38 protein-coding genes and 2 pseudogenes are annotated in these 42232 nt (G+C 59.4%); 32 read left to right on the top strand and 8 right to left on the bottom strand.

Going from position 1 to position 42232, the window contains the following annotated elements; genetic code table 11:
- The first annotated feature begins 203 nt into the window (after window positions 1-203).
- Together ACIQ17_RS06525 and ACIQ17_RS06520 are read left to right on the top strand one after the other, a co-directional pair.
- The gene (locus tag ACIQ17_RS06525; protein WP_398466620.1) at window positions 204-2222 is read left to right on the top strand and encodes an AAA family ATPase; all 2019 of its coding nucleotides are present in this window, start codon (window positions 204-206) and stop codon (window positions 2220-2222) included.
- Window positions 2215-4353: a hypothetical protein gene (locus ACIQ17_RS06520; RefSeq protein WP_398466618.1), complete on the top strand. Its 2139-nt coding sequence runs from the start codon at window positions 2215-2217 to the stop codon at window positions 4351-4353. The genes ACIQ17_RS06525 and ACIQ17_RS06520 overlap by 8 nt, the downstream gene beginning before the upstream one ends.
- A 360-nt stretch (window positions 4354-4713) precedes the next feature.
- Here ACIQ17_RS06520 and ACIQ17_RS06515 read toward each other — a convergent pair whose 3' ends face one another.
- Complete coding sequence (locus tag ACIQ17_RS06515) at window positions 4714-5256, bottom strand: hypothetical protein (protein ID WP_398466616.1); 543 nt, start codon at window positions 5254-5256, stop codon at window positions 4714-4716.
- Window positions 5257-5269: 13 nt separating this feature from the next.
- The gene (locus ACIQ17_RS06510) at window positions 5270-6445 is read right to left on the bottom strand and encodes a zinc-dependent alcohol dehydrogenase (RefSeq protein WP_398466614.1); all 1176 of its coding nucleotides are present in this window, start codon (window positions 6443-6445) and stop codon (window positions 5270-5272) included.
- A 124-nt stretch (window positions 6446-6569) separates the two neighbouring features.
- Between ACIQ17_RS06510 and ACIQ17_RS06505 the strand changes: the two genes are divergently transcribed.
- From ACIQ17_RS06505 to ACIQ17_RS06495, 3 genes and pseudogenes are all read left to right on the top strand, one after another.
- Window positions 6570-7787 carry an L-dopachrome tautomerase-related protein gene (locus ACIQ17_RS06505; RefSeq protein ID WP_398466612.1) on the top strand — a complete coding sequence of 406 codons (1218 nt, stop codon included), beginning with the start codon at window positions 6570-6572 and terminating at the stop codon, window positions 7785-7787.
- 303 nt (window positions 7788-8090) lie between these two features.
- Window positions 8091-8424, top strand: a pseudogene (locus ACIQ17_RS06500) (putative quinol monooxygenase).
- Between the two features lie 177 nt (window positions 8425-8601).
- On the top strand, window positions 8602-9672 hold the full coding sequence (locus tag ACIQ17_RS06495) for a hypothetical protein (protein ID WP_398466610.1): 1071 nt from the start codon (window positions 8602-8604) through the stop codon (window positions 9670-9672).
- Between the two features lie 136 nt (window positions 9673-9808).
- Here the strand turns inward: ACIQ17_RS06495 and ACIQ17_RS06490 are convergent.
- Window positions 9809-10682, bottom strand: a pseudogene (locus ACIQ17_RS06490) (transposase); the annotation flags it as partial.
- A gap of 319 nt (window positions 10683-11001) precedes the next feature.
- Here ACIQ17_RS06490 and ACIQ17_RS06485 point away from each other — a divergent pair.
- Window positions 11002-11499: an endonuclease/exonuclease/phosphatase family protein gene (locus tag ACIQ17_RS06485; protein ID WP_398466608.1), complete on the top strand. Its 498-nt coding sequence runs from the start codon at window positions 11002-11004 to the stop codon at window positions 11497-11499.
- A gap of 1089 nt (window positions 11500-12588) precedes the next feature.
- Here ACIQ17_RS06485 and ACIQ17_RS06480 read toward each other — a convergent pair.
- Both ACIQ17_RS06480 and ACIQ17_RS06475 read right to left on the bottom strand, forming a co-directional pair.
- Entirely contained in the window at window positions 12589-13179 is a 591-nt protein-coding gene (locus ACIQ17_RS06480) for an NUDIX domain-containing protein (protein WP_398466606.1), read from the bottom strand.
- A gap of 181 nt (window positions 13180-13360) precedes the next feature.
- On the bottom strand, window positions 13361-14314 hold the full coding sequence (locus tag ACIQ17_RS06475) for a glycosyltransferase family 9 protein (RefSeq protein ID WP_398466604.1): 954 nt from the start codon (window positions 14312-14314) through the stop codon (window positions 13361-13363).
- 329 nt (window positions 14315-14643) lie between these two features.
- On the opposite strand from ACIQ17_RS06475, the gene ACIQ17_RS06470 reads away from it, so the two are divergent.
- From ACIQ17_RS06470 to ACIQ17_RS06400, 15 genes are all read left to right on the top strand, one after another.
- Window positions 14644-15732, top strand: a complete 1089-nt coding sequence (locus ACIQ17_RS06470; RefSeq protein WP_398466602.1) for an inositol-3-phosphate synthase — start codon at window positions 14644-14646, stop codon at window positions 15730-15732.
- A 1-nt stretch (window position 15733) separates the two neighbouring features.
- Entirely contained in the window at window positions 15734-16327 is a 594-nt protein-coding gene (locus tag ACIQ17_RS06465; RefSeq protein WP_398466600.1) for a histidine phosphatase family protein, read from the top strand.
- Window positions 16324-17424 carry a glycosyltransferase gene (locus ACIQ17_RS06460; protein ID WP_398466598.1) on the top strand — a complete coding sequence of 367 codons (1101 nt, stop codon included), beginning with the start codon at window positions 16324-16326 and terminating at the stop codon, window positions 17422-17424. Before ACIQ17_RS06465 ends, ACIQ17_RS06460 begins: the two co-directional genes overlap by 4 nt.
- Window positions 17425-17427: 3 nt before the next feature.
- Window positions 17428-18234, top strand: coding sequence for a nucleotidyltransferase family protein (locus tag ACIQ17_RS06455; RefSeq protein ID WP_398466596.1), 807 nt, complete (start codon window positions 17428-17430; stop codon window positions 18232-18234).
- Complete coding sequence (locus ACIQ17_RS06450; protein ID WP_398466594.1) at window positions 18231-18992, top strand: TIGR04290 family methyltransferase; 762 nt, start codon at window positions 18231-18233, stop codon at window positions 18990-18992. Before ACIQ17_RS06455 ends, ACIQ17_RS06450 begins: the two co-directional genes overlap by 4 nt.
- Window positions 18989-19939, top strand: a complete 951-nt coding sequence (locus ACIQ17_RS06445; protein WP_398466592.1) for a beta-xylosidase — start codon at window positions 18989-18991, stop codon at window positions 19937-19939. Before ACIQ17_RS06450 ends, ACIQ17_RS06445 begins: the two co-directional genes overlap by 4 nt.
- Window positions 19918-21120, top strand: coding sequence for a phosphopentomutase (locus tag ACIQ17_RS06440; protein ID WP_398466590.1), 1203 nt, complete (start codon window positions 19918-19920; stop codon window positions 21118-21120). Before ACIQ17_RS06445 ends, ACIQ17_RS06440 begins: the two co-directional genes overlap by 22 nt.
- 169 nt (window positions 21121-21289) lie before the next feature.
- Window positions 21290-22402, top strand: a complete 1113-nt coding sequence (locus ACIQ17_RS06435; protein ID WP_398466588.1) for an NAD-dependent epimerase/dehydratase family protein — start codon at window positions 21290-21292, stop codon at window positions 22400-22402.
- Window positions 22399-23469 (top strand): NAD-dependent epimerase/dehydratase family protein, encoded by a 1071-nt coding sequence (locus ACIQ17_RS06430; protein ID WP_398466586.1) that lies wholly within the window; start codon window positions 22399-22401, stop codon window positions 23467-23469. The genes ACIQ17_RS06435 and ACIQ17_RS06430 overlap by 4 nt, the downstream gene beginning before the upstream one ends.
- Window positions 23466-24752, top strand: a complete 1287-nt coding sequence (locus ACIQ17_RS06425) for a TIGR04295 family B12-binding domain-containing radical SAM protein (RefSeq protein ID WP_398466584.1) — start codon at window positions 23466-23468, stop codon at window positions 24750-24752. The genes ACIQ17_RS06430 and ACIQ17_RS06425 overlap by 4 nt, the downstream gene beginning before the upstream one ends.
- Window positions 24749-25879 carry a glycosyltransferase family 4 protein gene (locus ACIQ17_RS06420; RefSeq protein ID WP_398466582.1) on the top strand — a complete coding sequence of 377 codons (1131 nt, stop codon included), beginning with the start codon at window positions 24749-24751 and terminating at the stop codon, window positions 25877-25879. The genes ACIQ17_RS06425 and ACIQ17_RS06420 overlap by 4 nt, the downstream gene beginning before the upstream one ends.
- Window positions 25876-26994, top strand: a complete 1119-nt coding sequence (locus tag ACIQ17_RS06415; RefSeq protein ID WP_398466580.1) for a glycosyltransferase — start codon at window positions 25876-25878, stop codon at window positions 26992-26994. The genes ACIQ17_RS06420 and ACIQ17_RS06415 overlap by 4 nt, the downstream gene beginning before the upstream one ends.
- Complete coding sequence (locus ACIQ17_RS06410; protein ID WP_398466578.1) at window positions 26991-28076, top strand: glycosyltransferase; 1086 nt, start codon at window positions 26991-26993, stop codon at window positions 28074-28076. Before ACIQ17_RS06415 ends, ACIQ17_RS06410 begins: the two co-directional genes overlap by 4 nt.
- Window positions 28073-29197, top strand: a complete 1125-nt coding sequence (locus ACIQ17_RS06405) for a glycosyltransferase (protein ID WP_398466576.1) — start codon at window positions 28073-28075, stop codon at window positions 29195-29197. Before ACIQ17_RS06410 ends, ACIQ17_RS06405 begins: the two co-directional genes overlap by 4 nt.
- Entirely contained in the window at window positions 29194-30276 is a 1083-nt protein-coding gene (locus ACIQ17_RS06400) for a UDP-glucuronic acid decarboxylase family protein (RefSeq protein ID WP_398466574.1), read from the top strand. The genes ACIQ17_RS06405 and ACIQ17_RS06400 overlap by 4 nt, the downstream gene beginning before the upstream one ends.
- A gap of 139 nt (window positions 30277-30415) precedes the next feature.
- On the opposite strand, the gene ACIQ17_RS06395 is transcribed toward ACIQ17_RS06400, so the two are convergent.
- Both ACIQ17_RS06395 and ACIQ17_RS06390 read right to left on the bottom strand, forming a co-directional pair.
- Complete coding sequence (locus tag ACIQ17_RS06395; RefSeq protein ID WP_398466572.1) at window positions 30416-31192, bottom strand: Crp/Fnr family transcriptional regulator; 777 nt, start codon at window positions 31190-31192, stop codon at window positions 30416-30418.
- A gap of 34 nt (window positions 31193-31226) precedes the next feature.
- On the bottom strand, window positions 31227-31484 hold the full coding sequence (locus ACIQ17_RS06390) for a hypothetical protein (protein WP_398466570.1): 258 nt from the start codon (window positions 31482-31484) through the stop codon (window positions 31227-31229).
- Window positions 31485-31809: 325 nt separating this feature from the next.
- Here ACIQ17_RS06390 and ACIQ17_RS06385 point away from each other — a divergent pair, with 325 nt between their 5' ends.
- Both ACIQ17_RS06385 and ACIQ17_RS06380 read left to right on the top strand, forming a co-directional pair.
- The gene (locus tag ACIQ17_RS06385; protein WP_398466568.1) at window positions 31810-31968 is read left to right on the top strand and encodes a hypothetical protein; all 159 of its coding nucleotides are present in this window, start codon (window positions 31810-31812) and stop codon (window positions 31966-31968) included.
- 42 nt (window positions 31969-32010) lie between these two features.
- On the top strand, window positions 32011-32529 hold the full coding sequence (locus ACIQ17_RS06380; protein ID WP_398466566.1) for a DUF1003 domain-containing protein: 519 nt from the start codon (window positions 32011-32013) through the stop codon (window positions 32527-32529).
- A gap of 649 nt (window positions 32530-33178) precedes the next feature.
- On the opposite strand, the gene rpsN is transcribed toward ACIQ17_RS06380, so the two are convergent.
- Window positions 33179-33439, bottom strand: coding sequence for a 30S ribosomal protein S14 (gene rpsN / locus ACIQ17_RS06375; RefSeq protein WP_398466624.1), 261 nt, complete (start codon window positions 33437-33439; stop codon window positions 33179-33181).
- Between rpsN and ACIQ17_RS06370 the strand changes: the two genes are divergently transcribed.
- The 9 genes from ACIQ17_RS06370 to ACIQ17_RS06330 all read left to right on the top strand — a co-directional run bounded on the left by ACIQ17_RS06370 (window position 33351) and on the right by ACIQ17_RS06330 (window position 41997).
- Complete coding sequence (locus ACIQ17_RS06370) at window positions 33351-33539, top strand: hypothetical protein (protein WP_398466626.1); 189 nt, start codon at window positions 33351-33353, stop codon at window positions 33537-33539. The genes rpsN and ACIQ17_RS06370 overlap by 89 nt on opposite strands.
- A gap of 335 nt (window positions 33540-33874) precedes the next feature.
- Window positions 33875-34135 carry a hypothetical protein gene (locus ACIQ17_RS06365; RefSeq protein ID WP_398466564.1) on the top strand — a complete coding sequence of 87 codons (261 nt, stop codon included), beginning with the start codon at window positions 33875-33877 and terminating at the stop codon, window positions 34133-34135.
- Window positions 34136-34378: 243 nt separating this feature from the next.
- Window positions 34379-35608, top strand: a complete 1230-nt coding sequence (locus ACIQ17_RS06360; protein WP_398466622.1) for an NAD(P)/FAD-dependent oxidoreductase — start codon at window positions 34379-34381, stop codon at window positions 35606-35608.
- Between the two features lie 261 nt (window positions 35609-35869).
- The gene (locus ACIQ17_RS06355; RefSeq protein WP_398466562.1) at window positions 35870-36019 is read left to right on the top strand and encodes a hypothetical protein; all 150 of its coding nucleotides are present in this window, start codon (window positions 35870-35872) and stop codon (window positions 36017-36019) included.
- A 251-nt stretch (window positions 36020-36270) separates the two neighbouring features.
- Window positions 36271-36471, top strand: coding sequence for a hypothetical protein (locus ACIQ17_RS06350; protein WP_398466560.1), 201 nt, complete (start codon window positions 36271-36273; stop codon window positions 36469-36471).
- 193 nt (window positions 36472-36664) lie between these two features.
- Complete coding sequence (locus ACIQ17_RS06345; protein ID WP_398466558.1) at window positions 36665-37210, top strand: DUF1236 domain-containing protein; 546 nt, start codon at window positions 36665-36667, stop codon at window positions 37208-37210.
- A 111-nt stretch (window positions 37211-37321) separates the two neighbouring features.
- Window positions 37322-38179, top strand: a complete 858-nt coding sequence (locus tag ACIQ17_RS06340; protein WP_398466556.1) for an MBL fold metallo-hydrolase — start codon at window positions 37322-37324, stop codon at window positions 38177-38179.
- A 706-nt stretch (window positions 38180-38885) separates the two neighbouring features.
- Window positions 38886-39344 carry a hypothetical protein gene (locus tag ACIQ17_RS06335; protein ID WP_398466554.1) on the top strand — a complete coding sequence of 153 codons (459 nt, stop codon included), beginning with the start codon at window positions 38886-38888 and terminating at the stop codon, window positions 39342-39344.
- A gap of 289 nt (window positions 39345-39633) precedes the next feature.
- Window positions 39634-41997: an FdhF/YdeP family oxidoreductase gene (locus tag ACIQ17_RS06330; RefSeq protein ID WP_398466552.1), complete on the top strand. Its 2364-nt coding sequence runs from the start codon at window positions 39634-39636 to the stop codon at window positions 41995-41997.
- Window positions 41998-42232: the final 235 nt, after the last annotated feature.

Raw genomic sequence — 42232 nt, 5'->3', positions numbered from 1 at the left:
ACCGGCGACACCGTATCTCAGTTCCGCTTCTCAAAGCTGATGGACGAGTACAGTGTACACCCCAAGATGCCATTTTCGAGCAAACGAAGGTGGCCTGACGGTTATCGATATGCGTTGAAGCCCGCCAAAACAAACAGGCCCACAAATGTTTAAGGGCCCAAAAGTCCTTCATCTCCTACACTACTACAGCACCGAGCAGGCGCATGTCTGGATCTGAATTCATTACAGATGTGTTACATCCGAAGCGCTTCGAAGATCTATGGGGACAGGAGAAAGCGGTCAAAATTCTATCTGGCCTCGCGATTCGCAAGATACCATATAGCGTCCTGTTGCACGGAGCCTATGGAGCGGGAAAAACAACACTGGCAGGAATATACGCGCGCGCACTCAATTGCGAGCGCCTCCAGTCGAACGGGTCTCCGTGCTTAGATTGCGGGCAGTGCAACTCCCTGGAAACAAACTTCCTTGAGATCGACGTACCGAATCTGCCCGCGAAGCTAGATATCGCCGAGTATATTCGCTCGAAGTTTCGAGATCTCCATGATAACGTTAATCGCATTGTTTTTCTTGATGAGGCACACACTCTAAGGACCGATCACTCGGATTCACTTCTCAAGCTTATCGAGACTAGAGCTACCACCTTTATTCTCGCGACCACGCAACCTTGGAGTATATCCGCGCCCCTTCAATCCCGATTGCAATCTATTGAAGTGCTTCCGTTACCATTCAACGAAGCGATCCGCTTTTTGCATAACGCTGCAAAAGAAATTGGAATTTCCGCCGAACCTGAAGCATTGCGCCTGATAGCTGCCGTTGCGAAGGGGCACCCCAGAGATCTGCTCAATCGGCTAGACGTCTTTCGCGATCAAGGCGCGGGTACGCTCACCGAGGAACTGGTGCGGCAGCGCTTCGACGTTGATTCGGATCAGTTCTTGATCGATTACTTTAGATGTCTATGTCGGCTATCTGACAGGTTACCGCCTCGAATATTAGAAAGCTGGGTCGCAACGTGGCAATCAAAGGAGGCGTGGGTCCAGGCGCTTGCCCTTTCTTTATACCTTAGAATTCTGCGTATAGATTCTTATGTGGATCCCATCGTCGATGCGATCGATGACCGCCGAAAGGACGAAATACTCGACGCGTTTCGGTGTCGTTGGCGCATAGACACCCTAGACAAAATGATCGAGCCGTGGCGCGAGCTGCTATCTATCTGGGACGCGACGAACGCCATACATTCCGATACGGAAATCCGCCTGAGGTTTGCACGCTTCGAACATCTGGTCGAGAACGTGCGCTCTGAGACTCGTATCAACCTGCCCGAGTTCGACCAACTCCCTTCCGAGAGCGACGATATACCTCGACTGTTTCCTCTATCAGACACATTTTCTTCTGATGCGGGGTATCTAGAGGCTGCTCACGCTCGCGACATCATTAACCGCGCATCTGCATTCGCGCAGCAGCATGCAGAATGGTTTAATGTTTCATTACTCTATATTCCTCCTAATGAACAACGAGCAGAGACGGGGACGGCCTCTGCCTCTGTCAGCGCCTTTGTGCAAGAACTTCTGCGGTTCGATGACGCCGGTCATTCCGCTCAAGCTGCATTCAGTGTGCTTGAGCGCGATAGCGAAGGCGTGTTTGGACGGATTGTCGCGCATCTTCGCGGTCCAGCCAAATCTAGTCAGTTCGGCGAACGGCTTCGCTACTGGCTGCTCGAGACAAAACACAATACCGCCTCGCTTGAGATTCGATCCGAATTTTCGACACCAGAAGAGCGATGCAACTTCCACTGGGATTCGGTGGCGGATGCTTGCTCATCTTTACATCATGATAGTCAGCCACCTCGGACCCTGCTCAAGGCGCTTCGCTCTCCTGTTCGTGAGATAGGTGGCCCAATTTTTGCGCCCCATTTCATCTTGAAGTTTTATGCCGCGCTACAATTTGGATCGCTCGAACGGGACCAGGATGTTGATATGACGTTTCTGTCGCTGATCAGTAACGAGATCTGGCAGAAGCTCCGCGAGGGCTGGGAGCTCAACGAGCATAAAATTCGGCAAGAAACTCATAAGAAGCGACTAAAAGAGCTTGAGGCGCTGAGACAAGACTTCGCTCTCGACTCGGAGCGTTATTCTCAGGAACTCACGCAACTTAGGCACAAATGGAAAGTGTCGCCGAGTGAGCGGCTACGATCAATTTCCGGCCTGATACCTCACTATGTTTGATGTCGACTTTTTATTGCAGGGGGCGGAGCTCAACCGATCTCTTGTCTATCGATATCGCACTGGCATCCTCACTCCAGACACCCTATCATTTGTCAAAGAACTCCTCGCACGTCGCGGAAGGTTTCTTAGCGAAAAGACGAGCGGCCAATCCAATAGCATTCGCCCTCTCTTCGACCACGCGGTTCCGTTTTACAATTGGGAGGATCCTCGCAAGTATAGAAGCAAGACATTCGCTAGCTTGTTAAAGTCGCTTGGTGAGCCCACTGTCATCTTCGCTTCGTGGAAAAGCGGCCTCTTCAAACATCCTGATTGGCAGGTCGTATCACCCGATTGTCTCGTAATCGACGAGCCGATCGTCTCATCCTCGACAGTCGATGCCGTTCTCAGATATCTCGACTTCAAGTCTCCACTTGCCACAAATGGCACATTTTCTGCTCGACCGGACGTAAAGAACTATTTTGCACGATTTTCAGAGGAGGGCGCACTGGGGCTCGACGAGTTTGTTCAAGCCTTCAATGAATCCGTACTCCTATATGCCGACGCCCCGAACGGTGCATCGCAAACGACTATCCACTCAGCATCGAGCCTGGGCAATCGGCGTTACCTTGCACGTCAACTACGATCTTCCCTGTTTGGCGCAGCGACGATCGGCAAAGTTGAGCGCTCTATCCAATACCTGAGCGTCTTACACGCCGCGGACGAGGACGGTGTGCCAGTTTTTAACCGGCTTTGTGGACTAGCGACGACGGAAATTACGGCCGCTGTAAACCGTCATTCAGCCCCAAATTTCGATATCTCAGATGCGTTAGCGTTCGGCGTCGTTGTGCTTTCTTCCGCTCGCTCATTTCTTGACAAAAGTAGTTCATCTCTTTCGTTTACGCGGTTGCCACGCTCGCATCTCCTCAAGGCGCGACAGCTATTGATCCGCTATGACGCGTGCCGCGCTGCCGGCGCCAGAAAGAGCAATCTGGCAGAACTCTGGCCCAAAGCTGCGGATGCCTTTGCCGCACACCCCAACAATGCCGCACTGGTCTTACTCGTCAATACAATCAGCGATGCCCTCGGCGACGGATCTTCCCAGTATGCGAATTGGCCTAGTCACCTGTGCGAAGATATTTCTGCATCTCCGCCGACGCGGGCAAACGACCGGGGTTCTGACTTCGCCTCTTCCTGGCCGCAAGCATTATTTGGTCTCCCTCAACTGCGAAGCCTTGTTTCACAGCGATTTGCGCGAGATGCTCATTCGAAGCCTCTGATATTATTGGGACCGGCGGGCATAGGGAAGCGCACTGCTGCAAGATACTATGCTATGTCGCTCGTATGTTCATCGCCGGACAGAAATGCAGGGGCCCCTTGCTTGGGAGAGCGATGTGATCATTGCGCCGGCATGCGAACCTCATCACTAGATTTTCTATCAATAGATGGCGCGAATGACCTCGAAAAGATAAAAGCATGGTTGAGCATGCGCGACAGCTTTGTTGCTCAACATAGAACTATTTCCATTGCGAATTTTGGCTCCAACGTAGGGCTGAGCGACCTTTTTTTGAAAAGCTTTGAGGAGCGCAACGAGCAATTGACTTGGATCATCTGCGCGGAACGTACCGATACAATCAATCCAGCGATACGATCGAGAAGCGACACGTTTGTACTTCGCCCTTTTAATCAAGCTGACGCTATTGCGTTCTTTTTCCACAACTTGGGAGCAAGCTGCTCGGCAATAGATGAACGGGTTCTCGACATTGTGTTGGCTGCCGCAGGTAATGCGCCTTTGAGCATAGAGAAAATCGCGCTTCGTCTAAAGGGCTTGCAATCAAGGGATGTGGCTGCAGTCCGGGAAGCTTTGGGTCTAGGCTGGGCTATTGACGCAATCGAAGCATTGAAGACAACCATGGCCGATGGGGCGGCTAAACCATTCGCCCCTCAGGGTCAGGAAACGGAGCGGTTGCGAGCGGTGCTCGCAGAGGTTCGCTCGATGCGAGGGGGGGGAGCGCCGCATCACGCTGCGTTCGTTCATCTTCCTAAGCACCATCTTGAATCGCTGGACGCGCTCATCGAGGCACGCGCTAAAGATAAAGGCGTCACTTGGGAGAGACTTTGGGCGCGCCTGTCCGCGTTCCAGCACGATGGGTGACGCGGTGCGCTTTTTCTAAGCACCTTCGAGATCGCTTTTAGAGAGCGGGCTTCCGCCGGCGTATGTCTTATGGACATGGACCCCGTCTTGTTGTCTACTGGAAAACCGGTGTGCCCGACGCATGTCGTTCGCATCGTGTCCGAAGCAGTAACGCGTGCCGCGCTCCTCTGTAGTTCACGCTGGGCACAGTAGGTCAAGACGCGGCAGGCCAATGCTGCCCTCGAAGCGTCTAGTTTGTCGGTTACGACATGGTGCCGTCGCAGTGCAGAGCGAGTTAATCACCTCCGACGAGCACGGCCAGATGAAACCAATCTGCACGTACCAGACGTGGCAATCTGACCGCCAAAGGCTTTGAAGCTCTCAACCAAGACCGGCCGCGGCGTTTTTTCGACGTGCGATGCCTCTTGATGCCCCCAAGCCTTTTGGGTATCCTGTTCTGTTGTCGTAAAGTCGTGGCCTCCGTTTGTTGGAGGTGTGGCGCGCAGAGACCTGCTGGGCTGTCGCCAAGTCGAGAAGAGTTATTCCGCCGACGACCAGCATAGCAAGCGCCACATTCCCCTTTTTGGGGTTGTGGTAGTGCATCGCGCCGACCAGTGTTGCCATGTCGAGGCCGTCACCTGCCACTCGGCTCCACAAGCCGACCTCCTTATCGGTGGACAGGGATAGGACACCGGCAGCTACCTCCCTAAGTCCGTAGGCCCGGATCAGTCCCTCGTCCCCCTCCATACCAAGCGCTTGCGTGACGCGTTTAGGGGCGAACAGTTCGATTGCGCCCAAGCCAAGGCTAAACCAGCCGAGGTTACGCGCCATCCGGTCGGACGCTGTTAATGAGCTTGGGCCGGTGCGGACGATTCTTGGGTCGCCTTTCGCGCGCGCGATGTCGAACATTCTTCCAAACATCATCGTTGCCTCCTGTTTACGTTTTGAGAACGACCTTGACGCAGCTATCCTGTTTGTTGCGGAACAGCTTGTACATCTCAGGACCCTGCTCAAGATTTGCGGTGTGCGTAATGACGAAAGATGGGTCGATATGCCCTTCCTGTATGTGGTGCAGGAGTTCTTCGGTCCAGCGGTTGACGTGGGTCTGGCCGGTGCGGACACTCAACCCCTTGTTCATTAACTGCCCCATCGGGACCTTGTCTGCCAGACCGCCGTAAACGCCTGGGATCGAGAGAACTCCACCCGGCCGGCATACATAGATCATCTCTCTTAAGACGTGAGGCCGATCATTCTCCATCATCAGGAGCTGCTTCGCACGGTCCAAGATCGTGTCTGGTTGACCGAAGGATACGTGTGACTCGGTCCCGATACAGTCGATGCATTTCTCGGGCCCCTTACCGTCGGTTAAATCGTTCAACCGATCCAGAACGCTCTCTTTCTCAAAGTTGATCGGAATCGCACCACCAGCCTCTGCCATACTGAGGCGTTCCGGCAGCCGATCGATTGCGATGATCTGGTTTGCGCCGAGCAAAAACGCGCTGCGTATAGCCATTTGCCCCACAGGTCCGCACCCCCAAATCGCTACCGTATCGGTCGGCTGGATGTCACACTGTATCGCTGCCTGCCAACCAGTCGGGAAAATGTCTCCGAGAAACAGGGCTTGCTCGTCACTCAGGCCGTCGGGCACTTTAATGTGGGTTTTATCAGCAAAAGGAACGCGGAGGTACTCAGCCTGCCCGCCGGGATAACCACCTGTTAGATGTGTGTATCCGAACAGGCCTGCTGTCGTATGACCAAAGACTTTATCGGCGAGCTTCTTGTTACGGTTCGTCCGCTCGCAGACCGAGAAGTTGCTACGTTTGCATTGATCGCATTCGCCGCAGATGATTGTAAAAGGGACCACGATCCGGTCGCCCTTGTTTAAACTTCCACCGCTCTCCGCACCGACCTCGACCACTTCACCCATCATCTCGTGCCCCATGATGTCTCCGGGCAACATTGCTGGGATGAAGTTGTGGAACAGGTGCAAGTCGGAGCCGCAGATCGCGCAGCTCGTCACCTTGATGATCGCATCCCTCGGATGCTCGATTTCCGGATCGGTGACCGTGTCACAACGAATGTCTTCTTTGCCGTGCCATACCAGAGCTTTCATGTCACATGCCTTTGCAGCTGCGCCCCGTGAGCCCGCAAGTCGGCGTCTACTGCATCGTTCCTGCCCCCGGGCACATATCTGTCGCCGTCGTTTAGTGCCGACTCGCCAGTGCCGGGGGAACGAAGTGAACGACTATGCCTTAAGCGCTCAAATCACAGAGGGCATCAACATGCGTGCACTTGCTCCTAGCGCCTTTGCGACAGCCTTGCTGACACTTATCAATCCAGCCTTTGCGCAATCCCTCTCCGAAGATGCCAAAGCCAAGGTGGAGAGACTGGTGGCTCCTCTAACTGGCCAGCAGGATAAGCGTTTACAGGTTGTTGCGACTTTCGATCATCAAGTGACGGGAGTCACTGTGGCTCCTGACGGTCGCATCTTCGTGAACTTCCCCCGTTGGAGCGAGGATACACCGGTTTCTGTGGCGGAGCTTCTGCTTGATGGATCGACCCGACCCTATCCAGACGAACTCTGGAATTCGTGGCGCAATGAACGCATCTCGGAGCTTAGTGCTTCTGAGCACTTTGTTTGCGTGCAGAGCGTCTTTGCAGACCACCGAGGATCGTTGTGGGTGGTGGATCCAGCAGCCCCGAATGCCGAGAAGACAGTCAAGGACGGTCCAAAGATCGTGCAGATTGATCTTCAAACCAACAAAGTGAAGCGCATCTTTCCCATAGGGATCCAGACCGCTGGTCCTGCTAGTTATCTGAACGACATCCGCATCGCCCCTAATGGACATTTTGCTTACCTAACCAACTCTGGCTCGCCGGGCGGCTTGGTGGTCTTGGATACCCAGTCTGGTCAAAATTGGCGGGTGCTAAGCGAGGATCCTTCAACACAATTCGATCCTGACGCGACAGTTAGGACCGATGGCCAGACGTTGCGAAGGCTCGATGGTCGTCAGCCTATCTTCAATGCAGATAGTCTAGCACTGTCTGAAGATGGGAAGACGCTGTTCTGGCAAGCTCTCACAGGCAAAACACTCTATCGCATAATGACTGCTGACATCGAGGACACAGAGGTGGCAAAACACGTTCGCCCGGAGACGGTCGCCACCACCGAGCCGGCAGACGGGCTTTGGACCGGCAAGAGCGGTGAGATTTATCTCAGTCCTATCGCGGACAACGCAGTGAAAGTGGTCAATACGTCGAATGGGTCCGTGCGCTTGTTGCTCAATGACAGCCGCTTGCGCTGGCCTGACACGTTTTCCGAGGGACCTGACGGCGCCATCTATATTACAGCGTCACATATCCAAGACTCGCCATGGTTTCATGCAGCTTGGACTGACAAGAAATTCACCTTATTCAAGTTCATGCCAGACGGGATAGGTGCTTCGAACCCATAGCCCGTTCCTCGATAAATGCGTTCTCATTCGTGATGACGCGGCTATATGAACTAGCTTGAATCAACGACCGCGTTGGTAGTTTTCGCATGACGGAAGCCGAGCTTGCCAGGATTAACGCGGCGCTCCCGCTCGGCTGCCGGCCACACCGCCTTCCCATGCTTTAGGCGTGATGCCATCGGCCCTAGTGAGGTCTCTGATCGGCCTCCGCGGCCAGGTTCAAGGCAGTCGTGCCCGTCGCTCGCTCGGAAATGCCAGCAAAACCACGGCGGACTGGATTAGAAGAGGAGATGAAGAGATGAAGAGATGGCTAACAACCTATCGCCGGGCGGCGGGAATATCGTGAGAGTGACATTGCTCATCCGACTAGAAGCAAAGCCTGGAAAATAGGCGAATGTCGCGAACTTCCTTCGCAGCGGCTTGCCACTGGTCCGGGATGAACCGGCAACGACCGCATGGTTTTGTATCCAAATAGGCCACTCGATCTTCGGCATCTACGACGCTTTCCCGGACGAAGGGGGGCCGGCAAGTGTACCTTGCCGGCAAGGTCGCGGCGGCGTTGAAGGCGCGGGGCGACGAGCTACTCGCCGAGCCGCCGACGATAGAGCAGGTCGACGTGTTGGCGGCGACGCTGCCGTAGCAGAGGTCGCTGTCGAAGAAAACGATCTGTCGTTTCTCGCAAAAAGTGGTTTGTCGCGCGAAGCGATAGACGTGCGTTTTGTTAAAGAGGAAAAGCGAATTGCTCGGATGAGGCTGGACCACAGGCGCAAGCCGGCTTTGCGTACTGCGCTGGCCATCGAAAGACGAGAGGCCGCCAATGATGCTTGAACAGATTCTCGGCGCAGCCTTGATGCTGCTCTTCCTAGTCGACATCTTTCTGACCGTACTCTACGCACGGGCCGGGACGGGGCTTCTCGCCCCCTACTGGAATCGGGCGATGTGGATGTTACTGCGTGCCGCGGCCAAGCTATTCCGGAAGCGGTACGGCGCAGCTTTGTCGCTTGCCGGCCCGCTAATCGTCGTCCTGCTGATCGGTTTCTGGGCGCTGGGATTGACGACCGGGGCAGCACTCGTGATCCAGCCGGAGCTCGGAATTGCCGTGCGCCCCTCGAGTGGAGAGAGCACTACCGATTTCGTCACCGCCCTTCTCGTTGCGGGCAACAGCTTATCGATTGTCGGTGGTGGAGGCTACTCTCCCCACTCGACTGGCACCCGCATCCTGTTTCTGGTGAACTCACTGATCGGCGCATCGGTGCTGTCGCTCGTGCTGAGCTACCTCGTCCAGGTCTATTCAGCGCTCCGCGAGCGTAATGCGCTCGCCTTAAAGGTCGACCTGATGACGGACGGCAGCGGCGACGCGGCGAAGATGCTCGCGCTGCTCATGCCGGGCGGAGATAGCAGCAATGCCACCAGCCAGCTCGGCAATCTTGTCGGATCGCTCGCGGCGACAAAGGAGGCGCACCATTTCTATCCGCTGCTGTTCTATTTTCGCTTCGAGGAACCGTTCTACGCCGTGTCGCGGTTAAGCTCCGTGCTTCTAGACCTGGCAACGTTGATCGAGACCGCGCTCGATCGGCAGAAATATCGAACGTTTGTGGACTCCGCGCCTGTTACCTCGTTGCGCCGCGGTGCCGTCTTGCTCCTCGGGACGCTTGACCGCAATTTCCCTACCGCCAATGATGCAGCCGACGCCGTTTCGGATATCGAGCGGGCCCAGCGGAGCTACGCCTCAGCGGCCGAAACGCTGGCGCGCGCCGGCATCGCAGTGCGGCCGGAAGGCATCGAACGCTATGTCGTCGCACGTCGCGAATGGGAGCCGCTCGCCCGCCGCGTCGCTCCGACACTTGGTTACGCGATGGACGAGGTCGACCGTACTGGCCAGAATTGAAGGGCTTCCGCACAATTTGCGGATCGACCCGACCGACCGCGACGAGACCGCCATTCAAGCCGCCGAAGAGGCGCATTCAGAGAGTTTGGCCACCGGCCCGTGCGCAGTGCGGGCGGCGTGCGAGTGTCTGTCAAGTTCAGAGGGGCATCGGAGCAGGTAGCGGGATCAGTTTTGCCAGCTTTCGAAGTTTCTGAGCGGTGGCGGCAAGCAGGAATTCGTCGGGGCACCGCAAAGGGCCTCTCAGACGAAGCCGGTCGAGGCGCAGGATACGCTTCAGACGCGCGAACAACATATCGATCTTCTTGCGTTCACGTTGCGAGGTTACGCAAGCTTCCGTCCTGGCGATCCCGCGCGTCACATCGCGAGTGCTCTCGTAGATCGAGCGTGGCATCTTAAGGGCTGGCACCTTCTGACAACACCGTGGTTTGAGCTCGCAGATGTCGCAGTCACGTTTGCTGGCGCGATAGACAAGCGTCGCTCCGTCTTTCACTGGCGTCCCGTTGAAGTCAGAACTTTGCCTGCAGGGCAGCGATAGACGTAGGCAAAGTCGTCGCGGGCGAATGTCCCATACTCGCGAGCGGACTTGTCGAACACAGGAATATGCGGCTCGATCGCGCGCTCGTTGACTTTCCCCCACAGCATGTCGCCTGAGCCATACGCGTTGTCGGCAGCCAGACGCTGGGGATGGATGCCGACGCATTTCTCGGCACGTTCGATAAAGGTGCGTGCCGCAACGACCACAGCCCGTCGAATGGCGCGTGTCGCCTCGACTTCGTTGATGACCGCAGCCTTCAGATTGATCGGGTACTTGTCGACGTAGGCAAGGAGGGGATGACTTTTGTGAAAGCTCCGGTCCATAGCGCAGCCGGATCGGATCGCGAAGCGAAATTGGACACCGCTTCGCTCGCCCCGCCCCAGGCTGCTTCGTCCAGCGTGTCGAGGTACTCACGAACAGACCGCCGCGTCCGGGCAAGCGCGTCCCAGTCATGTTGCTCGGCCCTCGCAGCGGAGCTGCTGCTTGTTGACGTTGGGATTTCATGTTGAATGCTCGAAGTTCGGCGTCGTGATGCGCCGGACTGTTTCGGGCTCGACGTGGATAGAATTGCAGGCCTTGCACACCTAGACCCGAAGGGCGACCGCATCCGGGTGGGGGCCATACTGGTCCAGCGTCATTGGATACCGGCACCTGAGGCAGCGTTTTTCCGGACGAGGGCCGAGACGATGTCCTGATGACCGATGTCCCCGGCATGAATGATGTGATCCACCCGGCCAGGCTACGCCCCGACCTCAGCCGCCACATGATCAAGAATACGCCATACGCGGAGTTGTTTGCCGATATTGGACGATGCCGGAGACGTCTTGCATGAGATCGCGACGTTCAACATCAATAACGTCATCAAGCGTCTCCTAGATCTGCTCGCTTGGTCGAAATCGTCGAAGTCGGACATCGCACGTCTGCAGGAACTCAAAGCCGATCAGGGAGACTTTGCCGAAGCCGCCTTGCCGAGTCCGGGTATTCGGCCGCCTGGGCCGGGCAACGAACGTGGAACGGCGTGCCCATCCTGCCGCGTGGCGCCGAAATCTTCGCCACGCGACGAAGGTTGCCCGGCGATCCCAAGTGCGACCAGAGCCGTTACATCGAGGCCGTGGTCGACGGAATTGTGGTCGCATGTCTGTATTCGCCGAACGGAAATCCGCGCCCGGGTCCGAAATTCGACTACAAACTCAGCCTTGCTGAAACGTCTAAGTCGTCACGCGACCACGCTCCGCAAGACTAGCGCGCCGATCGTTCTAGCTGGCGACTTCAATGTTATGCCGACACTGTAACCCTCTACAAGGACGCCCTGGTTCAACCCGAAGGCCGGAAGGTTTGCGCGGACCTGTTGACGAAGGGTGGCAGGATGCACTGCGGAAAATACATCCCGCCCTATACGTTCTGAACGCGTTGGCGTGCCGTTTCGAACGCGGTGCGGGGCTGCGCATCGAAAGTCTCCTTCTAGATGCGCAATTGTCGGCGCGGTTGCGTAAAGCCCGAGATGATCGAACTGTCAGCGGCAGAGCGGATGCAAGCGACATGCGCCGGCGTGGATCGTGCTGAAATAAGCCGTGCCGACGCATTAATGTTGGAAGTCAATGAGCGAACCGCGGTCATCGTTTCGGAAACTAATTTTTGCTCGCGTTCGATCCGGCGCTGAAGGAGTTTGCGCTTGTGATCGTCCCGGGCGTTTTACAGCAAAAGCCGATAGTGTCCGATAAGCTTCTCGCTCCCGCGAACGACGATATCTCGAACGTTCATTATTGCCGATTTCCGAACTCGGAGTTGCGCGCGGCCCGACTTGGCGGCGTCAGCGCTGCGGTGGGAGACCCTGCCACGAGTGCGCCAAGTGAGCGTTGCTCTCCGCTGACGCGCCGCTCGATGAAATCGCGTTCGAGCGGGGCGGATAAGTGCGGAGGAGTATTCGGTAACGTGCTTCGTCACGGAGGGACAGCTTGTCGACATCGTCGCAGGGCTTCGATGCCGACGCGCGGCTGATGGAATCCGTACCGCAAAACATGATCGCAGTCCCATTCGGCGGATCGACACGTTTCGTGGCTGTCGCATCGCCTGAATATGAGGATACCCGTGATCGCGGACGATCCGAAGCTGCATTCCTTCATCCGTCAGTGACCGCCGAGGCAAACCCTATCTTCGGGATTTCAGCAAAGCGGGGCAGGAGATTGCGGTCGATGTTGCTGGTACGTCGAGCCTCGACAATTGAGGCTTATTGCTCGAACCGCCCATCGCCGGCGTCGGCATCACGTGTAATCCTCACCCATTCGCACGAGATGCGGCCAAGGAGCAAACTGCTAGTTATTCTCGTGCACTTACGGTTGAAAAACAGATCGCCCACCATCGACCACGTCACCACATATCTCTCACGATGGGCTTCGATCCGCACCAGACTTCGTCTCAAGAATTTCGAGTCTCCTCTTCAAGGCTTGAGAAAGAGCCAATAACTTGAGATCACATCCCGACGCAGAGGTCAGCTCGAACAATTTAGCAAAGCTAATCTCGTGGACACGAATATTCTCGTCTTCATCGGCGAGCCCGCCGCCATCAGCCACACGATTCATTGCGCTGTAAGGAGCGAGATAGAGATGAATCCGTTCCGTCGATAGCGCCGGCATGCACCAATAGACACCAATCGGTTCGAGGTGCTGCAACCCGACTCCGGCTTCCTCCAGTGCCTCGCGCCGAACAGCGATGTCCGGATCGTCATTGTCGATCCCTCCGGCAATCGGTTCCAACACATCCGGTTCGTCTGGGCTGCCGAATGCAACCGGCGCACGGAATTGACTAATGACAATGACAGTCTGCCGCAAGGCGTCGTATGGCAACACGGCGACAGCGCCGCCGTGATCCTCAATAAGACGGTGGAATTCGTGCCCCGCAGATGCAGCGATTTTCGCTCTCAGCAGAGTGAGCCAACCTTTGAACAGCGTGGTCGTTTCAATTATCGTTCCCATAAGCTCTCCGAGAGGTTGCAGGCGCCGACCCGCGGCGACGAAGGCGCCGTATGGTTGCTCGGCGCGGCGGTGGCCTGTGTTGCGCCGGCATCCACAAACGGCGCGGATCAACCGATCTATGTCAGCTCATCGGCATTTCCGATGGATCGACGCGACGCTATAGCGGCGCCGCACGTCGGTGTTACAGCGTAGCACGTTGCCGCCGCCCGCGTGTCCTATTCCATGCCTCATCTTTCAGCGCCTTGGCGACATGGGAGACGACGAGCGTCCAGTCGCCGGCACGGGGTTGATGAAATAGCCGCATGGTGGGATACCAGATCGTGCGAGAGTCGTTTAGCGGCCAACGCCAATCGCAATCTGCATGCAGCATCGTCCACACCGGCGCGCCGAGCGCACCGGCAAGATGGGCGACCATCGTGTCGACGGTGATTACGAGATCCAGCTGCATGATGAGATCTGCCAGCGTAGTGATGTCAGGGACGGCAATGTCAATTGCAGGGATGCGGCCGGCGTCGCCGCGACCTGTCCCTTGCTGCAGGGAGTAGAGCTCGACGCCGGTGTCCTGCAGGAGTTTGCCGAGAAGATGATATGGCACGCTGCGGTGCTTGTCCCAATTGCCGACCTCCCAAACCAGGCCGACACGACGCCGCGTCGGTGGCGAGACGATGACGTCGCGGCGACCGGCCTTCAGATAAGGAACGCATCCCTCGATCATCGCCGCATCTGCGCGCAGCGCGTGGGCCAGCTCCATAATTTCGATGTCCACGTCGTAGTCGATGTTAGGCATGCCGTCATGCAGCGGCAGCGCGATGTCGACGACATCGACCCGGCCGATCAGCGACAGCAACTCGGGTTGAACCCAGAGGATCACCTGACCCGCTAACCGACGCAAGTGGGGAAGAAACCGGAGAAACTGGATGGTGTCCCCAAGACCGTGATAGCAGCGCACCAGCACGCGGCGACCGGCTAGAGGCTCGCCACGCCAGATGCGCTGCTGATGTCGCGGGCCATGATGCTTCGGCTGAAGAGGTACCGGAGGAACGCGCAGGATCTCATCGCTGATCTGCCATGCTCGCTCAAATTCACTCCGCCGCATCGCAGTGGCCCATTTCGACTCGGTTCTGCGCTCCGTCATGCTGCCTCGTTCGCCTAGCACCACAAGCACCAAGGCAAAAGCGTATTGCGCGGAGGTGAGTTCCCGCAAGCTGTAGTGAATTCAAAATACCAGATACTCAGCTTTCCGTCGACACAAGATCCGAGCAGTTCTTCTTCTTCGTCATCGGCGCTCCGCGCGTCGCGCAACACGAGAGGCTTTGACGGCTTGGGATTATCATAGGTTAAGCGATCTCTCTTTTATCGGTCGGATTCAAGCATGCCGCGTTTGACCGTGGATCCTTATCAGGAACGAACACCTTCATCTTACGTTCGTGGAGCAGTTCTGGCGCTCGCATTGCAGGGATCGACATGCACGCACCCGCACATCGGAAAGTTCGCTTCGGCATCGTCGGCGTCGGCAACTGTGCAAATTCTCTGATCCAGGGGCTTCACTTCTATCGCGATGCAGACGCCAATGAGCCTGTGCCTGGGCTGATGAATGTTGATCTCGGCGGCTATCATATTCGCGATATCGAAGTCTCGGCAGCATTTGACGTTAATGCCCGTAAGGTCGGCAAGGATGTCGCCGAGGCGATCTGGGCTCCCCCGAACAACACGCATCGATTTGCCGACGTCGCCGCGACCGGAGTGAAGGTAATGCGCGGTCCGGCCCTCGACGGCATAGGGCATTACCTGCGCGATGACATCGAGCTGTCGGATGAGGACGAGGTCGATGTCAGCGAGGTGCTGGTGGAATCTCGCACCGATGTCCTGGTATCATATCTCCCGGTAGGATCGCAGAAGGCGACCGAATGGTACGCGGAACGCGCACTTCATGCGGGCTGCGCCTTTGTCAATTGCATCCCGGTATTCATCGCATCCAATCCCGAGTGGCAGGGGCGGTTCAAGAAAGAAGGATTACCCATCATCGGCGACGATATTAAAAGCCAAGTTGGCGCCACCATCGTTCATCGCATGCTTGCCAACCTGTTTCGTGAGCGCGGCGTGCAGCTCGATCGCACCTACCAGCTCAATGTTGGCGGAAATTCCGATTTTAAGAACATGCTGGAGCGCGAGCGCCTCACCTCGAAGAAAATCTCCAAGACCCAGGCCGTCACCAGCCAGTTCGACGTGCCGCTGGAGGCGGACAATGTTCATGTCGGCCCCAGCGATCACGTACCCTGGCTGACCGATCGCAAGATTGCTTTCATCCGCGTCGAAGGCACGGCATTCGGCGGCGTGCCGCTCAGTGCCGAGCTCAAGCTGGAGGTGTGGGACTCGCCCAATTCCGCGGGCGTGGTGATCGACGCCCTTCGTTGCGCCAAGCTGGCGATGGATCGCGGCCTAGGCGGTGCGCTGATCGGCCCGTCGAGCTATTTTATGAAGTCGCCGCCGCAGCAGTTCACCGACAATGAGGCTAGAGACCGCACCCTGAGATTCGTACGCGGAGACGCTTGAGGTGGTGACGCTTGTTCATCTCGTCCGCCATGGCCATCATCGTCTGCTGGGCCACGTCTTATGCGGCCGCATGCCGGGTGTCGTGATGGACGAGCAGGGCTGCCGCGAGATCAATGCCGTCGCGGATGTGCTGCAGCATCTGGAGCCGACGGCGATCCAGTGCAGCCCTCAACAGCGCGCATTGCAATCGGCGGCGATCATTGCTGCGAGATGCGGCGGCGCTATCGAGATCATTCGGGCAATGGACGAGATCGATATGGGGCGCTGGACCGGCGCGAGGTTTCAGGATATCGAACATCAGATTGCGTGGCAGCGCTGGAATGCCCATCGTGGCCGCGCCAGGCCGCCGAGCGGCGAAACCATGTCGTCGCTTCAGCGCCGCGTCGTTGCTCATATCAGGCAACTTGGCGACCGCGAGGGATCCGTCGTGATCGTCAGTCACGCCGAGCCGATCCGCGCCGCGCTGATGCATTATCTCGACGTTCCACTCGACCTGTTTCATTCGATCGACATCGACACTGCCAGCATCAGCACCATTGCGCTGGCCGGTCAGAACGCGACAGTGTCACGCGTCAACCACAAGGTGGCGGCATGAAGATCGTGATCTTCGGGATGACCATCAGTTCGTCTTGGGGCAACGGGCATGCCACGCTGTGGCGCGGCCTTTGCAAATCCCTGATCCGGATGGGTCACGACGTCGTCTTCTACGAGGCCGATCGCCCGTACTATGCTGAAATGCGCGACTTTGCCGAGCTCGAGGGCGGTCGCCTGGAGATCTATCCCGACTGGGACAGCGTCCGAGCGCGTGCCGCCTCGGACGCTGCAGATGCCGACGTGGCGATGGTTACGTCTTACTGCGAAGACAGCCTTGAAGTAGGACGCCTCATCCTCGAGCAAAGCCGCGCCTTGCGGGTGTTCTACGACCTCGACACACCGGTCACGCTGGCGCGGCTCGATGCCGGCGAGCATGTGCCGTATATCGACGCGGCGTCCTTCGGCGCCTTCGATCTTGTCCTCAGCTATAGCGGCGGACGCTCGCTGGGTGTTTATCGCGATCGCCTTGGCGCCCGACGCGTTGCGCCGCTTTACGGGCATGTCGATCCCGACCTGCACCGGCCACAGCCGGCGGCCGCGCATTATCGATGCGATCTGTCGTATCTGGGGACCTATTCGGACGACCGGCAACAGCGACTCGTCGAACTGTTCGTAGAGCCGGCGCGATCCTGTCCGGATCGGCGTTTTCTCCTCGCAGGCGCGCAATATCCGCAGGAATTTCCGTGGGCGCCCAACATCTATTTCGTCCGCCATCTGCCCCCCGCCGAGCACAGCACGTTTTTCTGCTCGTCGCGCCTCACCCTGAATGTGACGCGTGGGCCGATGGCGGAGATGGGCTGGTGTCCGTCAGGTCGGCTGTTCAAGGCCGCCGCTTGTGGCGTGCCGTTGATTAGTGATGCGTGGCACGGACTGGATGAGTTCTTCAAACCGGCCGAGCAGATCATCGTGGCGGAGAGCACCTCAGACGTCATCGCCGCGCTCGATCTCAGTGACCACGAACTTAACGCGATGGCCGCGCACGCGCGCGAGCGCGTCCTGCAGAATCACAGCTCGCGCCAGCGTGCGGCCGAGATGGTTGCGCTGTTCGAGCAGCCGTTCGCGCCACGGCAGGTGCACCACCTGATAGCGGAAGGATAGAGCATGTGGGGCATCATACCGGCCGCCGGTCGCGGCACGCGGATACAGCCGCTGGCTTTTTCCAAGGAGTTGCTGCCGGTCGGTAGCCGCGTACAGAACGGGGTTGAGCGGCCCTGCGCGGTGTCGGAATATCTGCTGGATCGCCTGATCCTCGGCGGCACGGATAAAATCTGCTTCGTCATTGCGCCGGGCAAGTCCGACATTCTCGGCTATTTCGGCGACTGCTACCGCGGCGCGCAGATCGCCTATGTGGTGCAACCGAGCGCCGATGGGCTATGTGACGCTGTGTTCCGCGCAGGCTGCGTGGTCGGTCACGACGAGCCGGTGCTGGTTGGACTGCCGGATACGATTTGGTTTCCCGAAGCGGCCCTGGCCGCGTTGCCGGACCACGCTCTGTCATTCCTGCTGTTTCCCGTCGAACGCCCCGAATTCTTCGACGCGGTCGTCATGCAAGGCGACGCGGTCACTGAAATCCAGGTCAAGCAGAAAAACGCGACGTCGAAATGGATCTGGGGCGCCTTCCGGATGTCGGGTGCAGGCTTTCGTCAATTGCAGGCGCTGTGGGAACGCCGTGGTTGCAGCGACGAATATATAGGCACCTTGGTGAACAGTTATCTCGCCGAAGGCGGTGCCGCCACCGGCATGCGCGTCGGTGAATCCTATGTCGATGTCGGCACCCTGAACGGCTATCGGACGGCAATGAAGCTGCTGCTTGGGCGCCCCGGTACGCCAGTCGCCGCGGACCGGCAGCAAATGATCGGTAAGGCACCAGCCTCCGTGGTGCTGGCAAGCAATGGACTTCCATTATGAACACTCTGTCGACCGACGAAATCCGCCGCAAAGTCGATGCCCTCGGACCGTGGTTTCACAATCTCGATCTGCACGGCGTCCGCACCGCGCCCTCGCACTTTCTCGGCGACTATCCGTCGGTGAAATGGCGCAGCTTTGCCGGAGCGCTCCCGCAATCGCTTGCGGGCAAGACGGTTCTCGACATCGGCTGCAATGCCGGTTTCTACTCCATGGAGATGAAACGGCGCGGCGCCGAGCGCGTGCTCGGCCTCGATAGCCGCGACGAATATCTGGCGCAGGCCCGCTTTGCCGCAGAGGTCAGTGGGCTCGATGTCGAGTTTCGCAATCTGTCGGTCTACGACGTGGGCAAACTTGGCGAGAAATTCGATCTCGTGATCTTCATGGGTGTGCTGTATCACCTGCGACACCCGTTGCTGGCGCTGGATCTGATCCATGAGCATGTCGCTCGCGATCAGATGCTGTTCCAGTCGATGCAGCGCGGCAGCGATCGCGCGCCTGAGTTTGCAAACGATTACGATTTCTGGACCACCGATCAATTTGCGGCCGAAGAATATCCCAAGCTGCATTTCGTCGAGCATCGCTATGCCGGCGACCCCACCAATTGGTGGATCCCGAATCGGGGTTGCACCGAGGCGATGTTGCGCAGCTCGGGATTCGTGATCGCCGCGCATCCCGAGCCCGAGGTCTATCTGTGCCGGCGCGGCGAGCGCATGCAGGCGGACGGTGCGGTGTATCCTGGCCGGAGGAGCGGGGCATGATCGAGGCCGCAAAGATCTGGAACGAGCCCAACAACAAGTCGCACTGGGATCTCGAAATCGATCCCGACTGGGCCAGGTTTGGCCACATGGCCACCTTGGCGGCCGAAGCGATCCATCGCGTCAATCCGACACTCACGCGCGTGCTCGGAGGCATCTCGCCGATCGATTCCGGTTTCATGAATCGCATGAAGGAGCAGGATGTACTCGATCATGTGGACGCAGTCGCCGTGCATGGCTTCCCACTCGACTGGAACCTGTGGCAGATCCATGAGTGGCCGGCCAAGCTCGCCGAGATTCAGGACATGGTGAAAGTGCCCGTCTGGGTCACCGAAGTCGGGGTCTCGTCGTTCGGCGCCGAGGAGGTTCAGGCATGGGGCCTGACGCGATCGGCAGAGCTCCTGCGCGGGCACGCGCCGCGCATTCACTGGTACAGCCTCTACGATCTGCCCACCGCCTGGGAGGCGACCACGCGTCACCGCGAGGCCGAGGGCTCGTCCTACTATCGGCACTTCCACATGGGACTGTTGAGAGAAGATGGAACCCCGAAGCTGGCGGCTGACGCGTTTGAACGCGAGGCCGATACAATGGGGCTTTGCCAATGGTTTCATTATCAGGATCACCGGCTGGATGATGCCGTGCGTTGGATGCGCAGGCTTGGCGTCCGGCATGTCCGCACCGGCCTGTCATGGGCCGACAGTTTCCGGCCCCAGGCGACCGAGTGGTTTGACCGGCAGATGGAAGCGCTGGCCGAATTCGATGTCACCATCACCTTCTGCTTCACGCCGGAACATCGTGGCATTGCGCCCCACCACACCAGCGCGCCGGTGGAGCCGCAGGAATTTGCGGATTTTTGCGCCGCCATGGTGGAGCGCTACGCATCGCCGGCCGCGAAGACCGCTGCCGATGCCCATCATGAAGCTCCGTTATGCGCGCCATCTTTCTGGTGATGGATTCCGTCGGGATCGGCGGCGCGCCGGACGCGGCGGCCTATGGCGATGCCGGTGCCAATACGATTGGACACATCGCCGAAGCCTGCGCGCACGGAGAGGTTGATGGTCCGTCGCGGGAAGGGCCGCTGCATCTGCCGCAACTATCTGCACTGGGGCTCGCCGAGGCTTGCCGCCTTGCAAGCGGTATGGTGCCGCCGGGCCTCGGCAGCGACAGCGGGCGCGGCCGCTATGGCTGCGCCGCGGAACAGTCGAAAGGCAAGGATACACCTTCCGGTCATTGGGAGTTGGCAGGTTTTCCGGTCATGGTCGACTGGACTTACTTTCCGAAGACCGAGCCATGCTTTCCGCGGACAATCATCGCCGAGCTCTGCAAGCGAGCGAAACTGCCCGGCATTCTTGGCGACTGCCACGCCTCGGGCACCGAGATCATCACGCAGCTCGGCGCTCTGCATGTTCATTCGGGTCAACCGATTTGCTACACGTCTGCCGACAGCGTGTTCCAGATCGCGGCACACGAACAGAGCTTTGGCCTCGACCAGCTCTATGCGGTCTGCGAAACGGCTGCTGAACTTGTGCATCCGCTCGGCGTCGGGCGCGTGATCGCCAGGCCATTCGCGGGGGGGCCCGGCAGATATCACCGGACACATCATCGCCGGGATTATTCTGTGGCGCCGTCTGGCCGCACAATCCTCGACATCGCCACCGATGCCTGCCGCGATGTGATCACCGTGGGAAAGATCGACGACATCTTCGCGCACCGCTCCACCGGCCGCGTGTTGAAGGGCGACGGCAATAGCAGCCTGTTAGATCGCACCTTGGAAGGTGTCACCAATCTTGCGGAAGGCGGCCTCCTGTTTGCGAACTTCGTTGATTTCGACACGCTGCACGGACATCGGCGCGACATCGCCGGCTATGCCATGGCGTTGGAGGCATTTGATCGTCGTCTCGGCGAACTGCTCGTCAAGCTGCGTTCAGATGATCTTCTGATCATCACGGCCGACCACGGCTGCGATCCGACCTGGCCAGGATCGGACCACACGCGCGAGCAGGTACCTGTGCTCGTCATGGGCGGTGATGAAGATGTCACCGTCGGCGCACGAGCGAGTTTTTCCGATATCGGAGCGACGATTGTACGGCATCTCGCGCTCGTTGAGTCCGTCAGTGGAAGTCCGTTTTGATAGCAGTTAATTTAGGTTATAAACCTATGTTAGGCGGATCGTTCTTTGTACCTCGCGCTGAGGAACGAACAAACCTCTTTGGCTTTCTCATCGTCAAGACAGCAGACGGCGCAGACTTCAGCGATGTCCGCTATTCCTTGATCCCTTGGGCAGTCAGGAAAGTAGTTGCATGGCGCGTGTTCTCATTACGGGTGGCGCAGGTTTCATTGGATCGCATGCGGCGGATGTCCTGCTCGAAACGGGATATCAGGTCAGAGTTCTCGACAATCTGAATCCGCAGGTTCATAGCTCCGCCCGCCAGCGCCCCGATTATCTCAGCCAAAAAGCAGAGCTGGTCATCGGCGATGTCACCGACATCGACGCGGTCCGTGGCGCATTGCGCGGCGTCGATATGGTGCTGCATCTGGCCTCCGCAGTGGGCGTCGGGCAAAGCATGTACGATATCGTATCCTATGTGCACACCAACGAGGTCGGCACGGCGACGCTGCTGGAAGCGCTCGCCAAGCAGCCGGTGAAGCGGCTCGTGGTGGCATCCTCCATGAGCATCTATGGCGAAGGCCTGTGCCGGACCGCGTCCGGCCGCCTGGTCGCGCCCGACGAACGCAGCGCGCAGCAATTGCGAAGCGGACATTGGGAGCTTGAGGACAGCGAAGGCCAGGCACTGACGCCGATGCCGACACCCGAAACCAAGCAGCCCACGCTGAGCTCGGTCTATGCGCTCAATAAATACGCGCAGGAGCGGCTGTGCCTGATGATCGGCAAGGCCTACGGCATCCCGACCGCCGCGCTGCGCTTATTCAATGTCTACGGGCCGCGCCAGGCGCTGTCGAATCCTTACACCGGTGTGCTGGCCATCTTCGCCGCGCGGCTGCTGAACGATCGTCAGCCGATGGTGTTCGAGGACGGAAAGCAGCGTCGTGATTTCGTCCACGTTCGCGATGTCGCGCGCGCCTGCAGCTTGGCGCTCGAGTCCGATCTCGACGGCGAGGTGTTCAATATCGGCTCGGGCCACAGCCGCTCGATCGAATCCGTCGGGCGCGATCTCGCCGCCGTCATGGGACGCAGCGAGTTGAAGCCCTTGATCACCGGCAAGTCGCGCGCCGGCGATATTCGGCACTGCTTTGCCGATATCGACAAGAGCCGGCGGCTGTTAAATTTCGAGCCGGAGGTCGAGTTCTCGCGCGGGCTCGAAGAACTTGCGGACTATCTTGCTGGCCAGATCGTGGACGATCAGGTCGATCGCGCTACCGAAGAACTCGCACGGCGAGGGCTGGTTGCATGAACGAAGCAGAAAGAGACCGTCCGGTTCTGATCACCGGCGGATGCGGCTTTATCGGATGTAATCTCGGCGATGCGTTGGCGCGGCGCGGGGAGCGGGTGATCGCATTCGACAATCTGTCACGGTCGGGCGTGCGCGAGAATGCGCAATGGTTGAAGTCGCGCCACGGCGATCTCGTGACGGTCGTAACCGGCGATATTCGCGATTCCATCTCAGTGATCGATGTCGTGCGCCATGCGCGCGCCGTGCTGCATCTGGCCGCGCAAGTGGCAGTGACGGACAGCCTGCTGCGTCCGGTTGACGATTTCGAGATCAATGCGCGCGGCACGCTGAACGTGCTGGAAGCGTTGCGGCTACATAATCTGTCGGCGCCGGTCGTATTCGCATCCACCAACAAAGTGTACGGCCGCCTGTTCACGGATGAACAGACGCGCGATACCGGCCGCCGCCATGTCCCGACCGACGCCAGACTCTCCAAGGGCATTGATGAGCGCGCCCCGCTGGATTTCTACAGTCCCTATGGCTGCGGGAAGGGTGCGGCGGATCAGTATGTCCGTGACTATGCGCGCGTGTTTGGCCTGACCACAGCTGTGCTGCGCATGAGCTGCGTCTACGGGCCGCGCCAGTTCGGAACCGAAGATCAAGGCTGGTTGGCCCATTTCCTGCTCCGCGCATTGCGGGGGCAACCAATCACGATCTATGGCGACGGCAAGCAGGTGCGCGACGCGCTGCACGTCTCCGACGCCGTGCGCGCGTGGCTGGCGGTGCTCGACAATATTCACAGCGTGAGCGGCCGCATTTTCAATCTTGGTGGCGGCCCGGATAACACCACAAGTCTTCTGGAGCTGCTGGACGCGATCGCAGAAATGCGTGGCGTGGCCCCGTCCTACAGATTCGACGCGTGGCGGCCCGGTGATCAGCCTTGGTATGTGTCCCGCATCGATGCAGTGCGCGAGGCGGTCGGCTGGACGCCGGAAATGCCGCTGCAGCAGGGTCTGCTTTCACTGAACGATTGGCTGGAATCGCGGTTTGGAAAGGTGCCGGAAGCGCCACGGGAGTTGTCGGTATGACCCGCGTCGCACTCATCAATCCTGACTGGCACTATGATGGTAGCATCTATTTCGGATGCCGTGCGCCGCATCTGCCGCTCGAACTGGGAATTTCGCAGCATTTGTTGCAGCAGGACGGTCACACGACGCTGCTGCTCGATGCCCACATGTTCTCGCTTTCGCTTCGCGATATTGCCAGCGAACTCGACGCCTTCAAGCCGGATATGGTGGTCGTCACGACGGCGCCGACCTATCTGTTCTGGCGCTGTGCGCCGCCGGAATTGCGGGTGCCGCAACAACTGATCTCTGCGCTCCGCGGACATGCCGTGACCTGGGTTGCCGTCGGGCCGCACGGATCGACGACCCCCCGCGCTGCGCTGGCGAAGCTCGGCGTGGATGTCGTCGTGATGGGCGAGTGCGAGCATGCGGTTGCCCGCCTTGCGAATGGCGAGCGCGATCTTTTCGGCACCTGCTTCCGCGACGGCCCGGCCATCCGGGTCAATGGCGGTCCGCAGATCGCACCATTTACGACCCAGCAAGCATTGTCGTGGCCGGATGAAATGATCCGCCGCCATGCGCATCACCACCATCGTTTCGAGGCGACGCCGGTGGGTCCGGGCGCCGAAGTCGAGGCGTCGCGAGGCTGCCCCTATAGCTGTACGTTTTGCGCCAAGGAGAACTTCCGCAACGGCTACCGCAAACGCGACGTCGCCGCGATACTTGCTGAGGTCGATCAGCTGAAGCGGCAGGACGTCGAATATGTCTATTTCATCGATGAGATCTTCCTTCCGAATGCCGAGTTGCTGGAAGGCCTCGTGGGCCGTCGGCTGTTATTCGGAATCCAGACGCGCATCGATCTTTGGAAGCCCGAGATGCTCGAACTGCTTGGCCGCGCCGGATGCGTGTCAATCGAGGCCGGCATTGAAAGCCTGACGCCGGAGGGGCGCGATCTGCTCGGCAAGCGCTGCCGAATGACCACGCAGCAGCTGGCCGAACGGCTCGTGACTGCACGCAAGCACGTCCCGTTCGTGCAGGCTAATCTGATCGAGATCGTGCAGGACGACGACGCGGTGGTGCAGCGATGGCGCGATGACATGCGGGACGCCGGCGTGTGGGCCAATGACCCGGTGCCGCTTTATCCGTATCCGGGCTCGCCCGACTACCGCAAACTCTGGGGCGAGCCCGACGATCATGCCTGGGAACGGGCGCATGATTACTATCTCGGTCTGTTCGACCAGTTCAGCGACATCCAGGAGCAGCGGCCGATCCCGCTACACGAGCTCGAAATGGAAGCGCGTCGATGACCCTGGCACCGGGCGCGCGCATCCTGATGACCACGGACGCCGTCGGCGGCGTGTGGACCTTCGCTGTGGCGCTCGCGCGCGCTCTGGCGGAGCGCGGCATGGAGGTGCTGCTGGTTAGCATGGGGCCGCGACCGAGCCAGGCGCAGCGTGCCATGCTCGGCGGAGGGGTTGCCCTGACCGAGACGGATCTGGCGCTGGAATGGCAGGATCCGGCTGGTGCAGACATGAAGCGCGCAGAGGCGGAGTTGCGCCGTATCGTGCACCGGTTTCGCCCAGACATCATTCACTGCAACGGTTACCGCGAGGCGGCGTTCGGCTGGTCGGTGCCGACGATCATTGTTGCGCATTCATGCGTCAACGGCTGGGCCGAAGCGTGCGGCGATACGGCCGCCTTTATGAGCCCGGCCTGGACGGCCTATAGCGCCCATGTCGTGGACGGTCTTGAGAGCGCCATGGCTTGGGTTGCGCCAAGTGCCAGCTTCCGCACTTGGATCGCGCGGCATTACGGAGTCGCCCGGAGCGGCCATGTGATTTGGAACGGCATCGCCGGCGGATCGGGCGTATCGATCAAGCAAACGGTCATCCTCGGGGCCGGCCGGGTGTGGGACCGAGCAAAGAACCTGGCGATACTGGCTGCCGTCGCCTCCGACCTGGACTGGCCGATCCGGATTGCCGGCGCATCGGCCCTCCCGCAGGGCGGGTCGGGCGCCACGATCGACGGCTGCGGAATGCTTGGTCCGCTCTCTCAACGAGATATGCGCTACGAAATGCAGCGAGCCGCCATCTTTGTGAGCCCGGCCCTCTACGAACCGTTTGGGCTATCGGTTCTCGAAGCCGCGCAAGCGGGCTGTGCGCTGGTGCTGTCCGATGTTCCAGCGTTTCGCGAACTATGGAGCGGCGCCGCGCTGTTCATCGATCCGCGCGATGTCGACGCCTGGCAGCGGGCGCTTCGATCACTCTGCGCCGATATGGCACTGCGCGAAGCCATGCAGCAAGCCGCGACGGAGCGCGCGCGGCGCTATCCCCTGCAAAAGACGACTGACAGCTACAGTTCGCTCTATGACCAACTGCTGACGCAGCGCGACCGGCGGACAACATCACCACACGATGCGGAGGCATCGGCATGAAGATCGTTCTCTTCTATCACGCCTTTACCTCGTGCTGGAATAACGGCAATGCGCATTTTGTGCGCGGCGTCACGCGCGAGCTCGTCAAGCTCGGTCATGACGTAGCGCTCTGCGAGCCGCGCGACGGCTGGAGCCGGAGCAATGCGCTGAAGGATGGACCCGAAGTGCTACAGGAGACCGCGACGCTCGTGCCCGGCGTGCGGATCGAAGCCCATAACGGTGATCCCGATCTCGACGAGCTGCTCGATGGCGCGGACCTGGTCATCGTGCATGAATGGAATCCGCCTGATCTGATTGCGGCCATCGGCCGGCGGCGGCGGCAAGGCGCGCGCTTCCAGCTCCTGTTTCATGACACCCACCACCGCGCCGTCACGGCTCCTCATGAAGTCTCGTCCTTCGACCTTAGCGGCTATGACGGTGTGCTCGCCTTCGGCGAGGTGTTGCGAGAGATCTACCTCGATCGTGGCTGGGCGCAGCGGGTGTACACTTGGCACGAGGCGGCGGATGTCGAGCTCTATCATCCGATGCCCGAGGTGCACAAGGAATGGGATCTGGTCTGGATCGGCAACTGGGGGGATGACGAGCGCAGTTCGGAGCTGATGGAGTATCTTGTCGGCCCGGTTGGCCGGCTGAGCCTGTCAGCGCAGATTTTTGGCGTACGCTATCCCGAACACGCCAAAGCGGCGATCGCTGCGGCCGGCATCGTTTATGGTGGCTGGCTGCCGAACCACCGCGCACCGCTTGCATTCGCGAAGGCGCGGGCCACGGTCCACGTGCCGCGCGCGCCCTACGCACGGCAACTCGCCGGCATTCCGACCATCCGTGTATTCGAGGCACTGGCCTGTGGGATCCCGCTCGTATCGGCGCCTTGGACCGATGCCGAGTGCCTGTTTCCGTCCGGCTGCTATATCACAGTCAGCAGCGGCGAAGCCATGGCGGCTGCGCTGGGCGCGATCCAAGAGGACGTCGATCTCGCAGCCTCGCTGGTGCGCAACGGACTCGCCTCCATTCGCGAGCGGCACACCTGCCGTCACCGAGCGCAGGAGCTGCTCGCCATCGCTCACGACATCGCCTTGCCGGCATCCGGCAGACAGCGGGATCGGATCGCATCATGAAAATCGCATTCTTCGGCTCGAGTCTGGTTTCGTCCTACTGGAACGGTGCGGCGACCTATTACCGAGGCATTCTGAAAGCGTTAGCCGAGCTCGGTCACGACATCACTTTCTACGAGCCCGATGCATTTGAGCGACAGAGCCACCGCGATATCGCCGATCCGCCCTGGGCACGCGTGGTCGTTTATCCGGCGACGGGACAGGGGTGGGAGGGCGCGCTGGGCAGCGCGCGCGGAACGGACGTGCTGGTCAAGGCGAGCGGCGTCGGGGTGTTTGATCGCGAACTGGAACTGGCGATTGCGGATGCCCCGGGGGCGGCGTGGAAGATCTATTGGGACGTCGACGCGCCTGCGACCCTCGACGACATGCAGGCCGATCCGGCGCATCATCTGCGCGCCGTCATTCCGCGCTATGAGATGGTGCTGACCTATGGTGGCGGCGATCCCGTGGTCGACGCCTATAACGCCTTCGGCGCGCGCGACTGCCTGCCGATCTATAACGCGCTCGATCCCGCGCATCATTTCCCAGTGACGCCGCTGCCGGATTTCGCCTCGGATCTTGGCTTTCTTGGCAACCGGCTGCCCGACCGCGAGATCCGCGTCGACCGCTTCTTTCTGGACGCTGCCTGCGCGCTGCCGTCGCGGCGTTTTCTGCTCGGCGGCTCCGGTTGGGAGACCAAGGAGCTTCCGTCCAATGTGAGGCACATCGGCCATGTCGGCACCGCCCAGCACAATGCGTTCTTCTGCTCAGGTCTGGCGACGCTCAACGTCAACCGCGACAGCATGGCGCGTTACGGGTTTTCGCCGCCGACACGCATCTTCGAGGCGGTCGGCTCCGGTGCATGCCTGATTACGGATGAGTGGGTCGGAATCGAGCTGTTCCTGGAACCCGGCCGCGAAGTGCTGGTGGCCGCCGATGGCCAGGCGGTGGCCGAACATCTGCAGGCGCTGACGCCGTCCCGGGCAGCTGATCTGGCGGGCCGCGCTCGCAGCCGCATTCTCGCCCACCATACCTATGCGCATCGGGCGCGTCAGGTCGATCGATTGCTCAAGATGCAGTCACACCGTTTGGGGGCCGCGGAATGAATTTGGACATCGTGATTGTCGGCCTGTCGATCACCTCTTCCTGGGGCAACGGCCATGCGACGACCTATCGCGCGCTGGTGAAGGCGCTGGCCGACCGCGGCCACAGCGTCACGTTCCTGGAGCGCGACGTGCCCTGGTATCGGGACAACCGGGACATGCCGACCTCGGAATATTGCAGCATCGGCCTCTACAAGTCGCTGGCGGATTTCGGGGCGCGGTACACCGAATTGCTGCGCGAAGCGGATCTGGTGATCATGGGGTCCTATGTGCCGGATGGCATCGCGCTCGGCGACTGGATCACGGCGGAAGCGAAAGGCATTACCGCATTCTATGACATCGATACGCCGGTTACGCTTGCCGCGCTTGAGGCGGGCGGCGTCGATTACATTTCGGCCCACCTGATTCCGCGCTTCGATCTTTATCTTTCATTCTCGGGTGGCACGGCACTGGACATCATCGAGCAGGTCTACAACAGCCCGATGGCGCGGGTGTTGTATTGCAGCGCCGATCCCGGCGCGCATCCGGAATTCACCGCGCCTGCAAAATGGTCGCTGGGCTATCTTGGCACCTATAGCGCCGATCGACAGCCGCTTCTCGAGGACTTGCTGCTTGATCCCGCCGCGCGGCTTGTGGATCAGTCGTTCGTGATCGCCGGATCGAAATACCCGGCCGAGATCGCATGGCCCGACAGTCTGCAACACATTCCGCATCTTCCGCCGTCAGAGCATCGGCATTTCTATCAGGCACAGCGTTTCACATTGAACGTCACCCGAGCCGACATGAAGGCGCTGGGGTTTTCGCCAAGTGTCCGCCTGTTCGAAGCAGCCGCCTGCGGGGCTCCGATCATCTCCGATGCCTGGCCCGGACTAGAGACGATCTTCAAGCCCGGTGAAGAACTGCTCGTCGCCTCCCATAGCGACGATGTCGTCGATATCCTGACAACCATGCCGAACGATCGGAGACTCTCGCTGGCGAACCGCGCGCGGGAGCGATTGCTGCGCGAACATACGCCCGCTCATCGCGCCGTCCAGTTGGAAGCGTATTATCGGGAGGCGGCTGGGCGGCGGGTACCCGTCGCGCGGCGGATTCGCCGAAGCATCGCGTTGGAGGAAGCAAAATGAAGTTCTCGAGAAGTCCCTGGGCAGGCAGAGCGTTCGACCATCCGGACCGGCGTGTCGTGATCGCAGGAGGGGCGGGTTTCATCGGTTCCCATCTCTGCGATCATCTGATCCAGAACGGCGCGACCGTGGTGTGTGTCGATAACCTCTTCACCGGCTCGATGCAGAACATCCGGCCGCTGCTGAACCATCCGAAATTCACCTTCATGCAGCACGACGTTCGCGAGCCCCTTGACATCTCCGGCCGTGTGGACCGCATCTACAACATGGCATGTCCCGCGTCGCCGCGGCATTACCAGCGTGACCCGATCGGCACGATGAAGACCTGTGTGACAGGCGCGGAGAATATCCTCGAGCTTGCCAAAATCAAATCCTGCCGCGTCCTGCAGGCGTCGACCAGTGAGGTCTATGGCGATCCCGAGGTGCATCCGCAACCGGAAAGCTATGTCGGTCACGTCAACCCGATCGGCCCGCGCGCGTGCTACGATGAAGGCAAGCGCGCCGCAGAGACGCTGTTCTTCGATTATCACCGGGTCTATGGATTGCAGACCAAGGTGGCTCGCATTTTCAATACCTATGGGCCGCGCATGCTGGAAAATGACGGCCGGGTGGTCTCGAACTTCATCGTACAGGCCTTGCGAAATGACCCGATCACCATCTACGGGTCCGGCCGGCAAACACGAAGTTTCTGCTTCGTTGATGACCTCGTCCGCGGATTGGAGCTCCTGATGGAGAGCCCCCCGGAGGTCACGGGGCCGTGCAATCTGGGAAATCCGGCAGAGCTGAGCATCGAGGAAATCGCCCACAAGGTGGTGGCCCTGGCGAAATCGGAATCGAGCATCAGCCACCAGCCATTGCCCCAAGACGATCCGAAGCGCCGCAAACCCGTCATCAACCGCGCCAACAGCGTGCTAGGCTGGAAGCCGACCATCGACCTCGAATATGGGCTGAAATCGACCATTGCCTACTTCACGCTGAGGGCGGCTGCGAGCGTCAGCGATGCGCGTGTCGCAAGGATAGACGCGGCGCGGTCAACCCGCTCGCAACGCGGCAAGCTGCGGCGGGCTTCCACGATCCAGTAAGGCCAACTGCTGCTCCAGGGCGCTGTCATGCATGGGCGCCCTGGCGGAGGCTCGGACCGGCATGACCGCACTCATGCCATTCGGGCATGCTTTACCGTTGCCGAGACATTCAGCTTCCGGGCTTTTTTAGCTCGGACTTTCAGCTTCCGACACTTGCCAATGCGGGCGCTTCGATCCGGCTTTGCCGCACTTGAACGTCCTGCGCACGCAGATAGTCGCTCGTAAACTCTGCGAGCGCTGCCAAAGCATCCCAATCGCGAATCTTGAGATGTTTGTTGGTCCATTCGACCAGCTTCATCCTTCGCAGTTCCTGTACGACCCGGTTGGCATGAACCGCCGAGATGCCGCAGGCATCGGCGACGTCGACCTGCGTCCAGGAAATCGGAAAATCATGGTCGCCTGCAAGGCCGACGGCCTGCAGGCGGATCACAAGTTCGCAAACCAGATGTGCCACGCGTGCCAGCGCCTCGCGCCGACCCAGGCTGGTGATCCATTCCCGCAAAATGGCGGCTTCGACCAGACTTTGTCGCCTGAACGACCGTGCCAGTCGCGGCGATTCATGCAATGCGTCTTCCAGCGCGTCGCAGGGTAAGGACGCGATGACGGCAGGGCCGAGCGCCGACAGGTGGTCTGTCGCAGCGGGCAGCAGGAAGTCGTTCAGCCCGGCGAAATCGCCGGGGACGAAGATCGAGGTGATCTGCCGCTTGTTGTTGCCGAGCCGATGAGAGCCACATGCAAATCCATTGACTACGAGGAAGCAGCGATCTCCGTGACCAGAAAAGATGGCAGCGCCAGCTTCCACATTCGTCACGGACAGCGGCAAATCCGCGATAAGCTCCCGGTCAGCGCCCGTCAGGACCGCGGACCGGTCCAGTCGGGTAAGCAAACGGGAGTAGGATCGGCCAATTTCCATCATCTTCCATCATCGACCTAGACGTTATAATGCTCGGTCAGATCGGCGGCGCAGTTGCGCCGCCGGCGTCCGGACGCCGACGCTTCTGCGCGCGCAGCTTTCTCGTGGCCGCGCGAGCGGCTTCAGTTAGTTCCGAGAGCGTTGTCGCGCCATTGCGCGCTGCCGAGATGATGTGAATGGCAACGAACGGCCTGTACGCATGCGTCGTGCCGTCCTGCCCGAGTGGCTTGCAAGCGCGCTCCAGCGCGACGTCCACATTGGCGCGGATAAGCTCGTCGAATTTATCGATGATCATGACTGTCGCTCCATCTAGAGCTGCCAGCGGAAACGCTTTGAACAACTAAAAAGTATGAGCATATCAGGGCGGCGTCTGCCGGGTGGCCGACATACGGTCCATATTCATGCGAGCGCGCAGCGATTTATCTGGAGAAATGCGGCACCGCATCGGTCTGTCGCGCGGGCATATGGCGATGCTGCGTCAGTCCAGATCCGCCAGGTCGGTACAGCGGTAGGCTCAGCTCAAAGCGCGGCCGGCCTGCACGACCTCGTGGCAGCGTTACGAGCGGCGGAACAAGGCCCGCGATCTTGCGTTCGGCCGCACACCTCGAGGAGCACAGCAAATGACGAAACAGGGCCAAGGGATCGAACTGAAAGGACGCAACGAAGAGTATCCCGTTGACGAGCGCCGCGCTCGAGACTCCAGTTCGGTCAATCAGGACGTCGAACAACAAAAAAAACCGGAGGGGCAGACGACAACCACAGACGAGAAGCGTGATTGATGGCGCCGATGCCGGACGGTCACGGCGACGCAGGCGGATTTCATGTCGGATAGTGCGGATCCACTGAGTTCGTCGTTACGGCGCAATATTGACGCGCTGCGGCAGGTGCGGAAGCGGGAGCAGGCGACGGCCAACAGGGAGGAAGGAATCGCGGATGCCATCACCGGATTCACCGGGAGCATGACTTTCGTCTATCTGCATGTGGCGCTGTACAGCGTGTGGATCGGCATGAATCTCGTGCCTGGCTCGCCGCATTTCGATCCGTCATTCGTCATCCTGGCCATGGCAGCATCGGTCGAAGCCATATTCCTGTCGACATTCGTGCTGATCAGCCAGAACCGAGCTTTGGCAGCAGCCAACAAGCGCGACGATCTTGATCTTCACATCAACTTGCTGGCCGAGCACGAACTAACGAAGCTGATCGAACTGGTCGCGCGCATTGCGGCAAAACTCGAGATCGATACGCGCAGCGACTCAGAGATTGAAGACATCACCAAAGATGTGCGGCCTGAAGCCGTGATGGGAGCGCTCGATCAGGCAAGCCGAGTTGATGCCAGGTGAAGACGACGTCTGCGCAGCGCCTCTATGCTGATGCCCGATCTTGTGATCTTCAAGAATCAGGCCTTGAGGCCATTGCGCGGCTCGCGCCTGAGTTTGCGGAATCGGAGATGCGCTTAGTCACGGAACAGAAATGTCAATTGTCGTTCCTATGCGAAAGGAGCGCGCATGACCGACGACCAGCGAAAACCTACTCGCAAGCAGCTTGATGAATGGCGGCGAAAGGATCAACGGAGGAGACAGGAACGCGCTGAGGAAGCTCGCGCGCAATCGCGTGATGGCGAGGCGCCTGACGGTTGCCCGCTTTGGCTCGACCCCTCAGACCCCAATCGGTAGCTGGGTTCAGCGCTCGCGAAAGGCGAGAAGCGCCATGCTTACAGCAATTCTGATCGTTGCTCTAGCTATTGTGCTCGCATATGTCAACTGGGTGGCAAACTCGGTGAACTGTTTCAGGCGCGTGAATCACATCACGAGCCACATATACGAGATCGGCAACGCTCGCTCACATCATGCCCTACGATGATGAAATGCGCGAAGGCATGTGCGAAAGCGTTAACCCGGCTGAAGCCGTCTCGGAGCTTCGCATGAAGCTGGTGGAGCGCGGCACGTACACGCGTTCTGCGCACCGCTCGTTGCCGATACTCCTTCGTCCTCACCAACTCGATTTGGTCAGTCCTGGAACGAGCCCCTTCGACCCCATATCGCGTAGCGTGATACGGCTTAACCCACTCGTGCGATAAACCGAGCGAGGGCGGCCGGTCATCTCGCAGCGATTGCGAATCCGAGTCGGTGACGAATTCCGCGGCATCTCTGATAGCTTAAGCGTGGCCGCGAATCTTTCATCCATCGGTTTCGTTCTATCGCCGATGATGGCTTTCAAACGCGCGCGCTTTGCGGCTGCATTCGCTGCCATCTTCCTGCGTCGATTGTTCTTCTCAACGGCGCTTTTTGTCGCCATATCACCCTCACTGTTCGATCTTCAAATAGCCGCTCAGGCAGCCGTGCACGGCTGATCAGCGTGTTGTATTCGGAAGCTTTCATGCAACGCATTGAGCGTCTATGGAACGCGGAAACACGCTTAGACATCGAGTGCTCGCAGCGCCGCCTTCAGTTCTCTCGTCCCAGACAGTTGAATACTTTGGCGACGGCAAATCTTTGCAACGGAGCTTGTCTTCCGATTCAGTGCCGCTGCAGCACGCGTAATCGACGCGCCTTCCAACGACAGTTTACGGAGCTTGTCGAGGTCCGCTTCGGTCCAGCTTCTGCTCGTGATATGGGGCATTAGCGTCCTCCACTTTGGAGGACACATACCTGACCTGAGCAATCCTGTCTGACCGGTCGCCGACTTATGGCCGATTTTGTTAATGCGTTGCTGATGGGCGAAGGCGTCATGAGCCATTTGATCCGTGCCAATCGCGCCATTGCGGAGTTCCGCAACGATGCAAAAATGTCAGGCGAGGGAGCGCCGTCACGGCCGGAGAGCCGCCACCTGATCGAACGTCATCATCGACACAATGATCCGATCACCCAGGACACTCCGGTTGCCGCGAAAGTCTCCGCGGCCTGGCGCCGCCGACATCAAGCTGATCCACAGGACTGTCATAGCTGAGAACAATGACGTCGCGAGCGCGACGGCAGGGTCGTATTTCAGCTGTTTCATAGGATGCTCCTGGTCATCGCTTCCCAAATCAGTGCGTGAGGTTTCTGTTCCGGAGGAGAGAACATCAGAATAGGCGGAACAGTGCATTTGACTGCCGATTTGCTGGCCGTATCAGAGAATGAGGATGTTTCAAACTTGGCGGTGATAGCAGAAGTAGAAGTCGGGACGGGCCTCGCCGTTCGCGTCTCGCGGGTGGTGATCGTGGGCGGCGGTTTCGGCGGCATTGAAGCGGCGCGATCTCTGGCCGATGCACCTGTGAGCATCACATTGATCGACCGGAAGAACCACTTCTGCTTTCAGCCGCTCCTGTACCAGGTGGCGACGGCCTCTCTGGCAGCACCAGACGTCACATGGCCCATCCGTTCAATCCTGGCTGAACAACTCAACGCCGCCGTCATCATGAACGAGGTCGATGGCGTCGATACGGAGCACCAGTCTGTCCATTGCTCGGACGGCCGCACATATCCTTACGACTTCCTCATTCTGGCAACCGGGAGTACCCACGCCTATTTCGGACACGAAGCGTGGGAAGCCGTCGCTCCAGGCTTGAAGACGATAGAGGACGCGACCGAGATCCGCTCCCGCATGTTGGCGGCGTTCGAACGCGCCGAGGCGGCCGACACGCTGATGGAGCGGCAGTCCAATCTTACATTTGTCGTCATTGGCGGAGGTCCGACGGGCGTCGAGATGGCCGGTGCGATCGCTGACATTGCCCGGACAATCATCAACGCAGATTTCCGGAATATTCGCCGAGGAAGAGCCAATGTCGTGTTGATAGAGGCCGGTTCGCGCTTGCTGGGAGCGTTTCCGGAAGAGCTGTCGCGCTATGCCGCTGAACAATTAGGAGACATGGAGGTCGATGTGAGACTTGGTGCAGCGGTCACGGACTGCAACGAGGACGGCGTCACGACCAATGACGGGGTGTTCATTCCAGCGCGTACGATCATTTGGGCGGCGGGGGTGCGCGCATCGCCAGCCGCCAAATGGCTCTCCGCAGAGGCGGATAAGGCGGGCAGGGTGCGCGTCGATGAACACCTTCGGGTATCTGGTCACGAGCGCATATTCGCCGTTGGGGATACGTCGGCAAGTGTCCAGGAAGGCCGTGCTGTGCCCGGCCTGGCACCGGCTGCGAAGCAGATGGGCCGCTATGTCGGAAGCATGATCCGAGAACAAGTGAGCGCAACGCCGCGTTCGGTGCTGCCATTTCGCTACCGTCACGAGGGCGATCTTGCGACGATCGGCCGAGGCGCAGCCATTGTGTCGCGCGGTCGGCTCCGGCTGATTGGTTTCACAGGATGGATGTTCTGGGGTATCGCGCATGTTTATTTTCTGATCGAGCGCCGCAGCCGACTTCTCGTCGCGATGAACTGGCTGTTCGAATATGTCACGCGCAAGCGCGGCGCGCGTATCATCAGTTCCTAATCGGTTGCCGTTCAGCGAGACCTGTCAACGATGAAATCCGTTGTCATCGTCGATTTTGACGGCGCCCTGCTGAATTCTGTCCACCTGCATACAGCCGCGTGGATATCTTTTTTGTCTGATCGCCTGCAACAAGTCTCGCGCTTCTCGATTACGCTCGCGAATTGGGCGTGTTGAAGGAGCAGACGATGACTGATCACGACGGCAAGCGACTTGGAGCGACGTCGCGCGCGAGAGAGAGGGAAGGGCTCCGACACGGGAGCCATGACTGACCTTCAGACCGATATGATTACGGAAAACATGGTGCTCTCCAATCGCGACAAGACGCAACACTCGGACGATCGAGGTCAGGACTCCAAGTGGATTCAGACCGAGCAGTTCGAAGATCACGAAGCGAACAAGGGAAATGGTTGATCGTTTGGGGGTCTGGTGACCTCGGGACTGGCTGCTATCGAGCTGAAGGCCGCGAAGGCCTAAAACGGAGAAACGAATGACAAAGATGCCACCTATTCCCGAAGAACAGCGAAGCCACAAGGGTCCCCGATCGGATCCATCTACGTCTGTCAAAGACGAGAGCCCTGGTCGCGAGAATTTCGATGAGCAGGGACGTCACGGCAACATCAAGCAGAATACGACAAATCAGGGCTACCAACAGGATCGTTGACATGCCGAACAAACATCCCGACGCCGAGCGCTTCGGCGGCCCCGGTTCGTCCCAGCAAGACCGCAAACATCCTGAAAAGGCCGATCTCCGCAAAGGCGGGCCGGCCGCGGGTTCGCCAACGGGTGGACGCAAATCGAAAGTCTCTGGCGGCGGCGGGGAGCGCGATGCGCACCATTCGCATGACCGAGAGACAAAGAGCTGAAGACCCATTTCGGAACGGTGCTCTCAGCAAGCCGGTTTGCTTTGTCAGACCGCGAACAACCGAGTCGTCGCTTGGTCGAAAGACAATATTCCAGCGCCTCTCATCAGGGATGTCACTGGAGCGTCAACGAGCGCGGCACCTCGGAACAGAAACTCTGTTGGTTGCTTCCGTTCGCGACAAAGGGAGAGTCTCGATGCAGCAGTCTAAGCCCGCGCAGTCAGATCACGAAACGCACATTGTCGTCTGGGGCGTGAGCTTTGCGGGAATTTTAATGGCGGCAGGCCTGGTGTCTGCTGCCTATCTGGGTGTTAGCGGCCATCGGCATCCCTTGCCGGAGGCGAAGGTCTCGACCGGTGTGGGCACCGGCAAGCCTGCGCAGACGGATGCTGAAAGCCCGGCAGCCAAGCAAGATCCCGCAGGGCAGGAAGACCCGACCGGCGGCCGTGCGCGAATGATCAAGGCAACCGCCAAAGAACTGGACGTGACCGGTCAGCAAAAGAAGCAGTTGCGTCAGATTATCGCGAGTGCGAGCGGTCCCAGGCAGAACGCAGCCGGCTTTGAGCTCATGGTTGGCACCGCGATCCCTGAGAAGACGCCGACCGCAGACATTCCGCCCGAGGTGACCCAAGTCATGAATGGGTATTGGGGCGATCAATACGTGCTGGTCGCCGATAAGCTGATCATTATCGACCAACACACCCGCCGTGTCGCTGCGATTGTCAGCGGCGTCGCCGAATAAATTGGCAGTATTCGATGTGACTGCAAAAGCGCGATCGATCGCATCGGCCGGTCCCATTCTCCGAATGCCGACAGTGGTATCGAACTGATCAAACGCCAGGATACGCCCGAAATGAAGCCGCAGATCGAACTGCCCGAGAGCGCAAAGGCCGAGCGGCCATTACAGGACGAGATCAGGAACGATGGCGTCCACGAAATCGCCGGGGACGTCGCCTACAAGCAATTGGCGATCGTCAATGTCATCTTTGTCGGATTACCGGGCTGCGGAGATGACGAGTGGGTGCTCATCGACGCGGGGGTGATCGGCACCGCCCAGATGATCAAATCGGCGGCACGGGCCAGATTTGGACAGACCGGCAAGCCGGCCGCCATCATTCTAACGCATGGCCATTTCGATCACGTTGGCTGCGTCGAAACGCTCGCCCGCGAATGGAGCGTGCCGGTCTATGCCCATTCGGCTGAGCATCCATATTTGAACGGCTCGCGGTCCTATGAAGCGCCTGACCCCTCCGTGGGCGGCGGGCTTATCGCGATGATCTCTCCGTTGTTTCCAACCAGCCCCGTGAATGTTAACGGATACCTTCATGGATTGCCGGCCGATCAATCCGTGCCGCACATGCAGGGTTGGCGGTGGATTCACACCCCAGGTCATTCACCCGGTCACGTCTCACTGTGGCGCCAAAGCGATGCACTTCTCATCGCAGGCGATGCCTTCGTCACGACGCGGCAAGAGTCGATCTATGCTGCGGTGACCCAAGCGCCCGAGATGCATGGACCGCCGGCATACTTTACGCCTGATTGGGAGAGTGCACAGCGCTCCGTGGTCAATTTGGCGCTGCTGGCGCCCGAGATCGTAATTACGGGACATGGCGCTGCCATGTCGGGTCCGCTCATGCGAACTGCGTTAAACAATCTAGCAGAACATTTTGACACCATAGCGGTGCCGCCGCATCACCGAGCAGGTAACTGATCTCTAGGATCGCCGCCGGATATCGTGACGCATACCTCTCGGCCCCTAGAGATGCTGGACGTGCCCGTTTTAGATCAAAACCGAAAGTTCCGATACTCAACTGATGCCAAAAACAGCGAGAGCTCCCAAGCTGGCCAATGGTTTGCCTAAGCTGAGGGAGGCTCAGGTCTCATCCATTCCGGTCGGAGGTGAGTGGCAGTACGAAACCAAGTTAGGACGGTTTCCGTTGCCTCATAGGCCGCCAGGGAAAGGCGACTGTGATGGTCTCAAAGTCTGGGCAGGATCGCCAGCGTTGTTTTCCTGAGATCGAACGGGCAATTCTCGCGCTCCCAAAGACCGGTTTACGCTCGGTGGCGAGCTGGTCTTATTGAAAGATGGACAACTGGCGTTCGATGCGCTTCTTCGCGGTTGCATCCGGCACAGAGCAGGATCACCAAGCTTTCGGAGCAGACACCCGCTCATTTTCTTGCCTTCGATATCCTGCGCATCGGCAAGCGGGAACTCGGTAGCTGCTCGCTCAGCATGCGTCGCGCGATACTTGAAACGTTCGCAATAAACAAATTTCGAGCCCGACGGACGTTTCCGACTATCGCCAGCTACTGAAGACGTCGAGACCGCATCTCAGCTGGCTTCCGCGGAAGCCAGCTGAGATGGCGTCACCGCCAAGCGGCTCAATCTCCCATATCGCAGCGGCGAACGTGACGGCATGCGAAAAATAGAACTGATCCGAAGTGCCGACTGCGTGATCGGTGGCTTCCGCTATGGAAAGAACAAGGTCGCCAGGCGGTCGCTTGTCGGCTCGCTGCTAGTCGGTTTATACGACGAGGCCGGGAAACTTAATCACGTGGGATTCACCTCCGGCATCGGTGCAAAGGACAAACCAGCGCTGACCGACAAGCTTGAGAAGATCGTCGCCGAGAGAAGCTTTTCCGGACGAGCTCCGGGCAGTCCAAGCCGCTGGTCAACCAAGGCCTCTTCCGAATGGTACCCGGTCAACCACAGGCTTGTCATCGAGGTCTCTTACGATCACGTCTCGGAGGCGTGCTTTGGTCATGGCACGTCGCTCCTCAGGTGGCGCCCGGACAAGCACCCGAGGCGATACACCAACCTGCAACTTGCCGAGCGCATTGCCAAACCAGTCGCGCTATTGTTCGCCCGATCTTGACGTCGGCTCTTTGATGGGCGCCGTGAAACGGAAGGGGGCGTCGTCGTTCGCTCCTTCAGCAGCAGCTGGTGCGGATCCATCTTCGGCCTTTCCAGCGTCGCCGGCAAATGTGACGCTGCACGAGCCGTATATGCCCGCGTCGAACGATCGCGATCGTGACAGACGAAAGGGGCGTTAGCGTGGGCTCGACGCGATCGATGCTCAACGCCGCTCTGATATCCTCGCCATGAGGAACACGCCCAACAATTCGTTGTTCAGTCCGCGTTCTCACCTCATCGCAGGAGCGCACATGACTGAAGGTCGCAAGGCTGCCCCGAAGCAATCACCAGCCGGTGGGTGGGGGGCGTTGAACGCGGTGGAGCGGCATCTCAGCAACCAGAAGGTTTTGCTCAAAGGCAATCGGGCATTGTTGTCGATGAATAAGCCTGGCGGCTTTGATTGCCCGAGCTGCGCCTGGCCGGATCCCGACAAGCCGCATATTGCTGAGTATTGCGAAAACGGTGCCAAGGCCGTCGCTTGGGAAGCGACCAAGAAGCGGACCGGCCCCGACTTCTTTGCCCAGCACACAGTCGCTGAATTGCGGAATTGGACCGATCACGAACTCGAAGGCCACGGCCGCCTGACGCATCCGATGCGGTATGACGCCAGCACAGACAAATATGAGGCAGTCGAATGGGCGACGGCACTGACGGAGATCGGCGAGACCCTTCGAGGCCTCGATCCGAAACGTGTCGAGCTGTACACGTCCGGCCGCACATCCAATGAGGCCGCATTCCTCTGGCAGCTCTATGGCCGCTTGCTCGGCACCAATAATTTCCCTGACTGCTCCGATATGTGCCACGCGACCACGACTGTCGCGCTTCCTGAGAGCATCGGCGTCGGCAAGGGGACGGTGACGCTTGACGACTGGAAACATTGTGATGCTGTCTTCATCATTGGACAGAACCCCGGCACCAACAGTCCGCGCATGATGGGCTATTTGCACGATATGGCCAAGCGAGGCGTGCCGATCGTCACCTTCAATCCGCTCAAGGAAAAAGCACTGCTGCGCTTCACCGATCCGCAAAACCCGGTCGAGATGCTCACCGGACGCGGGCAAAAGATCAGCTCGAATTATTTTCAGCTCCGCACCGGCGGTGACATCATGGCCATGCAGGGCCTGTGCAAAGCCGTGATAGCCGCCGATGACGACGCAGAGCGCGCCGGTGATCCCCGCATTCTCGACCTCGCGTTCATTGAAGAGCATACACACGGCTTCGAGGCCTTCGCTCAATATCTCCGCGATCTCGCCTGGGAGGAGGTCGAGCGCTTCACCGCGCTTTCCCGCGCGCAGATGGAGCAGGCGGCTGCGATCTATGTGAAGGCTGAGCGCGTCATTGCCTGCTGGGGCATGGGCATCACCCAGCACAAGCATGGCGGGGATGCCATGCAGCAGATTCTCAATCTTCTGTTCCTGCGTGGCAATATCGGACGGCTCGGGGCCGGCGCATGTCCGATTCGCGGTCATTCCAATGTGCAGGGCGATCGTACAGTTGGTATCAACAAGACGCCGACCGAGCCATTCCTGGCGCAGCTCGACAAGGCATTCGGCTTTCACAGTCCGCGCGCGCATGGCCACGACACGGCGGAATGCTGCGAAGCGATTTTGCGCGGCGAGGTCGATGCATTCCTAGCGATGGGTGGCAACTTCTTCCGTGCAATACCGGATTGCAACCGCGTCGCAGCGCGGGTCCAGGATATCGGCCTCACCGTTCATGTCGCGACAAAACTCAATCACAGCCATCTCACTCACGGCAAGCGGGCTTACATCCTTCCTGCACTCGGGCGCACCGAGCGCGATCTGCAGGGCGGCACCCCGCAGACGGTCACGGTGGAGGATAGTTTTTCGATGGTGCACGGCTCGACCGGCATGCTGCCGCCGGCCAGCGAGTACTGCGCCTCCGAACCATGGATCATCGCAAATCTGGCGAAAGCCACGGTGGCCGATCGGGCCGCGGTCGATTGGGACGGCATGATCGCCAATTATGATCTCATCCGCGACAAGATCGACGAAGTGTTTCCCGATCAGTTCGGCGATTACAACGCGCGCATCGCAAAGCCGGGCGGATTCCGCCTGCCGAACGGCGCCAGCGAGCGCAAATGGGATACGCCGACAGGCAAGGCCAATTTCCTGTTCAATCCGAAACTACGCGACCAGGACGACGATGCGCCGGAAACGCCGCATCTGCAGCTGATGACCATGCGCAGCCATGACCAGTTTAATACCACGGTCTATTCCAACAATGACCGCTATCGTGGCGTCTCGGGTGAGCGCATGGTCGCCTTCATGAATGCAGCCGACATGGCGGAGCTCGGCCTGAGCGAAGGCTCCATGATCGAATTTTCTGCGGCGTCGCTGGACGGCATCGAACGTCGCGTCTCGGGATTCAAGGTCGTCGCCTATGACGTCCCCAAAGGCTGCTGCGGGGCATACTTCCCGGAAACCAATGCGCTGCTTCCGCTGTCGCACCGCGATGAACGCAGCAACACGCCGGCCGCGAAGTCGGTGCCGGTCTTCGTCACCGCGGCCAGCCCGGGCAAACCCGCATCGCATTGTCCAGAGGTGTCGGAAGCCCGTCCGACCGGTCTCGCAAGCCCGCCGCCTATGGCGTAGGTCATCGACGCCGCGCATTGAGGAGGCCACGCTCCGCATAAATAGGTCTAAGAGCGAACAGCGGTCGCTCTGCCCGGCCGCTGTAGTATGCTTCACGGATAAGCGGAATTGGTCACGCGTCGATAACGGTCTCCCGCGTACGGTCTACTCACTCGACACGGCAGAGTGGTTACCTTCACAAGCGCTTTAATCATGTAGGTGAATGATCCCTGTCTGCGTGCCGACGACGTATTCC

The sequence above is a fragment of the Tardiphaga sp. genome, from assembly GCF_044340795.1.
Lineage (GTDB): Bacteria > Pseudomonadota > Alphaproteobacteria > Rhizobiales > Xanthobacteraceae > Tardiphaga.
Note: the sequence above shows the minus strand (reverse complement) of the source record. Positions and strands in the feature narration are given on the sequence as shown.

Excerpts from the sequence above, each read along its gene's own strand:
- ACIQ17_RS06525 (WP_398466620.1), top strand. The coding sequence starts at position 204 with ATGTCTGGATCTGAATTCATTACAGATGTGTTACATCCGAAGCGCTTC.
- ACIQ17_RS06520 (WP_398466618.1), top strand. The coding sequence starts at position 2,215 with ATGTTTGATGTCGACTTTTTATTGCAGGGGGCGGAGCTCAACCGATCT.
- ACIQ17_RS06515 (WP_398466616.1), bottom strand. The coding sequence starts at position 5,256 with ATGATGTTTGGAAGAATGTTCGACATCGCGCGCGCGAAAGGCGACCCA.
- ACIQ17_RS06510 (WP_398466614.1), bottom strand. The coding sequence starts at position 6,445 with ATGAAAGCTCTGGTATGGCACGGCAAAGAAGACATTCGTTGTGACACG.
- ACIQ17_RS06495 (WP_398466610.1), top strand. The coding sequence starts at position 8,602 with ATGATGCTTGAACAGATTCTCGGCGCAGCCTTGATGCTGCTCTTCCTA.
- ACIQ17_RS06480 (WP_398466606.1), bottom strand. The coding sequence starts at position 13,179 with ATGGGAACGATAATTGAAACGACCACGCTGTTCAAAGGTTGGCTCACT.
- ACIQ17_RS06475 (WP_398466604.1), bottom strand. The coding sequence starts at position 14,314 with ATGACGGAGCGCAGAACCGAGTCGAAATGGGCCACTGCGATGCGGCGG.
- ACIQ17_RS06470 (WP_398466602.1), top strand. The coding sequence starts at position 14,644 with ATGCACGCACCCGCACATCGGAAAGTTCGCTTCGGCATCGTCGGCGTC.
- ACIQ17_RS06460 (WP_398466598.1), top strand. The coding sequence starts at position 16,324 with ATGAAGATCGTGATCTTCGGGATGACCATCAGTTCGTCTTGGGGCAAC.
- ACIQ17_RS06455 (WP_398466596.1), top strand. The coding sequence starts at position 17,428 with ATGTGGGGCATCATACCGGCCGCCGGTCGCGGCACGCGGATACAGCCG.
- ACIQ17_RS06450 (WP_398466594.1), top strand. The coding sequence starts at position 18,231 with ATGAACACTCTGTCGACCGACGAAATCCGCCGCAAAGTCGATGCCCTC.
- ACIQ17_RS06445 (WP_398466592.1), top strand. The coding sequence starts at position 18,989 with ATGATCGAGGCCGCAAAGATCTGGAACGAGCCCAACAACAAGTCGCAC.
- ACIQ17_RS06440 (WP_398466590.1), top strand. The coding sequence starts at position 19,918 with ATGCGCGCCATCTTTCTGGTGATGGATTCCGTCGGGATCGGCGGCGCG.
- ACIQ17_RS06435 (WP_398466588.1), top strand. The coding sequence starts at position 21,290 with ATGGCGCGTGTTCTCATTACGGGTGGCGCAGGTTTCATTGGATCGCAT.
- ACIQ17_RS06430 (WP_398466586.1), top strand. The coding sequence starts at position 22,399 with ATGAACGAAGCAGAAAGAGACCGTCCGGTTCTGATCACCGGCGGATGC.
- ACIQ17_RS06425 (WP_398466584.1), top strand. The coding sequence starts at position 23,466 with ATGACCCGCGTCGCACTCATCAATCCTGACTGGCACTATGATGGTAGC.
- ACIQ17_RS06420 (WP_398466582.1), top strand. The coding sequence starts at position 24,749 with ATGACCCTGGCACCGGGCGCGCGCATCCTGATGACCACGGACGCCGTC.
- ACIQ17_RS06415 (WP_398466580.1), top strand. The coding sequence starts at position 25,876 with ATGAAGATCGTTCTCTTCTATCACGCCTTTACCTCGTGCTGGAATAAC.
- ACIQ17_RS06410 (WP_398466578.1), top strand. The coding sequence starts at position 26,991 with ATGAAAATCGCATTCTTCGGCTCGAGTCTGGTTTCGTCCTACTGGAAC.
- ACIQ17_RS06405 (WP_398466576.1), top strand. The coding sequence starts at position 28,073 with ATGAATTTGGACATCGTGATTGTCGGCCTGTCGATCACCTCTTCCTGG.
- ACIQ17_RS06400 (WP_398466574.1), top strand. The coding sequence starts at position 29,194 with ATGAAGTTCTCGAGAAGTCCCTGGGCAGGCAGAGCGTTCGACCATCCG.
- ACIQ17_RS06395 (WP_398466572.1), bottom strand. The coding sequence starts at position 31,192 with ATGATGGAAATTGGCCGATCCTACTCCCGTTTGCTTACCCGACTGGAC.
- ACIQ17_RS06390 (WP_398466570.1), bottom strand. The coding sequence starts at position 31,484 with ATGATCATCGATAAATTCGACGAGCTTATCCGCGCCAATGTGGACGTC.
- ACIQ17_RS06385 (WP_398466568.1), top strand. The coding sequence starts at position 31,810 with ATGACGAAACAGGGCCAAGGGATCGAACTGAAAGGACGCAACGAAGAG.
- ACIQ17_RS06380 (WP_398466566.1), top strand. The coding sequence starts at position 32,011 with ATGTCGGATAGTGCGGATCCACTGAGTTCGTCGTTACGGCGCAATATT.
- rpsN (WP_398466624.1), bottom strand. The coding sequence starts at position 33,439 with ATGGCAGCGAATGCAGCCGCAAAGCGCGCGCGTTTGAAAGCCATCATC.
- ACIQ17_RS06365 (WP_398466564.1), top strand. The coding sequence starts at position 33,875 with ATGGCCGATTTTGTTAATGCGTTGCTGATGGGCGAAGGCGTCATGAGC.
- ACIQ17_RS06355 (WP_398466562.1), top strand. The coding sequence starts at position 35,870 with ATGACTGACCTTCAGACCGATATGATTACGGAAAACATGGTGCTCTCC.
- ACIQ17_RS06350 (WP_398466560.1), top strand. The coding sequence starts at position 36,271 with ATGCCGAACAAACATCCCGACGCCGAGCGCTTCGGCGGCCCCGGTTCG.
- ACIQ17_RS06345 (WP_398466558.1), top strand. The coding sequence starts at position 36,665 with ATGCAGCAGTCTAAGCCCGCGCAGTCAGATCACGAAACGCACATTGTC.
- ACIQ17_RS06340 (WP_398466556.1), top strand. The coding sequence starts at position 37,322 with ATGAAGCCGCAGATCGAACTGCCCGAGAGCGCAAAGGCCGAGCGGCCA.
- ACIQ17_RS06335 (WP_398466554.1), top strand. The coding sequence starts at position 38,886 with ATGCGAAAAATAGAACTGATCCGAAGTGCCGACTGCGTGATCGGTGGC.
- ACIQ17_RS06330 (WP_398466552.1), top strand. The coding sequence starts at position 39,634 with ATGACTGAAGGTCGCAAGGCTGCCCCGAAGCAATCACCAGCCGGTGGG.